The sequence below is a fragment of the Mycobacterium sp. PSTR-4-N genome (genome assembly GCF_022348085.1).
Taxonomy (GTDB): domain Bacteria; phylum Actinomycetota; class Actinomycetes; order Mycobacteriales; family Mycobacteriaceae; genus Mycobacterium.
Genome location: NZ_JAKRFN010000015.1, coordinates 56095 through 113765 on the forward strand (window position 1 = coordinate 56095; position 57671 = coordinate 113765).

The 57671-nt window shown below is 69.8% G+C and carries 55 protein-coding genes (2 of these 55 only partly in view); 36 read left to right on the top strand and 19 right to left on the bottom strand.

The window, feature by feature from the left end; genetic code table 11:
* The 4 genes in view from MHN84_RS19210 to MHN84_RS19225 are tightly spaced (at most 15 nt apart) and all read left to right on the top strand, a layout consistent with a single transcriptional unit that may run on beyond the window.
* A protein-coding gene (locus MHN84_RS19210; protein WP_241206096.1) for an aldehyde dehydrogenase family protein crosses the window boundary here: on the top strand, positions 1-805 show its 3' portion. 695 nt of this gene lie to the left of the window's left edge; 805 of the gene's 1500 nt are visible here — the last part of the coding sequence; the start codon falls outside the window, past its left edge; it ends in the stop codon at positions 803-805.
* A gap of 15 nt (positions 806-820) precedes the next feature.
* Positions 821-2356, top strand: a complete 1536-nt coding sequence (locus MHN84_RS19215; protein ID WP_241206097.1) for an APC family permease — start codon at positions 821-823, stop codon at positions 2354-2356.
* Positions 2349-3872, top strand: coding sequence for a GMC family oxidoreductase (locus tag MHN84_RS19220; RefSeq protein ID WP_241206098.1), 1524 nt, complete (start codon positions 2349-2351; stop codon positions 3870-3872). The genes MHN84_RS19215 and MHN84_RS19220 overlap by 8 nt, the downstream gene beginning before the upstream one ends.
* The gene (locus tag MHN84_RS19225) at positions 3847-5694 is read left to right on the top strand and encodes a putative nucleotidyltransferase substrate binding domain-containing protein (RefSeq protein WP_241206099.1); all 1848 of its coding nucleotides are present in this window, start codon (positions 3847-3849) and stop codon (positions 5692-5694) included. The genes MHN84_RS19220 and MHN84_RS19225 overlap by 26 nt, the downstream gene beginning before the upstream one ends.
* 4 nt (positions 5695-5698) lie before the next feature.
* Here the strand turns inward: MHN84_RS19225 and MHN84_RS19230 are convergent, their stop codons facing one another.
* The 3 genes from MHN84_RS19230 to MHN84_RS19240 are packed head-to-tail and all read right to left on the bottom strand — an operon-like array spanning position 5699 to position 8654.
* Positions 5699-6781 (bottom strand): spore photoproduct lyase family protein, encoded by a 1083-nt coding sequence (locus MHN84_RS19230; RefSeq protein ID WP_241206100.1) that lies wholly within the window; start codon positions 6779-6781, stop codon positions 5699-5701.
* 44 nt (positions 6782-6825) lie between these two features.
* A complete protein-coding gene (locus tag MHN84_RS19235; RefSeq protein WP_241206101.1) occupies positions 6826-8382 on the bottom strand; it encodes an alpha/beta hydrolase in 1557 nt (518 codons plus the stop codon).
* Positions 8379-8654 carry a hypothetical protein gene (locus tag MHN84_RS19240; protein ID WP_241206102.1) on the bottom strand — a complete coding sequence of 92 codons (276 nt, stop codon included), beginning with the start codon at positions 8652-8654 and terminating at the stop codon, positions 8379-8381. Before MHN84_RS19240 ends, MHN84_RS19235 begins: the two co-directional genes overlap by 4 nt.
* Before the next feature lie 102 nt (positions 8655-8756).
* Here MHN84_RS19240 and pafA point away from each other — a divergent pair, with 102 nt between their 5' ends.
* Positions 8757-10115 carry a Pup--protein ligase gene (gene pafA, locus MHN84_RS19245; RefSeq protein ID WP_241206103.1) on the top strand — a complete coding sequence of 453 codons (1359 nt, stop codon included), beginning with the start codon at positions 8757-8759 and terminating at the stop codon, positions 10113-10115.
* On the opposite strand, the gene MHN84_RS19250 is transcribed toward pafA, so the two are convergent.
* Positions 10099-10710, bottom strand: coding sequence for a class I SAM-dependent methyltransferase (locus tag MHN84_RS19250; RefSeq protein WP_241206104.1), 612 nt, complete (start codon positions 10708-10710; stop codon positions 10099-10101). The genes pafA and MHN84_RS19250 overlap by 17 nt on opposite strands.
* Positions 10711-10781: 71 nt before the next feature.
* On the opposite strand from MHN84_RS19250, the gene MHN84_RS19255 reads away from it, so the two are divergent.
* The 6 genes from MHN84_RS19255 (at position 10782) to MHN84_RS19280 (ending at position 17632) form a co-directional block, all read left to right on the top strand.
* On the top strand, positions 10782-11783 hold the full coding sequence (locus tag MHN84_RS19255; protein ID WP_241206105.1) for a YafY family protein: 1002 nt from the start codon (positions 10782-10784) through the stop codon (positions 11781-11783).
* The gene (locus tag MHN84_RS19260) at positions 11780-12754 is read left to right on the top strand and encodes a YafY family protein (RefSeq protein ID WP_241206106.1); all 975 of its coding nucleotides are present in this window, start codon (positions 11780-11782) and stop codon (positions 12752-12754) included. Before MHN84_RS19255 ends, MHN84_RS19260 begins: the two co-directional genes overlap by 4 nt.
* Before the next feature lie 30 nt (positions 12755-12784).
* The gene (gene tatA, locus MHN84_RS19265) at positions 12785-13033 is read left to right on the top strand and encodes a Sec-independent protein translocase subunit TatA (RefSeq protein WP_241206107.1); all 249 of its coding nucleotides are present in this window, start codon (positions 12785-12787) and stop codon (positions 13031-13033) included.
* Between the two features lie 75 nt (positions 13034-13108).
* The gene (tatC, locus tag MHN84_RS19270) at positions 13109-14056 is read left to right on the top strand and encodes a twin-arginine translocase subunit TatC (protein WP_241206108.1); all 948 of its coding nucleotides are present in this window, start codon (positions 13109-13111) and stop codon (positions 14054-14056) included.
* A complete protein-coding gene (locus MHN84_RS19275; RefSeq protein ID WP_241206109.1) occupies positions 14046-16805 on the top strand; it encodes an RNA helicase in 2760 nt (919 codons plus the stop codon). Before tatC ends, MHN84_RS19275 begins: the two co-directional genes overlap by 11 nt.
* Positions 16806-16852: 47 nt before the next feature.
* Complete coding sequence (locus tag MHN84_RS19280; protein WP_241206110.1) at positions 16853-17632, top strand: DUF4333 domain-containing protein; 780 nt, start codon at positions 16853-16855, stop codon at positions 17630-17632.
* A gap of 1 nt (position 17633) precedes the next feature.
* On the opposite strand, the gene MHN84_RS19285 is transcribed toward MHN84_RS19280, so the two are convergent.
* Positions 17634-18587, bottom strand: coding sequence for a 5'-3' exonuclease (locus MHN84_RS19285; protein ID WP_241206111.1), 954 nt, complete (start codon positions 18585-18587; stop codon positions 17634-17636).
* A 121-nt stretch (positions 18588-18708) separates the two neighbouring features.
* Between MHN84_RS19285 and MHN84_RS19290 the strand changes: the two genes are divergently transcribed.
* Positions 18709-19842: a Xaa-Pro peptidase family protein gene (locus MHN84_RS19290; protein WP_241206112.1), complete on the top strand. Its 1134-nt coding sequence runs from the start codon at positions 18709-18711 to the stop codon at positions 19840-19842.
* Here the strand turns inward: MHN84_RS19290 and MHN84_RS19295 are convergent.
* Entirely contained in the window at positions 19839-20252 is a 414-nt protein-coding gene (locus MHN84_RS19295) for a TIGR03618 family F420-dependent PPOX class oxidoreductase (RefSeq protein WP_241206113.1), read from the bottom strand. The genes MHN84_RS19290 and MHN84_RS19295 overlap by 4 nt on opposite strands.
* Before the next feature lie 35 nt (positions 20253-20287).
* Here MHN84_RS19295 and MHN84_RS19300 point away from each other — a divergent pair, with 35 nt between their 5' ends.
* Together MHN84_RS19300 and cbiE are read left to right on the top strand one after the other, a co-directional pair.
* The gene (locus MHN84_RS19300) at positions 20288-21058 is read left to right on the top strand and encodes an SDR family NAD(P)-dependent oxidoreductase (protein ID WP_241206114.1); all 771 of its coding nucleotides are present in this window, start codon (positions 20288-20290) and stop codon (positions 21056-21058) included.
* Positions 21055-22242 carry a precorrin-6y C5,15-methyltransferase (decarboxylating) subunit CbiE gene (gene cbiE, locus MHN84_RS19305; protein ID WP_241206115.1) on the top strand — a complete coding sequence of 396 codons (1188 nt, stop codon included), beginning with the start codon at positions 21055-21057 and terminating at the stop codon, positions 22240-22242. Before MHN84_RS19300 ends, cbiE begins: the two co-directional genes overlap by 4 nt.
* Here the strand turns inward: cbiE and MHN84_RS19310 are convergent.
* Genes MHN84_RS19310 through cobG form a run of 4 tightly spaced genes read right to left on the bottom strand, consistent with a single transcriptional unit; the run spans position 22205 to position 26601 of the window.
* On the bottom strand, positions 22205-23284 hold the full coding sequence (locus MHN84_RS19310; RefSeq protein ID WP_241206116.1) for a phosphotransferase: 1080 nt from the start codon (positions 23282-23284) through the stop codon (positions 22205-22207). The genes cbiE and MHN84_RS19310 overlap by 38 nt on opposite strands.
* 16 nt (positions 23285-23300) lie before the next feature.
* On the bottom strand, positions 23301-24803 hold the full coding sequence (locus tag MHN84_RS19315) for a precorrin-2 C(20)-methyltransferase (RefSeq protein WP_241206117.1): 1503 nt from the start codon (positions 24801-24803) through the stop codon (positions 23301-23303).
* Positions 24804-24810: 7 nt separating this feature from the next.
* On the bottom strand, positions 24811-25437 hold the full coding sequence (locus MHN84_RS19320; RefSeq protein ID WP_241206118.1) for a precorrin-8X methylmutase: 627 nt from the start codon (positions 25435-25437) through the stop codon (positions 24811-24813).
* Between the two features lie 9 nt (positions 25438-25446).
* Positions 25447-26601 carry a precorrin-3B synthase gene (cobG, locus tag MHN84_RS19325; RefSeq protein WP_241206119.1) on the bottom strand — a complete coding sequence of 385 codons (1155 nt, stop codon included), beginning with the start codon at positions 26599-26601 and terminating at the stop codon, positions 25447-25449.
* A 174-nt stretch (positions 26602-26775) separates the two neighbouring features.
* Here cobG and MHN84_RS19330 point away from each other — a divergent pair, with 174 nt between their 5' ends.
* Complete coding sequence (locus MHN84_RS19330; protein ID WP_241206120.1) at positions 26776-27045, top strand: hypothetical protein; 270 nt, start codon at positions 26776-26778, stop codon at positions 27043-27045.
* Positions 27046-27050: 5 nt separating this feature from the next.
* On the opposite strand, the gene MHN84_RS19335 is transcribed toward MHN84_RS19330, so the two are convergent.
* On the bottom strand, positions 27051-27965 hold the full coding sequence (locus MHN84_RS19335; protein WP_241206121.1) for a TauD/TfdA family dioxygenase: 915 nt from the start codon (positions 27963-27965) through the stop codon (positions 27051-27053).
* 241 nt (positions 27966-28206) lie between these two features.
* On the opposite strand from MHN84_RS19335, the gene MHN84_RS19340 reads away from it, so the two are divergent.
* The 11 genes from MHN84_RS19340 to MHN84_RS19390 all read left to right on the top strand — a co-directional run bounded on the left by MHN84_RS19340 (position 28207) and on the right by MHN84_RS19390 (position 41028).
* Positions 28207-28809 (top strand): ABC transporter permease, encoded by a 603-nt coding sequence (locus MHN84_RS19340; RefSeq protein ID WP_241206177.1) that lies wholly within the window; start codon positions 28207-28209, stop codon positions 28807-28809.
* Positions 28806-29981 (top strand): ABC transporter ATP-binding protein, encoded by a 1176-nt coding sequence (locus MHN84_RS19345; RefSeq protein ID WP_241206122.1) that lies wholly within the window; start codon positions 28806-28808, stop codon positions 29979-29981. Before MHN84_RS19340 ends, MHN84_RS19345 begins: the two co-directional genes overlap by 4 nt.
* Positions 29978-30748, top strand: coding sequence for an ABC transporter permease (locus tag MHN84_RS19350; protein ID WP_241206123.1), 771 nt, complete (start codon positions 29978-29980; stop codon positions 30746-30748). Before MHN84_RS19345 ends, MHN84_RS19350 begins: the two co-directional genes overlap by 4 nt.
* Entirely contained in the window at positions 30745-31722 is a 978-nt protein-coding gene (locus MHN84_RS19355) for a glycine betaine ABC transporter substrate-binding protein (RefSeq protein WP_241206124.1), read from the top strand. Before MHN84_RS19350 ends, MHN84_RS19355 begins: the two co-directional genes overlap by 4 nt.
* A gap of 319 nt (positions 31723-32041) precedes the next feature.
* Positions 32042-35620: a cobaltochelatase subunit CobN gene (gene cobN / locus MHN84_RS19360; protein ID WP_241206125.1), complete on the top strand. Its 3579-nt coding sequence runs from the start codon at positions 32042-32044 to the stop codon at positions 35618-35620.
* A gap of 18 nt (positions 35621-35638) precedes the next feature.
* A complete protein-coding gene (locus tag MHN84_RS19365; protein WP_241206126.1) occupies positions 35639-36019 on the top strand; it encodes a PPOX class F420-dependent oxidoreductase in 381 nt (126 codons plus the stop codon).
* 3 nt (positions 36020-36022) lie between these two features.
* The gene (locus MHN84_RS19370; RefSeq protein WP_241206127.1) at positions 36023-36418 is read left to right on the top strand and encodes a PPOX class F420-dependent oxidoreductase; all 396 of its coding nucleotides are present in this window, start codon (positions 36023-36025) and stop codon (positions 36416-36418) included.
* Positions 36419-36451: 33 nt separating this feature from the next.
* On the top strand, positions 36452-36961 hold the full coding sequence (locus MHN84_RS19375) for an FxsA family protein (protein ID WP_241206128.1): 510 nt from the start codon (positions 36452-36454) through the stop codon (positions 36959-36961).
* A gap of 44 nt (positions 36962-37005) precedes the next feature.
* A complete protein-coding gene (locus MHN84_RS19380; RefSeq protein ID WP_241206178.1) occupies positions 37006-38544 on the top strand; it encodes an amidohydrolase in 1539 nt (512 codons plus the stop codon).
* Positions 38537-40234: an apolipoprotein N-acyltransferase gene (lnt, locus tag MHN84_RS19385; RefSeq protein WP_241206129.1), complete on the top strand. Its 1698-nt coding sequence runs from the start codon at positions 38537-38539 to the stop codon at positions 40232-40234. Before MHN84_RS19380 ends, lnt begins: the two co-directional genes overlap by 8 nt.
* Positions 40231-41028 carry a polyprenol monophosphomannose synthase gene (locus tag MHN84_RS19390; protein WP_241206130.1) on the top strand — a complete coding sequence of 266 codons (798 nt, stop codon included), beginning with the start codon at positions 40231-40233 and terminating at the stop codon, positions 41026-41028. Before lnt ends, MHN84_RS19390 begins: the two co-directional genes overlap by 4 nt.
* Here the strand turns inward: MHN84_RS19390 and rbpA are convergent, their stop codons facing one another.
* The gene (gene rbpA / locus MHN84_RS19395; RefSeq protein WP_046365694.1) at positions 41029-41364 is read right to left on the bottom strand and encodes an RNA polymerase-binding protein RbpA; all 336 of its coding nucleotides are present in this window, start codon (positions 41362-41364) and stop codon (positions 41029-41031) included.
* Positions 41365-41541: 177 nt separating this feature from the next.
* Between rbpA and MHN84_RS19400 the strand changes: the two genes are divergently transcribed.
* Together MHN84_RS19400 and MHN84_RS19405 are read left to right on the top strand one after the other, a co-directional pair.
* Entirely contained in the window at positions 41542-41847 is a 306-nt protein-coding gene (locus MHN84_RS19400) for a hypothetical protein (RefSeq protein ID WP_241206179.1), read from the top strand.
* Positions 41848-41865: 18 nt separating this feature from the next.
* Entirely contained in the window at positions 41866-42444 is a 579-nt protein-coding gene (locus tag MHN84_RS19405) for a hypothetical protein (RefSeq protein ID WP_241206131.1), read from the top strand.
* A gap of 4 nt (positions 42445-42448) precedes the next feature.
* Here the strand turns inward: MHN84_RS19405 and MHN84_RS19410 are convergent, their stop codons facing one another.
* Positions 42449-43129 (bottom strand): hypothetical protein, encoded by a 681-nt coding sequence (locus MHN84_RS19410; protein ID WP_241206132.1) that lies wholly within the window; start codon positions 43127-43129, stop codon positions 42449-42451.
* Positions 43130-43202: 73 nt separating this feature from the next.
* Here MHN84_RS19410 and MHN84_RS19415 point away from each other — a divergent pair, with 73 nt between their 5' ends.
* Genes MHN84_RS19415 through MHN84_RS19425 form a run of 3 tightly spaced genes read left to right on the top strand, consistent with a single transcriptional unit; the run spans position 43203 to position 47095 of the window.
* Positions 43203-44717 (top strand): carboxylesterase/lipase family protein, encoded by a 1515-nt coding sequence (locus MHN84_RS19415; RefSeq protein WP_241206133.1) that lies wholly within the window; start codon positions 43203-43205, stop codon positions 44715-44717.
* 39 nt (positions 44718-44756) lie between these two features.
* Positions 44757-46763 (top strand): primary-amine oxidase, encoded by a 2007-nt coding sequence (locus MHN84_RS19420; protein WP_241206134.1) that lies wholly within the window; start codon positions 44757-44759, stop codon positions 46761-46763.
* A gap of 5 nt (positions 46764-46768) precedes the next feature.
* Positions 46769-47095: a YnfA family protein gene (locus tag MHN84_RS19425; RefSeq protein WP_241206135.1), complete on the top strand. Its 327-nt coding sequence runs from the start codon at positions 46769-46771 to the stop codon at positions 47093-47095.
* Between the two features lie 4 nt (positions 47096-47099).
* On the opposite strand, the gene MHN84_RS19430 is transcribed toward MHN84_RS19425, so the two are convergent.
* The gene (locus MHN84_RS19430) at positions 47100-47996 is read right to left on the bottom strand and encodes a hypothetical protein (RefSeq protein ID WP_241206136.1); all 897 of its coding nucleotides are present in this window, start codon (positions 47994-47996) and stop codon (positions 47100-47102) included.
* 62 nt (positions 47997-48058) lie between these two features.
* Here MHN84_RS19430 and MHN84_RS19435 point away from each other — a divergent pair, with 62 nt between their 5' ends.
* Entirely contained in the window at positions 48059-48802 is a 744-nt protein-coding gene (locus tag MHN84_RS19435; protein ID WP_241206137.1) for a DUF4333 domain-containing protein, read from the top strand.
* Positions 48803-48804: 2 nt separating this feature from the next.
* Here MHN84_RS19435 and MHN84_RS19440 read toward each other — a convergent pair whose 3' ends face one another.
* Positions 48805-49506 (bottom strand): FadR/GntR family transcriptional regulator, encoded by a 702-nt coding sequence (locus tag MHN84_RS19440; RefSeq protein ID WP_241206138.1) that lies wholly within the window; start codon positions 49504-49506, stop codon positions 48805-48807.
* Positions 49507-49631: 125 nt separating this feature from the next.
* Between MHN84_RS19440 and MHN84_RS19445 the strand changes: the two genes are divergently transcribed.
* Together MHN84_RS19445 and MHN84_RS19450 are read left to right on the top strand one after the other, a co-directional pair.
* Entirely contained in the window at positions 49632-50144 is a 513-nt protein-coding gene (locus MHN84_RS19445) for a gluconokinase (protein ID WP_241206139.1), read from the top strand.
* Positions 50144-51625, top strand: coding sequence for a GntP family permease (locus tag MHN84_RS19450; protein WP_241206140.1), 1482 nt, complete (start codon positions 50144-50146; stop codon positions 51623-51625). Before MHN84_RS19445 ends, MHN84_RS19450 begins: the two co-directional genes overlap by 1 nt.
* A 15-nt stretch (positions 51626-51640) precedes the next feature.
* Here the strand turns inward: MHN84_RS19450 and MHN84_RS19455 are convergent, their stop codons facing one another.
* Positions 51641-52132 (bottom strand): RDD family protein, encoded by a 492-nt coding sequence (locus MHN84_RS19455; protein ID WP_241206141.1) that lies wholly within the window; start codon positions 52130-52132, stop codon positions 51641-51643.
* Between the two features lie 100 nt (positions 52133-52232).
* A complete protein-coding gene (locus MHN84_RS19460) occupies positions 52233-53120 on the bottom strand; it encodes a DoxX family protein (protein ID WP_241206142.1) in 888 nt (295 codons plus the stop codon).
* A 70-nt stretch (positions 53121-53190) separates the two neighbouring features.
* Between MHN84_RS19460 and xylB the strand changes: the two genes are divergently transcribed.
* On the top strand, positions 53191-54585 hold the full coding sequence (xylB, locus tag MHN84_RS19465) for a xylulokinase (RefSeq protein ID WP_241206143.1): 1395 nt from the start codon (positions 53191-53193) through the stop codon (positions 54583-54585).
* A gap of 3 nt (positions 54586-54588) precedes the next feature.
* Here xylB and MHN84_RS19470 read toward each other — a convergent pair whose 3' ends face one another.
* Positions 54589-55515: a LysR family transcriptional regulator gene (locus MHN84_RS19470; RefSeq protein ID WP_241206144.1), complete on the bottom strand. Its 927-nt coding sequence runs from the start codon at positions 55513-55515 to the stop codon at positions 54589-54591.
* Positions 55516-55550: 35 nt separating this feature from the next.
* Between MHN84_RS19470 and MHN84_RS19475 the strand changes: the two genes are divergently transcribed.
* A complete protein-coding gene (locus tag MHN84_RS19475; RefSeq protein WP_241206145.1) occupies positions 55551-57035 on the top strand; it encodes an FGGY-family carbohydrate kinase in 1485 nt (494 codons plus the stop codon).
* Between the two features lie 6 nt (positions 57036-57041).
* On the opposite strand, the gene MHN84_RS19480 is transcribed toward MHN84_RS19475, so the two are convergent.
* On the bottom strand, positions 57042-57671 hold the 3' portion of the coding sequence (locus MHN84_RS19480; protein WP_255730663.1) for an SDR family NAD(P)-dependent oxidoreductase. Its footprint extends 126 nt past the window's final position; 630 of the gene's 756 nt are visible here — the last part of the coding sequence; its start codon lies off the right edge, out of view; its stop codon occupies positions 57042-57044.

The window sequence follows — 57671 nt, forward strand, 5'->3', positions numbered from 1 at the left end:
GACCGGGCGCACCATCGCCGCGACCGCCGCCGCGCACGTCACCAAGGTGGCTCTCGAACTCGGCGGTAAGAACCCCCACATCGTGTTCGCCGACGTCCGCGACAGCGGGGACTGGGACGCCGCCGTCGACCACGTCCTCACCGGGGTGTTCCTGCACTCCGGACAGGTGTGCTCGGCGGGCACCCGGGTGATCCTCGAGGAGTCCATCGCCGACGACTTCGTCGCCGCGCTGGCCGAACGAGCGGCCACGATTCGCGTCGGCAACGGGCTCGACCCGGCCAGTGAGACCGGGCCCCTGGTCTCCGAACAGCATCGCGCCAAGGTCGAAAGCTATGTGGCGCTGGGAATCTCAGAAGGAGCGAAGCTGGTGTGCGGCGGGTCGCGGCCCACCGACCCCGCCCTGGCGAACGGGTTCTTCTATCTGCCGACGATCTTCGACCGCTGCGACCGGTCGATGCGCATCGTCGCCGAGGAGACGTTCGGGCCGATCATGACCGTGGAGCGCTTCACAGGCGAGGACGAGGCGATCGCGCTGGGCAACGACACGCGGTACGGGCTGGCCGCCGGTGTCCGCACGTCGGATTCGGCTCGGGGCGAACGCGTGGTACGCGCGCTGCGGCACGGCACCGTGTGGCTCAACGACTTCGGCTACTACACCGCCGGCGCGGAGTGGGGCGGGTTCGGAGCCTCCGGTAACGGACGCGAACTCGGACCCACCGGGCTGGCCGAATACCAAGAGCTCAAACACATCTGGCACAACACGGCGCCCGCCCCCGCGGGCTGGTTCACGAACCCCGTCCGCTAGCAGAAGGGCACTCTCATGGTGATCAAACAGCCTCACCCCGACAGCGGCATGGAGGACTTCGGCTACAAGGAGTCCCTGGACCGCAGCATCGGGAAGTTCGCCAGCTTCGCGGCGGGCGTCAGCTACATCTCGATCCTGACCGGCACGTTCCAGCTGTTCTACTTCGGGTTCGGTACGGGCGGGCCCGCGTACCTGTGGTCCTGGCCGATGGTGTTCGTCGGCCAGATGGCCGTCGCGCTGTGCTTCATGGAACTGGCGGCGAAGTACCCCGTCGCGGGCTCGGTCTACAACTGGAGCAAAAAGCTCGGAAGCCGGCTGGTCGGCTGGACGTCGGGATGGCTGATGCTGACCGCATCCATCGTCACGATCTCCGCGGTGGTGCTCGCGTATCAACTGAACCTGCCGCGGCTGTGGAGCGGATTCCAGATCATCGGCGACGGCACCGGCACCTACGACTTCGCCACCAACGCCGTCGTTCTCGGCACCGTGCTCATCGTGTTCACCACGCTGGTCAATGCACTCGGCGTCAGGCTGATGTCGATGATCAACAGCGCCGGGGTGTTCATCGAGCTGATCGCCGCGGTGCTGATCGTGATCATCCTCGCGATCAACGTCAAGCGCGGGCCCGACGTCTTCTTCTCCACCAACGGTTACGGCGCGGGGGAGAGCTTCGGCTACCTCGGCGCCTTCTTCATCGCGTCGCTGGCCTCGCTCTACGTGATGTACGGCTTCGACACCGCGAGCTCACTGGGAGAGGAGACCGTGGAACCGCGAAAGACCGCGCCCAAGGCCATCTTCCGCGCGATCCTCGCCTCGTTCGTGATCGGCGGCGGCATCCTGGTGTTCGCGGTGATGTCCGCCCCGGACCTGAACGACCCCCAGATCGGCGAGAGCAGCGGCGGCCTGCAGTACATCGTCGAGCAGGTGATGTGGGGCCCGCTGGGCAAGGTGTTCCTCGTCTGCATCGTGGTGGCGGTGACGGTCTGCACCCTGGCCGTGCACACCGCGGCGATCCGGCTGTCGTTCGCAATGGCGCGGGACAACGCGTTGCCGTTCGGGGAGAAGCTGGCCACGGTGAACCCGAAGACGCAGACCCCGATCGTGCCGGCCGTGACCATCGGCGTCATCGCCGCGATCATCCTGGCGATCAACATCAGTCAGCCCAAGATCTTCACCGTGCTGACCTCGATCGCGATCATCATGATCTACCTGGCGTACCTGATGGTCACCGCCCCGATGCTCAAGAAGCGCTTCCAGGGGCAGTGGCCGCCCGCCGATCTGAAAGAAGGCGGCTACTTCACCATGGGCAAGTGGGGCCTGCCCGTGAACATCTTCGCGGTCCTGTGGGGGGCGAGCATGGCACTCAACCTGGCGTGGCCACGCGTCGCCGTGTACGGCGACCCCTGGTACAACACCTGGGGTGCGTTCGTCTACATCGGTGTGATCGTCGGCTCGGGTCTGCTCTGGTACGCAATCAAGGGACGCAACCACATCGGCACGCTGAAGTCCCACGCCGCCGAGAGCGTGGCGGAGGCGCGCGCCGATGGCTGAGACGGGCGTGTTCGACTATGTCATCGCCGGGGGTGGCACCGCAGGCTGTGTGCTCGCCGCCCGGTTGTCCGAGGACCCCGCTGTCACCGTGTGTCTGATCGAGGCGGGACCGTCGGACGTCGGCGACGACAAGATCCTGGTGCTCTCGGAGTGGATGCAGCTGCTGGACTCCGGCTACGACTGGGACTACCCGGTCGAACCCCAGGAGCGGGGCAACTCCTTCATGCGGCACGCCCGCGCGAGGGTGCTCGGCGGGTGTTCCTCGCACAACTCGTGCATCGCCTTCCATCCGCCGGCCGAGGCGCTCGACGAGTGGGCCGCGATGGGGGCGACGGGCTGGAGCGCGGCCGAGGTGCTCCCACTGGTCGACCGACTCACCCAGACGGTGACGCTGCGCGACGTTCCACCCGACGATCCCTGCGGCGCAGCGGTTCTCGAGGCCGCGGCGATGGTCGGGCTGCCCACGGTGTCGTTCAACCGGGGCGAGACGGTGCGCAACGGCGCCGGCTGGTTCCAGATCAACGCCGGTGATGACGGCATCCGGAACTCCACCTCGCACGCGTTCCTGCACCCCATTCTGGGCACGCGCACGAACCTGGAGGTCCGGACCGACACCTGGGTGTCGGAGATCTTGTTCGACGACGCGCTACGGGCGACCGGGGTGCGCTACCAGCGGCCGGATCTGACCGGCTACGACACCGTCGCGGCCCGCCGTGAGGTGATCGTCACCGCCGGCGCCATCGACACCCCGAAGTTGTTGATGCTCTCCGGGATCGGGCCGACGGCGCATCTGCGCGAGATCGGCATCGACGTCCGTGTCGACTCGCCGGGAGTGGGCGCCAATCTCGACGACCATGTCGAGGGGCTGGTGTTCTGGGAGGCCGCCCAGCCGATGGTGACCACCTCGACGCAGTGGTGGGAGATCGGGCTGTTCACGACGATCGACGAGGGCGTGCGCCAACCCGACCTGATGATGCACTACGGCAGCGTGCCGTTCGACATGAACACGCTGCGCCGCGGCTACCCGACCACCGACAACGGATTCTGCTTGACGCCCAACGTGACTCAGGGCCACTCGCGGGGCACGGTGCGACTGAGCACCCGCGATTTCCGCGACCGTCCCCGCGTCGACCCTCGCTACTTCACCGATCCGGACGGCTACGACGACCGAATCATGCTCGCCGGGGTGAAGCTGGCCCGCCGGATCGCCGAACAGTCGCCGCTGGCGCCCTGGGTGGCGCGAGAGCTCGCGCCCGGGCCCGACGCGACGACCGACGACGAGCTGCTCGACTACATCCATCAGTGCCACAACACCGTCTACCACCCGGCCGCGACCGCGCGGATGGGTGCGGCGTCGGATCCGATGGCGGTGCTCGACCCTGCGCTGAGAGTCAAGGGCGTCACGGGCCTGCGCGTGGTGGACGCGTCGGCGATGCCGAAACTGCCTGCGGTGAACCCGAACATCACGGTGATGACGATGGCGGAGAAGTGTGCCGACCTCATCCGAGCCGGCTGAGCACGCCGGGCTGCCCCGGTTCCTGGCCGAGCACACCCCGTTCCAGGCGGCGACCGACGACGAGCTGAGAGCGCTGGCGCAGGGCGCTGCGATCGAGGCGTTTCCCGCCGACGTCGTCGTGGCCGACTACGCCTCCCGCGTACCCGACGCCGTGTGGATGGTGCGCGACGGGCTTGTCACGCTGCGTGGCAGTGGGGACGGCGCGTTGATCGATGTCGTCGGACCGGGCGGCATCTTCGGCTACCTGCCTCTGCTCAGCGGTGCCGGAATGGACTTCCAGGCGAGGACGTCCACACCCAGCACGTTGATCAGGCTGCCCGGCACCCTGGTGCAGCAGCAGTTCGCCAAGCCGACCGGGCTGGCATTTCTCGCCGCGTCGGGATGGAACCGCGCTGCCGAGCGGGCGACCATCGCGCCGGCCACCGACGCCCGGCCGGTGTCGGAGTTGGTCCACGGCGAGGTCCTGCTGGTCGCACCGGACGAGACCGTGCGCGATGTGGTGACCGAGATGACCGAGCACCACGTGTCCTACGCGCTGATCCGGTTGCCTGACGGGGGTCTGGGGATTTTCACCGACCGCGATCTGCGGACCCGGGTGGTGGCGGCGGGCCGGTCCGTCGACGTGCCCATCGCGTCGGTGATGAGCGCACCTGCGCGCACCGTCACCGCGGATCTGACGGCCGACAGCGTACTGATGGAGATGCTGGAGTGCGGGCTCCGGCACATGCCTGTGCTGACGCCGCGAGGGGAGGTGCTCGGCGTCCTCGAAGACGCCGACCTGCTGGCGGCGTCGGCGCGCCAGAGTTTCCTGCTTCGCCGCTCGATCGCGCAGGCCGAAGACGCCGCCACGCTGCGCGAGGTGGGCCGGCAGGTCACCGGTACCGCTGTCGATCTGTTCCGCAACGGCACCAAGGCGGTGGCCACGAGCGCGATCCTGTCGGTCGTCGTGGACAGCCTCGTGCGTCGCGCGGTGGAAATCGTCGTGGCGCACGCGGACGATCCGCCGCCGGACGGCTTCGCCTGGCTCACCCTGGGCAGTGTCGCGCGCCGCGAAGCGATGCCGTCCTCGGACGTCGACAGCGCGGTGTCGTGGCGCGACGACCTCGGAGCGGACGCCGGCCGGTTCCGGCAGATCGCCGCCGACGTCCACGAACTGCTCGCGCAGGCAGGTCTGCCGACCGATCGCAACGGCGCCACCGGCGACAAGCCGAAATTCTCACGCTCCCAGTCGGAGTGGCGTACCGCCGCGCAGGGCTGGCTCGCCGAACCGCTGCAGGGGCGGGGGTTGATGTTCTCCTCGCTGCTGATCGACGGCCGCGTCGTCTGGGGTGATCCGGGATTGCACACGGTGCCATCGGCCTACCACCGCATCCGCGAGCAGTACCCGGAGGCGTTGCGCCTGCAGTTGCTCGACGCGCTGTCGGGCCGGATGCGTACCCGCTCGCTGCGCGACGTGTTGTCGCGGCGCGGAGGAACGTTCGACCTCAAGAACCACGCGGTCACCCCGATCGTGAACCTTGCACGCTGGGGCGGTCTGGTGGCGGGGGTGACGTCGGCGGCGACGCCTACCCGGCTCGCCGCGGCCGCGCAGGCCGGCGCGCTGACCGACCGGGACGCCGGCACGCTGACCGAGGTGTTCACGATGCTGCAGCGCATGCGGATGGCACATCAGGTCCAACAGATCAGCGCCGGCCGCCCGCCCGGAGACATCGTCGCGTCCTCGGAACTATCGCCGTTGGATCGCAGTCAACTCGGTGACGGCCTGCGCGAGATCGCCGCCGTGCGACGCCGTGTCGGCACCGTCGGGTTGTCCGGCCGGTAGCGGGTCAGGTCCAGTAGAGCGCGCGCGCAGACGGCAAGGTCGCGGCGAGCTCGCTGTCGAACCATGAATGCAGTTGTGCCATGGTCTCTTTGGGGTAGACGTACTTGGCCGCGCCGAACTTGCCGTACTTGCGGGTGCGCACGGATTCGTCCATCTCCAGCTTGGTGCGGGGATACCACGACGTCAGCACGTCCTTGCTGGCCGCGGTGAACCGGTGGGTGATGCACTCGACGGTCAGATCCAGATCGGCGATCTCGGCGGTCGCGTCCGCCACCGACCGCAGCAGCGCCCCGTAGGTGTTGCGCCAGTCCGGGATCGGCATGATCGGCGCGATCGTGAGGCCCACCGGATAGCCCGCGGTGGCGAGCTGGGCCAGCGCCGCCACCCGCCGTGGGAGCCTCGCCGTCCCGCCCTCGAAGCGGCCGGCGACCTCCTGGGCGTTGACCGACACCCGCACCCTGGTGCGACCCCGGTGGGGGAGATCGAGCAGCGGGGCGACGTTGCCGTACTTGGTGGTGAAGCGCAGGCCCACCGGTGCGGCCCAGTCATGGGTGCCGACGTGGCTGATGGCCGCCGACAGCGAGCCGGTCAGGTGTTCGAGCGCCAGGGGATCGGTGTAGCAGGACGCCTCGAACGTGGTTCCTTCCTCGGCGCGCGCCGAGGCCGACGTGACGGTGCCGCGGCCCACGTGCTCGTCCATACCGGCCAGGATGTCGGGCAGGTTGGCGTACACCCGCGTGATCGGCGGTCCGCTCAGGGAGCCGGCGAGATAGCAGTACTGGCAGTGCCCGGGACACCCTTGCGCCAGGTCCATGCGCCAGTCCGCACTGGGTGGGATCGGCTGCATGCGGCGTTTCGACGGCGGTGCCACGACGACCGCCAACGTCTGTTTGGCCGATGAGTAGGTGGACCGGTCGTCGTCGCCGCGCAGCGAAGGCAGCCGATCGCCGGCGAGGACCTCGATGGTGGGCACACCGGCGGCCTCGCACCGGCTGATGATCTCGGCGCCGTGGGGCAGTTCTGCTGCTGATTTCGTGACCAGGACACGCTGCGGCGTCCACAAGACCGGAGGATGGGTGATCGTCATCGCCCGAGGTGCAACAGGAGTGATCTTGTCCTGATTCCGCGAGCTCAGTCTCCGGTGATGACCGCGAGGATGGTGCGCCAAGCATCCGAGGGCCGGTTCAGCATGCCGCTGTGGGCGCCGAACCCCGCCACCGGGCTGCCGTCGTCGTACCGGCCGGCGGCCAGCGGGATCACCCCGGGCATCTCGTCGGGGTCCGCGCCGTGCGGACCGCCCGGAATGCCCTGCACCGCCTCGATGAAGTCGCCCGGTGCTGTCATCGAGAACCGCACGACGTCAGGGTTGCGGTTGTGCCAATCGGACGGGTCGTCGACCCCGACGCCGGCGCCGGCCGCGGCCAGGAACAGGGTGCGGTCCGACGTCATGCCCATCGTCTCGGCCGTGCCGACGATCGAGCCGCCGTAGGAATGGCCGATGACCGTCACGGGCACACCGGGGGCGACCGATCGGTCGACGTCCTCGGTGAACGCGACCAGGCGCGGTGCCATGGCCAGCGCCTTGTCGGGGTCGGCCGCGTCGAGCAGCACGGCCAGCGGGTTGTGCACCTGGGGGAACGGGCCACCGAGGTAGGTGATCACGGCGGCCTCCCCACCTGAGCCCGTCACGAATCGGCGGGCCGTCGCGGTGTTGGCCGCCGAGCCCTCGATCGTGGTGTTGACCCCGGGCACCAGCACGGCGACGCCGCGCGCCGAGGCCAGGTCGCCGTGCAGTTCGATCAGCGACGCGCGGGCGGGGTCGAAGCCGATGATCTGTCGCCGGATGCGATCACCGGCATGGTTCGGATCGTCGACCTCGGCGAGCAGATCCCGGTAGAGGGTGAGCCGGCGCCGGGAACCGTCGTCGTCGCCCGATTCGGCGAGGATCGCCTCGGCGATGTTGACCCGGTTCGCGGCGATCCGCATCGACCAGGGCACGCCGTCGGTGTTGCCCACCTCGCGGGGGAACTCGGCGGCCAGTCGGTCGCGCTGCTCGGCGGTCATCGCCGCGATCTGCGCCGCGATCGCGTCCTGCCCCATCCGCGGCCACTCATTCACCGCGCCGACGGGCACGTTCGCCGCCGGGCCGCCCGCGGCCTCGGGCTTCATCGCCGCCGTGATGTCGGCGGCGGCGTCCTCGTCGGCGGTGCCCAGCCGCCGAAGGCCCGCGATGATCTCCGCCTGCAGATGGGCCCCGCGCACCTCGAGCATCTCGGCGGCCGCTGCAGCGTTGCCGCCGGCCAGCAGGACCAGTGTCGGGTCGGCGACGCCGGTGTGGGTCACCGATCCGTCGTCGGCGACGACGAAGCCGTCGCGTCGGGCCGTGTCCACGATGTCGAGCAGATCGCCTCTGACCGTGGCGATCTGGCTGCCGCCATCGCCGGCGGCCACCGATGCCGCGATCATCGCCCGCGACCGGGCGGCGGCTGCGGAGGCGAGCTCGCGCGCGCGGTCCGCGGCAGCGTCGGCCGAGCGGCCCGCCCAGTACTCCCGGCCTGCCTCGGCCAGTGCCGCGACGTCATCGGCGGCGTCGTCGAGGCGACGCGCGGTCGCATCCCAGCGCTGGGCGAGGTCGGCCAGCGCCTCGGGCCGCCAGGTCTGCGCCTGCGGCACCGTCAGCGGCGTCACCCGCCCACCCGGTCGGCGGCGTCCCGGTCTGCCCGCTCGAACGCCTCGGCCGAGCGGCGCGCGGCCAGCGCCCACCCCCGTAGGCCGGCGACCATGTCGTCGAACTCGTCGGTCAGCACCGGGGCGGCCGTCACGGCGGCGACGGCCGAACCGGGCAGGGCGGCGGTGTCCAGGGCCGGGCACCGGAGCCCCTCGATGTCGTCGGCGATCCCGGCGATGCGATCAGCCAGCTGGATCAGGCGCTCGACATCGACCCGCGTGATTTCCCCCATGGTTCATGCTGGCATTCGAACGGCGCCGCACCGGGAGTTATCCACAGGCGTCTTGGGCGTGGGCGCCCACGCATGCGCCGACCAGCTTGTAGTCTCGATGAGGTGCAGCGACGGATCATGGGCATCGAGACCGAATTCGGCGTGACCTGCACCTTTCACGGGCATCGCCGGCTCAGCCCGGACGAGGTCGCCCGCTACCTGTTCCGGCGGGTGGTGTCGTGGGGCCGCAGCAGCAACGTCTTCCTCCGCAATGGCGCACGCCTGTATCTGGACGTGGGCAGCCATCCCGAATACGCGACCGCCGAATGTGACAACCTCACCCAGCTCGTCACCCACGACCGCGCCGGCGAGCGGGTGCTCGAGGATCTGCTCATCGACGCCGAGCAACGCCTGGCCGACGAGGGCATCGGCGGGGACATCTACCTGTTCAAGAACAACACCGACTCGGCGGGCAACTCCTACGGCTGCCACGAGAACTACCTGATCGTGCGCGCCGGCGAGTTCTCGCGGATCTCCGACGTGCTGCTGCCGTTCCTCGTCACCCGCCAGCTGATCTGCGGCGCCGGCAAGGTGCTGCAGACGCCCAAGGCGGCGACGTTCTGCCTGTCGCAGCGCGCCGAGCACATCTGGGAGGGCGTCTCGAGCGCCACCACCCGCTCGCGCCCGATCATCAACACCCGCGACGAGCCGCACGCCGACGCCGAGAAGTACCGGCGCCTGCACGTCATCGTCGGAGACTCCAACATGTGCGAGGCCACCACGATGCTCAAGGTGGGCTCGGCGTCGCTGGTGCTGGAGATGATCGAGGCCGGTGTCGCGTTCCGGGACTTCTCGCTGGACAACCCCATCCGGGCGATCCGCGAGGTCAGCCACGACCTGACCGGCCGCCGGCCCGTGCGGCTGGCCGGGGGCAGGCAGGCCAGCGCCTTGGACATCCAGCGCGAGTACTACGCACGCGCCGTCGAGTATTTGCAGACCCGCGAACCCAACACCCAGATCGAGCAGGTCGTCGATCTGTGGGGCCGCCAGCTCGACGCGGTCGAGAGCCAGGACTTCGCCAAGGTCGACACCGAGATCGACTGGGTGATCAAGCGCAAGCTGTTCCAGCGCTACCAGGATCGCTACAACATGGATCTCTCCGACCCCAAGATCAGCCAGCTCGATCTCGCCTACCACGACATCAAGCGGGGCCGCGGCGTCTTCGACCTGCTGCAGCGCAAGGGCCTGGCCACGCGCATCACCACCGACGAGGAGATCGAGGCCGCGGTCAACACCCCGCCGCAGACCACCCGGGCCAAGCTGCGCGGCGAATTCATAAGTGCCGCACAGGAAGCCGGGCGCGACTTCACGGTCGACTGGGTGCACCTCAAGCTCAACGATCAGGCCCAGCGCACGGTGCTGTGCAAGGACCCGTTCCGGTCGGTGGACGAGCGGGTCAAACGGCTCATCGCGTCGATGTAGCTGATGACCCGGTGAGTTCGTGCACCGAGACCGCGTAGTCGCCGTCGTCGAACGGCGCCCGCTCCCACGTCGCCCAGCGGTGCAGGAGCGTCAGGCCCGCTGACGCCGCGATGTCGTCGTACCGCTGCAGCGAGAGCCTGCCGTCGAGCAGCTGGAAGCCCGCCACGAGCAGGCCGCCGGAGGTGAGCCGGCTCGTGAGCTGCGCGACGACCGTCGATTCGGTGCCCTGGTCGAGGAAGATCATCACGTTGCCCGCCAGCACCACCAGGTCGAACTCGCCGGCAACCACCGTCGCGGTGTCGACGAGATCGGCCTGAACCCACCGCAGACCGGGGGCCTTGTCCCGCGCGACCGCCAGCATCGCGGGATCGGCGTCGACACCGACGACGGAGAAGCCACGCCCGGCGAGCTCGATCGCGACCCGCCCGGTACCGCAGCCGGCGTCCAGGACCCGGGTGCCACCCGAGGCGCGCAGCAGCGATTCCACCAGGTCCGCTTCGCCGTGCACACTCTCACCGGCCTCTGCCAGCTGCGCCCACCGCGCGTCGTAGTCGGCGCCGCGAGGTCGGTCGGAGGACTGCCAGCGGGTGCTCATCGGCCCATGCTGCCATGGCTCGCCGTGACAGCCGTCCGAGCCCACCGTCGATTCGTCCTAAGCTCTACGCCGTGGGGATCTCCAAAGTCGAACGGTTGATGAACCTCGTCATCGCGCTGCTCTCGACGCGCACGTTCATCACCGCCGACCGGATCCGGGACACCGTCTACGGCTACTCCGACGGGTCCAGTGACGAGGCGTTCTCGCGCATGTTCGAGCGCGACAAGAACGAACTGCGTGACCTCGGCATCCCGCTGGAGACGGGCCGGGTGTCGTCCACCGACCCCACCGAGGGGTACCGGATCAACCGTGAGGCGTACGCGCTGCCCGCCGTCGAGCTGACGGCGGACGAGGCCGCCGCCGTCGCGGTGGCCACCCAGCTGTGGGAGTCGCCCGAACTGATCACCGCGACGCAGAGCGCACTGCTGAAGCTGCGCGCCGCCGGCGTGGATGTCGACGCACCCGACGGCGACGTCACGATCACGTCGACGGCGGCGCTGCCCGGGCTGCGCGGCTCCGAGGACGTGCTGGGAATCCTGTTGTCCGCCATCGATTCCGGCCGCGCGGTGCAGTTCCCTCACCGGCCGTCCCGCAGCGAGCCCTACACCACGCGCACCGTGGAACCGTGGGGCGTGGTCACCGACCGGGGCCGCTGGTATCTGGTCGGGCACGACCGCGACCGCGACGCCGTGCGCACCTTCCGGCTCTCCCGCATCGGCGCCGACGTGACGCCGATCGGAGAACCCGGCGCGGTGGTCCGGCCCGCGGACGTCAATCTGCGCGAGATCGTGGCGCGCGTGGTGGGGGACTGGCCCGGCGCCGGGCAGGCCCGCGTCTGGGTCGCCGACGGGCGGGCGACCGCGCTGCGCCGCCAAGCCACGGTCGTGGGCGCGAAGACGCTCGGCGGGCGGCTGGGGCAGGAGATCACGCTCGACATCGGGATGTTCGACCGGCTGGCCCGCGAGATCGCGAGCTACGGCGCCGACGCGGTGGTGCTGGAGCCGGCCTCGCTGCGCGACGACGTCGTGGCGCGTCTGCAGGCACAGGCCGGCGTCGAGCAGGTGAAGGCATGACCGCGCTGAGCACCCGGCTGGTGCGGCTGCTGAACATGGTGCCGTATTTCCAGGCCAACCCGAAGATCACCTATGACGAGGCGGCCGCCGACCTGGGGGTGAGCGTCAAACAGCTGCGCGACGACCTCAACCAGCTGTGGATGTGCGGCCTGCCCGGCTACGGGCCCGGCGACCTGATCGACTTCGAGTTCTCCGGGGACACCATCGAGGTCACCTTCACCGCGGGTATCGACCACCCGCTGCGGCTCACCTCGCCCGAGGCCACCGGCATCCTGGTGGCCCTTCGCGCCCTGGTCGACGTGCCGGGAATGGTCGATCCGGAGGCCGCCCGCAGCGCGATCGCCAAGATCGAGTCCGCGGCGGGTAGTGCCTCGGCCGACGGCGCCGCGGTCGACGAGCCGGCGCCGGCGGAGAGCGAGGCCGCTGCGGCGGTGCGCACCGCGGTACGCAGCGACCGGGCCCTGGCCATCGAGTACTACTCGGCTTCCCACGACATGCTCACCAGCAGGGTCGTCGATCCGATCCGCGTGGTGCTCGTCGCCGACCACAGCTACCTCGAGGCGTGGTGCCGCACCGCTGAGGCGGTCCGCTTGTTCCGCTTCGACCGGATCGTCGACGCCCGGGTGCTCGACGAACCGTCGTCGCCGCCGCCTCCGGCGGTGCAGGCCGGCCCCGACACATCGCTGTTCGACCCGGACACTGCGGACCCGTCGCTGCCGACCGCGACGCTGCGCGTGGACCGGTCGGCGTCGTGGATGTTCGACTACTACCCGCTGCGCGTGCTGCAGGAGTACCCCGACGGATCGTGCGACGCCGCGATGACCTACGCCTCGGACGACTGGATGGCCCGGTTCGTGCTCGGTTTCGGCTCTGCGGTGCGGGTTCTGGAGCCGCACCAGCTGGCCGAACGGGTGCGACGGGCAGCGGTCGCGGCGCTGGACGCCTATCGGGTGGGCCCGGACGGCGGGTAGACTCGGCCGCGACGTCTGGAGGTAACCAAATTGGGTGGTCTACAACCCTGGCACTGGGTCATCGTCATCGCCGTGTTCGTACTGCTCTTCGGTGCCAAGAAGCTGCCGGACGCAGCGCGCTCACTGGGCAAGTCGATGCGCATCTTCAAGTCGGAGATCAAGGAGATGCAGGCCGACGGCAAGTCGGACCAGCCGACCCAGATCTCCTCGGAGCGGGTGTCGGACGCCGAGCGGCCCGTCGGGCACACCGAACCGTCGTCGGACAAGCGCCCCGCCTGAACCGTCACCTCGACACGACGCGGGAGCTGACCGCGTCGTGATCGGAGTGCCCGCGAACAGGTAGGCCACTTCGTCGTGCAGATCCCAGGACTCTTCAAGAAGCTCGATCCCCGTCGGCGCCGGTCGCGGGTCAACCCCGACGGCACCATGTCGTTGGTCGAGCACCTCACCGAGCTGCGCACCCGGCTGCTCATCTCGGCCCTCGCGGTGCTGCTCACCACCATCCTCGGCTTCGTCTGGTACAGCCACGGCGCCTTCGGACTGCCCAGCCTCGGTGACTGGTTGCGCGGGCCCTACTGTTCACTGCCGGACTCCGCGCGTGCCTCGATCGCCCCCGACGGGGAATGCCGGCTCCTCGCCACAGCGCCGTTCGACCAGTTCATGCTGCGGCTCAAGGTCGGTCTGACCGCGGGCCTGGTGATGGCGTGCCCCGTCTGGCTCTATCAGCTGTGGGGGTTCATCACCCCGGGCCTCTACAGCCGGGAACGCCGGTTCGCGGTCGCCTTCGTCACCATCGGCGCGGGGCTCTTCGTGACCGGTGCCGTGCTGGCCTATGTGGTGCTGTCCAAGGCGCTGGGTTTTCTGCTGACGGTCGGCAGTGACGTCCAGGTGACGGCTCTGTCCGGCGACCAGTACTTCGGCTTCCTGATCAACCTGCTGCTCGTGTTCGGGATCAGCTTCGAGTTCCCGCTGCTGATCGTGATGCTCAATCTGGTCGGCGTGCTCACCTACGTGCGGCTGCAGGCGTGGCGGCGCGGGCTGATCATGGGCCTGTTCGTGTTCGCGGCGTTCGCCACTCCCGGCTCTGACCCGTTCTCGATGCTGGCCTTGGCGCTGGCACTGACCGTCCTGCTGGAAGTGGCGATCCAGATCGCCCGCATCAACGACCGCCGCAAGGCGCGTCGTGCCCTCGACACCATCAGCGACGACGAAGCCGCCCCGATCGGCTCGGCGGAACCGGTGGAGGCGCCATCACCGGTGCCCGCGCCGTCGCGGCTGTCGATCGACGACGATGCAACCTGAGGTGACCCCCGATCCGGTCGCCGCGTTCACCGAACTGCTCCCGTTCGCGCTGGACGGGTTCCAGCGGCGGGCGTGCGACGCGCTGGCCCACGGCCACGGGGTCCTGGTGTGTGCGCCCACCGGCGCGGGCAAGACCGTCGTCGGCGAATTCGCCGTCCACCTGGCGCTCGCGGCGGGCCGAAAGTGCTTCTACACCACACCGATCAAGGCCCTGAGCAACCAGAAACACAACGATCTGGTGCGCCGCTACGGCCCCGAGCGCATCGGCCTGCTCACCGGCGACCAGAACATCAACGGCGACGCCGACGTGGTCGTGATGACCACCGAGGTGCTGCGCAACATGCTCTACGCGGATTCGCCCGCTCTGCACGGTCTTTCGCACGTCGTCATGGACGAGGTGCACTTCCTCGCCGACCGGATGCGCGGCGCCGTGTGGGAAGAGGTGATCCTGCACCTGCCCGACGACGTCCGGTTGGTCAGCCTGTCGGCGACGGTGAGCAACGCCGAGGAATTCGGCGGCTGGATCCAGACCGTGCGCGGTGACACGACCGTGGTCGTCGACGAGCACCGGCCCGTGCCGCTGTGGCAGCACGTCATGGTCGGCAAACGTCTGATGGACCTGTTCGACTACCGGACCTCGGGGCCTGCGCGCGCCGGCCGCGACGTGCTGGTCGACCCGGAGTTGTTGCGGCACATCTCCCATCGCCGCGAAGCCGACCGCCTCGCCGACTGGCAGCCCCGGGGCCGCGGAGGCCGAGGAGATCGGGGCGGACGACCCACCATCTACCGGACGCCCGGGCGCGCCGACGTGATCACCGTGCTCGAACAGCGCAACCTGCTGCCCGCGATCACGTTCATCTTCTCCCGGGCCGGCTGCGATGCGGCGGTCAAGCAGTGCCTGCGGTCGTCCCTGCGGCTGACCACCGACTCCGAGCGGGCGCGGATCGCCGAGATCGTCGACCGCCGCACCGCCGACCTCAACGACTCCGACCTGATCGTCCTGGATTTCCACGAGTGGCGCGAAGGACTGCTGCGCGGCCTGGCCGCCCATCACGCGGGCATGCTGCCGGTGTTCCGGCACACCGTCGAAGAACTGTTCACCGCGGGTTTGGTCAAGGCTGTGTTCGCCACGGAGACACTGGCGCTCGGCATCAACATGCCCGCGCGCACCGTGGTTCTGGAGCGGTTGGTGAAGTTCAACGGCGAACAACACCTCCCGCTCACGCCGGGCGAGTACACGCAGCTGACCGGTCGGGCAGGCCGGCGCGGCATCGACGTCGAAGGCCACGCGGTGGTGCTGTGGAACCCCGACGTCGACCCTGCCGAAGTGGCCGGGTTGGCGTCGACGCGCACGTTCCCGCTGCGCAGCTCGTTCGCGCCGACGTACAACATGACCATCAACCTGGTGCACCAGATGGGTCCCGAGCAGGCGCATCAGCTGCTCGAGCGGTCGTTCGCGCAATATCAGGCCGACCGGTCGGTGGTGGGGTTGGTGCGCGGGGCCGAACGGGCGGAGAAGATGCTCGATCAGCTCGCCGCCGACTTCGGCGGGAGGGGAGCGCCGATCCTCGACTACGCGCGGCTGCGGGCGCAGATCGGGGAACGCGAACGGGCGCAGTCACGCGCATCCCGGCTGCAGCGCCGGCAAGCCGCCAACGACGCGCTGACCTCGCTGCGTCGCGGCGACATCATCACGATCACCCATGGCCGGCGTGGCGGGCTGGCCGTCGTGCTCGAGCCCGCCCGGGACGACGACGATCCGCGCCCGCTGGTCCTGACCGAGGGCCGCTGGGCGGGCCGGATCTCCTCAGCCGACTACTCGGGGGCGATCGGCCCGATGGGTCGCATGAACCTTCCCAAACGCGTCGAGCACCGCAATCCGCGGGCCCGCCGCGATCTCGCATCGGCGTTGACCTCTGCCGCCGCGGGGCTCGACGTCCCGTCGGTCCGCACGCGCCGCGGCGGTCCGGCCGCCGAACCCGACGTCGATCCCGAGCTGGCCACGCTCAGAGAGCGGATGCGGGCCCACCGGGCCCATCAGCTGCCCGACCGCGAGGAGAAGGTGCGCCTGGCCGAGCGCTACCTGAAGATGGAGCGCGACAACGAGGCGTTGCGGCGCAAGATCGCGGCCGCGACGAACTCGCTGGCGAACACCTTCGACCGGATCGTGGTGCTGCTCACCGAGCGCGGTTACATCGCGGGCGACGGCGACACCCGGTCGGTCACCGCCGACGGCCGCCTGCTGGCCCGCATCTACAGCGAATCCGACCTGCTCGTCGCCGAATGCCTGCGCACCGGCGTGTGGGAGGACCTCGACGCCGCGGAACTCGCCGCCGCCCTGTCGTCGGTGCTCTACGAATCGCGTCGGGACGCGCACGGGCCGACCGACGGATCCGACGTGCCGACGGGCCGGCTGCGGCGCGCACTCAACCGCACCCGCCGGCTGTGGACCGAGCTGCGATCCGACGAGCAGCGGCATCGACTCGCCCCCAGCCGCGAACCCGACGACGGTTTCGTCGCCGCCATGTACCGCTGGGCCAGCACGGGAGATCTCGCCTCGGCGCTGGCCGCCAGTGATCCCGGCACCGGAGTCACGATGCCCGCAGGCGATTTCGTGCGATGGTGCCGTCAGGTGCTCGATCTGGCTGATCAGGTCCGCACCACTGCGCCGTCACAGGCATTGCGGGCGACCGCGAAACGCGCCATCGACGACGTTCGGCGCGGCGTCGTCGCCGTTGATGCCGGGTAGTGTGTGGCCAGCTACACCGCCACAGCCGCGCACGACCGAGGAGAGAAATGAGCGGACCGCAGGGATCTGATCCGAACCAGCAGTGGCCGGGTCAACAGCCTGAGTCTGGCGCGGAGCAGCAGCCGTCGAACGAGTCGGCTGCCAACCAGGGTTGGCAGCCACCGTCAGGGTCGCAGCAGCCGCAGGCGCCGGACCAGCAGTCCTGGCAGCCGCCGGCCTACACGCCGCAGCAGTACCCGCAGTACCAGCCGCCCACGGCGCCGCCCACCTATCCGCCGCAGCAGTACCCGCCGACCGAGCAGTACGGGGCCAATCCCGCCGGTTATCCGCCGCCGGGGCAGTACGGGCCGCCGGGCGCCTACGGCCAGCAGCCGCAGTACGGGCAGTACGGCCAGCCGGGTCAACCCGGTCAGTACGGCCAGCCGGGCCAACCCGGTCAGTACGGCCAGTACCCGAACTACCAGGCCCCGGGCTCCGACGAGGGCTCGAAGAAGTCGATGGCCGTCATCGGCACCATCGTGGGTGTGGTCGCCGCGATCATCGTCGCGGTCGTGCTGGTCCTCGGGTTCTGGAAGCCGGGTTTCTTCGTGACCACCAAACTCGACGTCAACGCCGCACAGACCGGTGTGCAGCAGATCCTGACCGATCAGACCAACGGGTACGGCGCGAAGAACGTCAGCAACGTCAAATGCAACAACGGCGTCAGCCCCACGGTGAAGAAGGGCGACACCTTCAACTGCGAAGTCAGCATCGACGGCACCAAGCGCCAGGTGACGGTCACCTTCCAGGACGACAAGGGCACCTACGAGGTGGGCCGGCCCAAGTAGGTCAGGGCAGCCCGTCGAGCGCCTTCTGCAGGCGGCCGACCGAGGACGACACGCCGTAGCGTTGGGCGAGTTCTGCGACCGTGCGCGGGTGTGCGGCGGCCAGCGGCAGTGTGTCGTCGGGCGTGGAGAACGTGACGGGCGCGTCGGTCGCGACGCGCACCACGGGCTCGGCGGCAGCCAGGTAGTCGGTAGCCGCACGCAGCTTGGTGCGCTGCGCCTTGGCGAGTTTCGAGCCCGGGTCATCGATCGCGGCGCGCAGCTCGGACAGCGACCCGTATGTGGTCAGCAGCGTCGAGGCGGTCTTCTCGCCGATGCCTGCCACACCGGGCAGTCCGTCGGACGGGTCGCCGCGCAACAGCGCGAGCTCGGCGTAGGCCGGTCCGGCGCGGTCGATCGGCACACCGTAGTTCTCGGCCACCTCGCCCGGCCCGTACTTGGTGGCCTTCGCCAGGCCGCGGCCCAGGTAGAGCACCCGAACGGGGGTGGGCTCGTCGCGCACGACCTGCAGCAGGTCGCGGTCCCCGCTGACGACGACGACCGGGTCCCGGGTCTCCCGGCTCGCCAACGTGCCCAGCACGTCGTCGGCCTCGTGTTCGGGGGCGCCCGCCGTCGCGATACCGAACGCATCGAGGATTTCCATGATCATGTCGACCTGCGGGGTCAGCTCGTCGGGTACCTCCTCGACATCGGGCTCGTCGCCGGGGTTCTCCTGCACCACCCGATGGGCCTTGTACGACGGCACCAGGTCGACGCGCCACTGCGGGCGCCAGTCGTCGTCACGGCACACGACCAGGCGGTGTGGCTGCTCGCGGGTGATCACGGTGGCCACCGCGTCGAGGAACCCTCGCACTGCGTTGACGGGGCGGCCGTCGGGTGCGGTGATCGACGACGGCACACCGAAATACGAGCGGAACCACATGCTCGCGCCGTCGAGGAGCACCAGGGGAGCAGTCACGCCGCCATCCTGCCAGGCGCGTTTCTCCGGCGACCAGACGCGAACTCGAGTGTTCTGCCCGGCGTGTCGCTCGAGTTCGCGTCTGGTCGCGCGAAGGAACGCGGGCACTAGCCTGGTGGGTATGAGCGCACAGTCCCGTTTCAGCACCGACGTGTACGCCCACCGCCTGGCCGCCGCGGCGCGCGCCGCCGCGGACGCCGGGCTGGCCGGCCTCGTCATCACCCCCGGCTACGACCTGCGCTACCTGGTGGGCTCCCGGGCGCAGACCTTCGAGCGGCTGACTGCCCTGGTGCTGCCCGCCGACGGCCCTGCCACGATCGTGGTGCCGCGGATGGAGCTGGCGGCGCTGAAGGAATCGGCGGTGCCTGAACTCGACGTGACGGTGCGGGACTGGGTCGACGGCGAGGACCCCTATGCGCTGGTCGCCGACGCGCTCGGCGGGGGCCCGGTGAGCGTCGCGGTGACCGACGCGATGCCCGCACTGCACCTGCTGCCGCTGGCCGGGCTGCTCGGCGAGATGCCGGTGCTCGCCACCGAGGTCCTGCGCACCCTGCGCATGGTCAAGGACGCCAGCGAGGCCGACGCGCTCGGCAAGGCCGGAGCCGCGATCGACCGGGTGCACGCCCGGGTACCGGACTTCCTCGTACCCGGCCGCACCGAAGCCGACGTCGCCGTCGACATCGCCGAAGCCATTGTCGCCGAGGGGCATTCAGAGGCGGCGTTCGTCATCGTCGGCTCCGGCCCGCACGGGGCCGATCCGCACCACGAATGCTCGGACCGCGAGCTGCAGGTCGGCGACGTCGTGGTCGTCGACATCGGCGGGCCCTACGAGCCGGGCTACAACTCCGACTCCACCCGCACCTACAGCCTCGGCGAGCCCGACCCCGAGGTGGCCCGCCGCTACGCGGTGCTGCAGCGGGCCCAGCAGGCGGCGGTGGCCGCCGTCCGCCCCGGGATCACCGCCGAACAGGTCGACGCCGCAGCCCGCGACGTCCTGGCCTCCGAGGGGCTGGCCGAGTACTTCGTGCACCGCACCGGGCACGGCATCGGCCTGTCGGTACACGAGGAGCCCTACATCGTCGCCGGCAACGACCTGCCGCTGCAGGAGGGAATGGCCTTCTCCATCGAGCCCGGCATCTACTTCCCGGGTGAGTGGGGGGCGCGCATCGAGGACATCGTGATCGTCACCGCCGACGGCGCGGTGTCGGTCAACAACCGACCGCACGACCTGGTCGTCGTGCCGGTGGGCAGCTAGTCGGTGCCCCGGTCGAGCAGGCCCGAGGAGCCGAGCACCCGCTCGACCCGGACCTCGATCACCACCCGCTTGGGGTTCGGCCGCGGCGTGCGATAACGCTGCGCGTAACGCCGTTCGGCGTCGCGCACCTTGTCGGACTCGGTGTACACCGTGGACGAGCCCTCCAGCGAGAGCCAGCGCGCGCCGTCGACCTGGCTGAGCACCGCGACGCCGCGCTGCTCGGCGTTGACGGCCTTCTGCGAGCCCCCGGTGGTGATCACGCGGGCGATGTGGGTGGCCGGGTCGAAGGTGAATCCGACGGCGACCACGTGGGGAGAGTTGTCGGACCGCAGCGTCGTCAGCATCGCCAGATGCCGCTCGGTCAGGAATGCGATCGCATCGCCTGTCAGCCGCGTGGTTGCCTTGCCCATCGGCGTCCACGCTAGCGCAGGACATAATCGCAGCCATGAATGACACGGCTGAGCGGGCCGAGGCGGCAGACACCGATCTGGTCGTGGTGTTCGGGGGCCGCAGCGAGATCGGCGTCGAGGTGGCGCGGCGACTGGCCCGCGGCGCGACCGTCGTGCTGGCCGCGCGCCGACCCGACGATCTTGAGGCCGAGACCGCCACGCTGCTCGGCGCGGGCGCCCGCGCGGTGCACACATGCGACTTCGACGCCGACGACCTCGGCTCGCACCGCGGACTCGTCGCCGACATCGTGGCGCGTCACGGGGCGATCGGCACCGCCGTACTGGCGTTCGGCATCCTCGGCGATCAGGCCAGGGCCGAGCGTGATGCCGCACATGCCGCTGCGATCGTGCACACCGACTACGTCGCGCAGGTCAGCCTGCTGACGGTGCTCGCGGAGACGATGCGGGTCGCGGGCCGCGGGACTCTGGTCGCGTTCTCGTCGGTCGCCGGGGTGCGGGCGCGGCGGGCGAACTACGTGTACGGCTCGGCCAAGGCCGGGCTCGACGCATTCTGCAGCGGGTTGACCGACGCGCTGCACGGCACCGGTGTGCGACTGCTGCTGGTGCGGCCAGGTTTCGTGATCGGCCGGATGACCGAGGGCATGACGCCCGCGCCGCTGTCCAGCACCCCCGCGCAGGTCGCCGACGCCACCGTGGCGGCACTGCGGCGAGGTCGCAGCGTGGTGTGGGTCCCTGCCACGCTCGTCGCGCTCGCGGCAGCGTTTCGCGTCACCCCGCGGCCGGTGTGGCGGAGGTTGCCCAGATGATCGTCGTCGTCGGGATCGGCGCCGACGGGATGGCCGGCCTCGCGCCGCCGGCGCGTGCCGAATTGGCAAGGGCCACCGTCATTCACGGCTCGCAGCGTCAGCTGGCGCTACTCGATGACAGCGTGCGGGCGGTGCGGCGGCCATGGCCGAGCCCGCTGCTGCCCGCGATCGACACGCTGCTCGACGGGGTGGACGGTGACGTCCATGTGATCGCCAGCGGTGACCCCCTGCTGCACGGCATCGGCAGCACACTGATCCGTGCGCACGGCGCGGACCGGGTCGCGGTGCTGCCCCACGTGTCCTCGGTGACGCTGGCGTGCTCCCGGGTCGGGTGGTCGGTACAGGACACCGAGGTGATCAGCCTGGTCACCGCCGAACCGGTCAGCGCGATCCGGCGCGGGGGCCAGGCCGTGGTGTTGTCCCGGGACCGGACGAGCCCCGTCGAGTTGGCGCGGCTGCTGGCCGCGACGGGCCGCGGCGATTCGGAGGTGACGATCCTCGAGCAACTCGGCGGCCCGCGAGAGCTGCGCCGGTCGTCGACGGCACGGGAATGGGCTGCGCGCCCACCGGGTGACGTCGACGACCTCAACGTCGTCGCGGTGCGCTATCTGCCGGACGAGCGGGTGTCCGCGGTGCTGTCCGACGATCTGTTCTCCCACGACGGGCAGCTCACCAAGCAGTCGATGCGCGCGGTCACGCTGGCGGCGCTGGCGCCGCGGCCGGGAGAGCTGCTCTGGGATGTCGGAGCGGGCTCCGGCAGCATCGCGATCGAGTGGTGTCGCACCGGATCAGGCTGTAGCGCAGTGGCCTTCGAACGCGATGACGAGCGGCGCCGCCGGATCGCCGACAATGCTCGAACATTCGGTGTGGCGCTGGACGTCCGCGGTGGCGCCCCCGAGTCGCTGACGCAGGCGCCGACGCCCGCGGCGATCTTCGTCGGCGGCGGCGTCACCGCGCCCGGCCTCCTCGAAGCATGTTGGGAGCGGTTGCCCGCCGGCGGTCGGCTCGTCGCCAACGTCGTGACGGCCGAATCGGAAGCGGTTCTCGTGCACTGGTATTCGCGGCACGGGGGAGTGCTGTCGAAGTATCAGCACTACCGCGGCGAAGCCGTCGGTGCGTTCACGGGCTGGCGCCCGGCGATGCCGGTCACGCAGTGGTCGGTGACGAAACCTCGTACGACCTGATCAGCTCGATCGTGCCGAGTTCACGCACCGCCCGGCAGCCCCGGCTCAGCATGGCCAGGATCATCTCGTCACCCCGGTCGGTGGAGGTGGAGAACGCGAACCCCAGCGCCGTCAGGAACGGTGCTTGCAGCGCGCCCAGACGATAGTCCTGCCAACAGGTTTCGAGGTCATAGTCGGTGATGCCGTACCGGCACAGCGCGGTGTGGTAGCGAGTCACCAGGTCGCGTTCGACCTGCGCGCGGGTGCCCGGTGCCAGGCTGGTCGCGGTGAAGTACGCGAGGTCGCGCGCGGGCAGTCCGAGCCCGACGGTCTGCCAGTCCACCACGGTGACCTGTGTGCGGTGCGGGTCGAACAGCAGGTTGTCGAGCCGGTAGTCGCCGTGCAGCAGGGCGAACCGGCCCGGCTCCGCCGACAACCACGGCGTCACCAGGCTCATCGACGTCGCGAGCGTCTCGCGGTCCGTGTCGCTGATCCTCTCGCCGAGGCGGTCCAGGGTGATGGTGGCGGCCATCGCCGACACCTCGCCCATACCGGCGGCCGCGGCGTCGTCGCCCGGCTTGGGCATGATGATCGAGCTCAGGTCATACCAGCGCCGCTGACACCAGCTCGGGCCGTGCAGACCCGCGAGCGCATCGACGGCCAGCGCCGCTTCCTCCGCCGTGCACCCGGCGAGCTGGTCCCCCTGAACGGCTGGCGCCATGTCGGCCAAAATGAGGACGAAATCCGTTCCGTCCGAAGAGATGTCGCTGTGCAGACAGGCCGGCACCGGGACGTCGACATGGGCGCTGACCGCGGCGTAGAACTCGACCTCCGACTTGTAGCCCAGTGCCACCCGCTCGCGTACGGCGTCGTCCTGCGCGGGCAGCTTGACCGCGAATGTCGCCGGCGCGGTCGTCGGACCGGCGTAGGTGGCGGTCACCCGGTAGGTGGCGCCGGTCTGTCCGGTACCGATCGGGGTCACCACGGTCTCGCTGACGGCGGTGCCCAGCACCGAGCTCAACCACGTCGCGGTGATGTCGGCCGGCGTGCGCGGGATGGTCACGGGCGTGCCTTTCTCGTCAGTGCGAGGGATACTGCCGCGGGGTGAACACCCGGTCGGTGCCCGGTTCGGCCGAATACCACTGCGTCTGTGACGATCCCACGATCAGCAGGCACCGCATGTCGACATCGGCGGGATCGAGATCGGCCAGGCGCACGACCCGCACCGTCTCGGTCGGCCCGGCGACGTCGCGGCCGATGACCACTGGTGTGCCGGCGTCGCGATGTTCCAGCATCAGGTCGCGCATCGCGCCGACCTGCCAGGTGCGCGTCTTCGATGCCGGGTTGTAGATGGCCAGCACCATGTCGGAACGAGCGGCCGCCTCCAGCCGCGCCGCGATGACGTCCCATGGCTTCAGTCGGTCCGACAACGAGATCACTGCGTAATCGTGTCCGAGTGGGGCCCCGACCCGGCTGGCCACCGCCTGCGCGGCCGTCATCGCCGGGATCACCCGTACGTCGACGCCGGGCCACTGCTTGGCCTCTTCGAGCACCGCGGTGGCCATCGCGAACACCCCGGGGTCTCCGGAGGACACCACGGCCACCGAGCGGCCCTGTTCGGCCAGCGAGCAGGCCAGGCGGGCGCGGGCCGGCTCGTCGGTGTTGTCGCTCGGATGCCGGCGCTGGCCGTCGCGCACCCCGACGCGGTCCAGATACGGCCCGTAGCCGATGAGGTCGGTGGCGGCGGCGAGCTCGCGCCGGCTCTGCGGGGTCATCCACGCCGCGTCGCCGGGCCCCAGCCCGACGACCGTGACGGACCCGGTGACCGATGCGGCGGCGGCGCTGGGCGCATCCGGGTCCTGCATCGGCCCGGGAAGCATGGTCAGAGCGAAATAGGGCACCGACCCGTCCTCGACGTCGGCGGCCGGGAGCACGCGTTGTCGCGAGGTGCTGGCCCGCTCAACGTAATAGGTGTCCTGGAGTCGGCCGGCAGCCGAGAGTGCTTGGCGCACAGCGGGATACGAGCGTCCGAGCTTCATGATGATGGCCGCGTCGGTGTCGGCGAGGCGGCGTTCGAGCTCGGCGGTCGGCATCGTGCCGGGAAGGATCGTCAGCACCTGGTCGCCCTGGACCAGCGGTGTCGACACCGCCGCCGATGCGGCGCTGACCGACGTGACCCCCGGCACGATCACGGCGTCGAAGCGCTGCGTGAGCCGCGTGTGCATGTGCATGTACGAGCTGTAGAACAGCGGGTCGCCCTCGGCCAGCAGCGCGACGTCACGCCCGGCGTCGAGGTGTGCGGCGATGCGGGCGGCCGCCTCGCGGTAGAAGTCCTCCATCGCCCCCGCATAGCCGCCGGGGTGCTCTGAGGTCTCGGTGGTGACCGGATAGACGAGGTGTTCCTCGATCTGCCCGGCCCGCAGGTACGGCTCGGCGATGCCGCGCGCGATGCTGCGGCCGTGCCGGGCGCTGTGATAGGCCACCACGTCGGAGGCGCCGATGACCCGCGCCGCCTTGACCGTGACCAGTTCGGGATCGCCCGGTCCCAGGCCGACTCCCCAGAGTGTGCCGCGCGCAGTCATCGTTCGCTCATTCGATGGTCGTCGCTATCGCGTTGACCGCAGCGGCGGCCATCGCGCTTCCGCCGCGGCGGCCGGTCACCACCAGATAGGACATGCCTCGAGGATCGTCGATGAGCTCCTGCTTCGACTGCGCGGACCCGACGAAGCCGACCGGGCCGCCGAGCACCGCCGCCGGCGGCGCGATGCCCCCGTCGACGAGTTCGAGGAGCCGGAACAGGGCGGTGGGCGCGTTGCCGATGGCCATCACCGCGCCGGGCAGCCGCTCGGCCCACAGGTCGATCGCCGCCGCCGAGCGGGTGGTCGCGTGCTGCGCCGCGAACGCCGGTGCCCGCTCGTCGGCGACCAGCGAGACCACCTCGTTGTCGGCGGGCAGCCGGGAGCGGGTGATGCCTGCGGCCACCATGGACGAGTCGCACAGGATCGGGGCGCCGGCAGCCAGCGCCTCGTAGGCACGGACGACGACGTCGGGGGTGTAGGCGACATGGTCGGGCACGTCGGTCTGACCGCAGGTGTGGATCAGCCGCACCACGACCCGCGCGACGTCGGAGGGGAACCCGGACAGATCGGACTCGGCACGGATCGTCGCGAACGACTGCCGGTAGATCTCCCCGGCATCGCGGATGTAGTCGAGCACGCGATCACCCTACGGGTGGGCCGGCCGCGGCCGGTAGCCGTCTCCGGTCGCGATCAGCACGTCCGCATCGGCGGGGCTGCCGCACGCGCGGTCGCAGCCGACGAAGTGCCGGTGCCGTGCCGGGTCTCGGTCCTCGAAAGCGGCGTCGTCGAAATAAGCGGCGTCGTCGAGGGAAGCGGCGGCGTCGGCGCGGACGTCGGCCAGCGCGTGGGTGCAGCCCGGACGTCCGGTGCACGCCGACACGGACAGCCACGGCGAGTTCTCGTCGAACACGAAACCCAGCGGGGCGAGCACCCGCAGCGCCGCGTCGGCGACCCCGTCGTCGAGATCGGCGATCACCACCGATCGCCAGGGGGTGATGATCAGGGGTGCGTCCACCGCGGCCAGATAGCGGGCCCGCTCGGCGTCGAGCACGCCGAGCGGCACGGCCGCGCCGAGTGCGATCCGGCCGTCGTCCTGGGGGAGCCAGCCGACCGGGGGCCGGGTGCGGACGGGCCACGTCCGGCCAGCCGGCGCCGTCGGCGTCAGGGCGCCGAGGACGACCTCGGGTGCAGTCAATTCCTTGATCCGCCAGGCCTTTCCGCGCACCTCGACGAACCGGCGGGCGACGGCCAGCAGACTCTTGACAGCCTCACCTGCAGGCACCCGCACGCCGGTGTCGGCGCCGGACAGCACGAGCGCCACGGTGTCCCCGTCGACGGCACACACCGCGGCATCGGCGCCGAGGCCGGCGATGTCGCCGCGGCCGTCGTCGATGCCGAACAGAAAGCGCCCCGGCAGGTCGGCCAGCGCGGGGTCGGTCTGCAGTGCCGCGTCGAGCGCCTCGACCATCGCGCGGACATCGAGCACGCCGCCCTGGCGTCCCGACAGCGGCGACGCGACGATGTTGCGGATCTTCTCCCGGTTCGGCGCCGGCAACAAGCCGGCTCCGGTGAGCCGCCGGGCGAGCTCTTCGGCGTCGCGGATACCGCGGATCTGGATGTTGCCCCGGGAGGTGAGCTCCAGGGCCGGCGCGGCGAGATCGAGCGCCGCAGTGGCGATCGCCTCCATCTGCGCGGCGCTCAGCATGCCTGCCGGCAGCCGGACGCGAGCGAGGTCGCCGTCGGCGGCCCGGTGGGTCTGCAGCGCGCCGGGACAGGCGTCGGTGTCCCGGAGTCTGGCCATCCGACCACGGTACGCGGCGCCAGGTAGTCGCCGCGCCGCGTGCAGGTGGGATCCGCCTCGCCGACGGCCGGATTCGAGTACTCCGCTACCCGTGATCATGATCGGCGCGGGACCTAGCTTTCGTTCATGACGGGGCCGCGCGGCGGACTCGCAGGATTCCAGGAGTGAACCACCATGACCGAACTGGCCCTTGACGCACACATCCGTGAGCCCGACCGTGAGCCCGGCGTGCTGGCCGAGCCTGAGGTGCTCATCACCGAACGCGAGGTGCTGCTGTCGTCGGCGGCAGCTCTCGCCGCGCCGGCGGTGCGTATCTCGCAACGCCGATCCCGCTGGCGCGCCGTGTTCTCCACCCGACGCCGGCCGCGTCCGCAGCGAAACCACACCCGTCGGCCCAGTTTCATCGAGGACGCGATGATGGCGCGGATGATGGACCGACTCTGAACTGCTCAGCTGGCCAGCCGCACCGGCACGACGATGTCGGAGTAACCGGACGCGTCGCCGGCGATGACGCGGCTGCGCCTCCCGTGCACGTCGACGGGGACGTCACCGGCCAGCGTCACCCTGCTGAGCCGTCTGAACTGGTTGTCGTAGTCGGCGACGGCGTAGTGCTGAGTGGCACGGTTGTCCCAGACGGCGACATCGCCGGGCTCCCAATTCCACCGCACGGTGTGCTCCAGCTTCGTGACGCGCGCCTGGAACAGGTCGAACAACGCCGCTGATTCGGCGCGTCCGAGGCCGACGAAGCCCGCGACGAAGTTACCCAGCAGCAGGACCCGTCGCCCGGTCTCGGGGTGAATCCGGACCACCGGGTGTTCGGTTTCGTAGTAGTCGGAGACGAATTCCTCGCGATACTGACGTTCGGTGTCGGCCAGCGCTTCTCGCCGGCCGTCGATGTCGCGGGCGTAGTCGTAGGTGTTGGTGTGCACGGCCCACAGATTCTCGGCGAGTGCGCGCAGTGGCTCGGGGAGCTGGTCGTACGCTGCCTCGGTCGACGCCCAGGTGGTGCTCCCGCCGTAGGGCGGCAGCGTGACGGCGCGCAGCAGTGACGCCTTGGGGATGCGATCGACGAACGTGACGTCGGTGTGCCAGCTGTTGGCCTTGTCGTAGCGCGAGTCGATCGGCAGCACGGTGGTGCCCCGCGATGTCACGGTCGGATGCGCGGTGGTGGGGGTCCCGAGGGTGCGTGCGAACGCCAGCTGGCCCTCGTCGTCGAGATCGTGCTGGTTCCGGAAGAAGATCACCTTGTGTTCGAGGAGGGCTTCGTTGATGTGCGCGGCCGTGGCGGCGTCGACGCCGCGGGACAGGTCCACGCCCTCGATGCGTGCGCCGATCACCGCGCCCAGCTTGACCACATGAACCATCGACCTGCCTCCTCGCGTCTTCTCGCGCGACTCTGCTCCCTGACCCGGCCGCTCGCCCAGGGTTCGATTCACCGGGAGTTCAACCCGTGCCGTTTCACCGCCATCGAGATGGGGTAACGCGACCCCTACGGGCGCGATGCGCGCCAGCAAAGGCGCGCGCAATCGAGAGAGCGGTGGGTGTGAGACGGTGACCTCCAACACGACGGTGTGGGGGTACGTGTCCACGCATTACGAGCAGCTGATGTTCGACTCGTATCAGCACGTCAGCGCCGTCGTGCAGAGCGTGCTCATCGCGACTGTCATCGGCGTGGCGATCGGGGTGCTGACCTACCGCAACGGCCTGGCGGCAAATCTCGCGACGGCGACGTCGAGCGTCATCCTCACCGTCCCGGCGTTCGCTCTGCTCGGTCTGCTGATCCCGCTGTTCGGGCTGGGCGTCATTCCCAGCGTGGCGGCCCTGGTGCTGTACTCGCTGCTGCCGATCATCCGCAACACGATCGTCGGCCTCAACGCCGTCGATCCCGCGTTGACCGACGCGGCGCGCGGCATCGGGATGAGCCGGCTGGGCACACTGACGCGCGTCGAATTGCGGCTCGTGTGGCCGGCGATCGTGTCGGCCATGCGGTTGAGCACGCAGATGTCGATGGGCGTGCTCGCCATCGCGGCGTATGTGAAGGGTCCGGGGCTCGGCAACCTGATCTTTGCGGGGCTGGCCCGTGTCGGCAGCCCCACCGCTCTGCCGATGGCGCTGACGGCGACGCTGCTCATCGTGATCCTCGCACTCGCGCTCGACGCCCTGCTGGTCCTCGTCGGGCGCCTGACCACATCGAAAGGTGTTCGATGACAACCGATGTCACCGGAGTTCGGATCGAGCTGGACCACGTATCCAAGGTCTATCCCGGCGCCGACGAACCCGCCGTCGACGACGTCTCACTCGACATCCCGGCCGGCGAGATCGTCGTGTTCGTCGGCCCCTCGGGATGCGGCAAGACGACCACGATGCGCATGATCAACCGGCTCAGCGAGCCGACGTCCGGACGCATCCTGATCGGCGACGACGACGCGCTGTCGATCAAGCCGACGGAGTTGCGCCGGTCCATCGGATATGCGATCCAGCAGGCCGGCTTGTTCCCGCACATGACGATTCGGCAGAACGTCGGGCTGGTTCCGGGCCTGCTGAAGTGGGATCGTCAGCGCATCGACGACCGGGTCGACGAACTGCTCGACATGGTCGACCTGGAACCCGGCCAGTATGCCGACCGCTATCCACGCCAGTTGTCCGGCGGGCAGCAGCAGCGGGTGGGTGTCGCGCGCGCTCTGGCGGCCGACCCTCCGGTGCTGTTGATGGATGAACCGTTCGGCGCGGTGGACCCGATCACGCGCAGCACGCTGCAGGACGAGTTGCTGCGCCTACAAGACGACTTGCACAAGACCATCGTGTTCGTCACCCACGATTTCGGGGAGGCGGTCAAACTCGGCGACCGCATCGCGGTGTTGGGCCCGCAGTCCGCCGTGCTGCAGTACGACACCCCGCAGAACATCCTCGCCAATCCCGCGGACGAGACCGTGGCCGGCTTCGTCGGCTCCGGGGCGTCCCTGCGGCAGCTCGGACTGCTGCGTGTCGGAGACGTCGCCCTGGAATCGCGTCCCTCGGTGCACCACGACGACGCGATCGACCAGGTGCGCGCGACGCTCGCGGGCAGCGAGTGCGACTGGGTGGTGGTTCTCGACGGTCGCGAGCGTCCGGTCAGCTGGGTGCGTGCCGACCGGCTCAAGCATGCGGAGTCACTCTCCGACGTCGCAGAACACCTGGATGTCGTCAGCACCCAGGCGACGCTGGAAGACGCTCTGGAGGCCATCCTGGCCGAGCAGCACGCGTCGGCGGTGGTGACGGGACCCGGTGGCCGATACGAGGGAGTGGTCACCCTCGACACGCTGATCGGCACCATCACCCGGCTTCGTCGCGACGCGGAGGACAGCGCGGACACCGAGAACGAGGCGGACGGCCCCTCGTGACCTCGGCCGACACCGCCCAGAGCGCACCGGCGCGCACCGCCGCGGAGCGGTTGCGGCTGTTCGTCCAGCCCGTGCTGGTCGTCATCGTCGCAGCGGCCGTGGTGTTCTGGGCCTTCGATCGCGATCTGACCGCCACTCAGCAGGAGAACATCAACCCCGGCAACGTCGCGACGCTGATCTGGCAGCACCTGCTGATCACCGCAGCGGTCACCGCGATCGTCGTGCTGATCGGCGTCCCGCTCGGTGTCCTGGTCACGCGGCCGGGCGCAAAACTGTTGCGGCCGTTGGTCATCGGCATCGCCAATGTGGGTCAGGCGGCTCCCGCGATCGGTCTGCTGGTACTGCTGTTCCTGCTGACCGCCCGCACCGGCTTCTGGATCGGCGTGCTGCCGATCGCGCTGTATTCGCTGCTGCCGGTGCTGTCGAGCACGATCCTGGGTATCGACCGGGTGGACCGTTCCATGATCGACGCCGGCCTCGGACAAGGGATGTCGCGTACCGCGCTGCTGGCACGCGTCGAACTCCCGCTGGCGGTGCCGTTCATCCTGGCCGGGCTGCGGACCTCGCTGGTCCTGGCCGTCGGCACGGCCACCCTGTCGTTTCTGGTCAACGCCGGCGGCCTCGGCATCCTCATCGACACCGGTTACAAGCTGCAGGACAACGTGACGCTGATTCTGGGCAGCGTGCTGGCGGTGTGCCTTGCGCTGTTGGTGGACTGGCTCGGCGGGCTCGCCGAGTTCTTCGTCGGCCCCAAGGGTCTGCGGTGAACGGCCGCGGGCGGTTGGCCGCGCTCGCCGCCGTGGTCCTGCTGGTGACGACCGGTTGTGGGCTGGGGTCGGGCAGCGCGGTACCGCTGAAGGTGGAGCCGGGTTCGATCCAGCCGACGCCCGGTCTGGAGGGCGTGGAGATCACGGTCGGCTCCAAGGAGTACACCGAGCAGGTCATCCTGGGCTACATCCTCGAGTACACCCTCGCGGCGGCAGGTGCGCAGGTGCGCGATCTGACCGGCATCGTGGGCAGTCGCAGTACTCGCGGTGCGCAGCTGTCCGGCCAGGTCGACGTCGCCTACGAGTTCACCGGCAACGCGTGGATCAACTACCTCGGCCACGAGAAGCCGCTGCCCGACACGCGTGAGCAGTACGAGGCGGTGCGCGACGAGGATCTCGCCCGCAACGACATGGTGTGGCTGGAGCCCGGGCCGATGGACGACACCTATGCGCTGGCCGCGAGCGCCCGCACCGTGGAGCGCACCGGCGTGCGCACACTGTCCGATTACGCCGCACTGGTCAAGCGTGACCCGGCTGCGGCGCGCACGTGCGTCGACACCGAGTTCCGCGCCCGTCAAGACGGATTCCCCGGCATGGCGACGGCGTACGGCTTCGACCCGGCCCGGGCGATCACGCCGATCCTGCAGGTCGGCATCATCTACCAGGCCACCGCCGAGGGCACGCAGTGCGATTTCGGCGAGGTCTTCACCACCGACGGGCGGATCGCCGCGCTGGACCTCACCGTGCTGGTCGACGACAAGCAGTTCTTCGCGCACTACAACCCGTCGGTGACGATGAAGCGCAGCTTCTTCGAGGCCCATCCCGAGATCGCGGACGTGACCGCGCCGGTCACCGCGGCGATCACCAACGAGGTGATAACCGATCTGAACAAGCAGGTCGACGTGGAGGGCCGCGATCCCAGCGTGGTCGCGCGCGACTGGATGGTGTCGCGGGGCTTCGTGACCGTGGACTGAGCACGGTGTGACAACGGTCACAAAATTCCGGGCATAGTTCTGTCCCGCACCATTTCCGCGCAGAACCCGGTACCGGCGGTACCGTCTGGCCTCAGAGCGCCCCGTGATCGACGGGGTCGCGGGAAAGGAACGACGATGTTCGCACTCATCGGATTCGCCATCGTGGTCGCCGGGCTCATCATCGCCGCGGGAACGCCCTACCGGCAGACCTGGTACGGCCGCTGGAACCGCTGACGCTCGACGGCCGGTAGGTCCCTCATTCGGTTCCGTCGGCGACGCCGAGGTCACGGAGCTCTCCCTCGTCCGGTACGAATGGGGGGTGACGACCGTTCTGCTGCTGTCCACCTCGGACACCGATCTGATCACCGCCCGCGCCTCGGGTGCGCGCTACCGGTGGGCCAATCCGTCGCGGCTGGTCGACGGTGAGCTCGAGGAGCTGCTGGCCGCCGCCGACGTCGCGGTAGTGCGGATCCTCGGCGGTTACCGCGCGTGGGAGGACGGTATCGACGCGGTGGTCGCCAGCGGCGTGCCGACCGTGGTCGTCAGCGGCGAGCAGGCGCCCGACGCCGACCTGATGAACCGTTCGACCACGCCGGCCGGGGTCGCACTGCAGGCGCACGTGTATCTGGCGCAGGGCGGCGTCGACAATCTCGCGAACCTGCACGCCTTCCTGTCCGACACGTTGCTGATGACGGGCGTCGGCTTCGCCGAGCCTGCGAGCACGCCGGCCTGGGGTGTTCTGGAGCGTCCCGCCGGCCGAACCGACGGGCCCGTCGTCGCGGTGCTGTTCTATCGGGCGCAGCAGCTGGCGGGCAACACCGCCTACATCGAGGCGCTGTGTGAGGCCATCGACTCCGCCGGGGGAGTGCCGCTTCCGGTGTTCTGCGCCTCGCTGCGTACCCCGGAGCCCGAACTCATCGAACTGCTCGGCACCGCCGACGCCATGATCACCACCGTGCTCGCGGCCGGTGGCGCGACTCCGGCGGCGGTGACGGCAGGCGGGGCCGACGACACCTGGAACGTGGCTCACCTTGCCGCCCTTGACGTCCCGATTCTGCAGGGCCTGTGCCTGACGTCGTCGCGCGCCCAGTGGGACGCCAACGACGACGGGATGTCGCCGCTCGACGTGGCCACCCAGGTCGCCGTTCCCGAATTCGACGGCCGGATCATCACGGTTCCGTTCTCGTTCAAGGAGATCGACGACGAGGGGCTCATCACCTATGTCGCCGATCCCGAAAGGTGCGCCAGAGTAGCGGGTTTGGCCGTGCGGCACGCCCGGCTGCGATCGATCGGTCCCGCCGAGAAACGGGTCGGCCTGGTGTTCTCCGCCTACCCGACCAAGCATGCCCGCATCGGCAACGCAGTCGGTCTGGACACTCCGGCGAGCGCGATCGCGTTGCTGGGCGCGATGCGCGCGGCGGGCTACGACATCGGTGAGGTTCCTGGCCTCGACGCAGGCGACGGGGACGCGCTGATCCACGCGCTGATCGAACGCGGCGGCCAGGACCCCGACTGGTTGACCGAGACGCAGCTGGCCGGCAACCCGATCCGGGTGTCGGCGAAGGACTACCGGGCCTGGTTCGCCACGCTGCCCCGCGAGCTCGCCGACGCGGTGGTCGAACACTGGGGCCCGCCACCGGGAGAGTTGTTCGTCGACCGCAGCCGCGACCCCGACGGTGAAATAGTCATCGCCGCAATGCAATCCGGCAATGTCGTGATCATGGTGCAGCCGCCCCGCGGGTTCGGCGAGAACCCGGTGGCCATCTACCACGACCCGGACCTACCGCCCAGTCACCACTACCTGGCCGCCTACCGGTGGCTGGACGGGGCGTTCGGCAACAGTTTTCGCGCGGACGTCGTCGTGCACCTCGGCAAGCACGGCAATCTCGAGTGGCTGCCGGGCAAGACGCTGGGCATGTCGTCATCGTGCGGCACCGACGCCGCGCTGGGAGACCTCCCGCTCGTCTACCCCTTCCTCGTGAACGACCCCGGGGAGGGCACCCAGGCCAAGCGACGAGCCCACGCGACGCTGATCGACCACCTGATCCCGCCGATGGCGCGTGCCGAGACCTACGGTGACATCGCCCGTCTGGAACAGCTCCTCGACGAGCACTCCACGATCTCCGCGCTCGACCCGGGCAAGCTCCCGGCGATCCGTCAGCAGATCTGGACGCTGATGCGGGCGGCCAAGATGGACCACGATCTCGGGCTCGAGGACCGCCCCGACGAGGACTCCTTCGACGACATGCTGCTGCACGTCGACGGATGGCTGTGCGAGATCAAGGACGTGCAGATCCGCGACGGTCTGCACATCCTCGGCCAACGACCTGCAGACGAGAGCGAACTCGACCTGGTGTTGGCGATCCTGCGGGCACGGCAGCTCTTCGGCGGCGAGCAGACCGTGCCCGGGCTGCGCCAGGCTCTCGGGCTGGCCGAGGACGGCCATGACGACCGCGCGGCAGTCGACGAGGCCGAAACCAGGGCGCGGGAACTCGTTGCGGCCCTGCAGGACAGTGGCTGGAACGCCGATGTCGTCGACTCTCTGACCGACGACTCCGCGGTCGCGGCGATCCTGCGGTTCGCGGCCGTGGAGGTGGTGCCGCGGCTGAGGCAGACCGCCGGGGAGATCGACCAGGTGCTGCGGGCGCTCGACGGCCACTTCATCCCGTCGGGCCCGTCGGGATCACCCTTGCGCGGACTGGTCAACGTGTTGCCGACCGGACGCAACTTCTATTCGGTGGATCCGAAGGCGGTGCCGTCCCGGCTGGCCTGGGAAACCGGTGTCGCGATGGCGGATTCGCTCCTCGAGCGGTACCGGGCCGATCACGGACGCTGGCCGGAATCGGTGGGCCTCTCGGTGTGGGGCACGTCGGCCATGCGCACCGCCGGTGACGACATCGCCGAGGTGCTCGCGTTGCTCGGGGTCCGTCCCATCTGGGACGAGGCGTCGCGCCGGGTGGTCGATCTCGAGGCCATCCCGCTGGCCGAGCTGGGCCGGCCCCGCATCGACGTGACCGTGCGGATCTCCGGGTTCTTCCGGGATGCCTTCCCGCATGTGGTCGCGATGCTCGACGACGCGGTACGACTCGTCGCCGGTCTCGACGAGTCCGACGAGGACAATCTCGTGCGTGCGCACGCGCAGGGTGACCTCGCCGAGCACGGTGACGAACGACGAGCGACGACAAGGATTTTCGGCTCCAAGCCGGGAACCTACGGCGCCGGCCTGCTCCAGCTCATCGACAGTCGCAACTGGCGCGACGATGCCGACCTGGCCGCCGTCTACACCGCGTGGGGCGGCTTCGCCTACGGTCGGGGCCTCGACGGCGCCCCGGCCACCGACGACATGAACCGGGCCTACCGCCGGATCGCCGTGGCCGCGAAGAACACCGACACCCGTGAGCACGACATCGCCGACTCCGACGACTACTTCCAGTATCACGGCGGCATGGTCGCGACGGTGCGCGCGCTGACCGGTACCGCGCCGGCGGCCTACATCGGAGACAACACCCGACCGGACGCGGTACGCACCCGCACCCTGTCGGAGGAGACCACGCGCGTGTTCCGGGCCCGCGTCGTCAATCCGCGTTGGATGACCGCGATGCGCCGGCACGGGTACAAGGGTGCGTTCGAGATGGCCGCGACGGTGGACTATCTGTTCGGCTACGACGCCACCGCGGGTGTGATGGCGGACTGGATGTACGAACAGCTGTCGGCGAGCTACGTCCTCGATGACGAGAACCGCAAGTTCATGAACGAGTCCAACCCGTGGGCGTTGCACGGGATGGCCGAACGCCTGCTGGAGGCGGCCGGGCGTGGCATGTGGGCTGCTCCTGAGCAGGCGACCCTCGACGGTCTCCGGCAGGTGCTGCTGGAGACCGAGGGCGATCTCGAGGGCTGATCCCGCTACATTTGTGCCATGCCCGTGACGTTCGCCGAGGTCGCCAAGTCCGAGTACATCCTGCTCACGACGTTCACCAAGGACGGTAGGCCGAAGCCGACCGCGATCTGGGCGGCGCCGGCGGGGGACAAGCTGATCGCCATCACCCAGGAGAAGTCGTGGAAGGTCAAGCGCATCCGGAACACCTCCCGGGTGACCATCGCCCCGTGTGACCGAGGCGGCAAGCCCAAGGGCGAGGCGGTGGAAGCCACTGCGCGGATCCTCGACAAGTCCGCCAACGCCGCGACCTACGACGCGCTGGGCAAGCGGTACGGCCTGATCGGCAAGGTGTTCAACGTCTTCTCCAAGCTGCGCGGCGGCATGGACAAGAACGTCACCATCGAGTTGGCGGCGAGCTGACCGATGGCACCCACCTTCGCCGACGTCTACCGCGAGAAGTACCTGCTGCTGACCACCTTCACCAAGGACGGCAAACCGAAGCCCACTCCGGTGTGGGGTGTTCCCGACGGGGACAAGCTGTTGATCATCACCGACGACGGGTCGTGGAAGACCAAGCGGATCAACAACACTCCGCGCGTGACGATCCAGAAGTGCGGCGTGCTCGGCAAGGTCAAAGGTGAGCCCGTCGAGGGTGTCGCCCGGATGCTGCCCAAATCCGAGACGCGCCGGGTGTTCACCCTCATCATCAAGCGCTACTGGAACCACGCCTGGTACTTCATCCCCCAGGCGATCCTGCGCGGCGGTATCGACAAGGTGCACGCCGCCATCGAGGTGACCGCCCCACCTGCCGGCAGCTAGGAACCGAACGCGCGCCCCGGACGTTGACCGGACATGGCGATGAGGCTCTTCGCGCTCTACGTGGTGGTCGAGATGGCCGTGCTGGTCGCGCTGACCGCGACGATCGGCTTCGGCGCGACCTTGCTGGCGGTCGCGGGCACGTTCCTGCTCGGCCTCGCGCTGGCCGGGTCCCAGCTGCGCCGCCACCTGCGCCGTCTGCAATCCGGGCTCACCGCGGACAACGCCGCCGGGGTGGTCACCGACAGCGCTCTGATGGCGCTCGGTACGGTGCTCGTCGTGATTCCCGGGCTGGCCAGTTCCGTCGTCGGCGCACTCCTGTTGCTTCCCCCCACCCGCGCAGTCGCGCGTCCCGTCGTCACCGCGATGGCCGCCCGGCGGGCGCCGCTGATCGTCGGCGCGGGTACGGCCTCGGGGTTCGGCGCACGGCGGTTCGCGCACCGACCGTCTCGAGGTGACTACATCGACGGCGAGGTCATCGAAGTCGTCGATGCTCCCGCCGCCACCCCCGAACCCCAGGCCGAACCGCGTCGTCTGCCGGAGTGAACGCCACCCGTCTCCTGCTGGGTGGGCGCATCCACAGCCCTGCCATGCCCGACGCGACCGCCATGGCCGTCCGAAACGGGGTGATCGCCTGGCTGGGCAGTGACGCCGTCGGCCGGGCACAGTTCCCGGACGCGGAGATCGTCGACCTCGCCGGCGGGTTCGTCGCACCGGCCTTCGTCGACAGCCATGTGCACGTCACGGCCACCGGCCTGAGTCTGACGGGCCTCGACCTGCGCACGGCGACCTCGCGTCACCACTGCATGGACCTGGTCGCCGCCCATGCCCGCGCGCATCCCGACGGGGTGCTGTGGGCGCACGGATGGGACGAATCGGGCTGGCCCGAACAGGCCCCTCCGACCGTCGAGGACGTCGACGCCGCCGTGGGACCGGGCCGAATGGCCTATCTGGCCCGGGTGGATGTGCACTCCGCGCTCGCCTCGACGGCGCTGCAGCGCGCCGCGGGTGTCGCGGGACACGGCCCCCTGACGGCCGACGATCACCACCGGGTGCGCCGCGTCGCCCGCGACCACCTGACCGTCGCCCAACGTGACGAGGCTCGCCGGGCCGCGCTCGACCTCGCGGCGTCGCGTGGCGTCGTCGCCGTCCACGAATGTGCCGGGCCCGAGATCGGCGGTCTCGAGGATTGGCGGGAACTGCGCGCGGTGGAGCACGGCGTGGACGTCGTCGGCTACTGGGGTGAGGCGGTCGGCTCGGCCGACGCAGCCCGCGCACTGATCGCCGAGACGGGCGCGCATGGACTGGCCGGTGACCTGTTCGTCGACGGGGCCCTCGGCTCGCGCACGGCGTGGCTGCACGAGCCGTACGCCGACGCGGCGCCAGGGTGCGCGACGCCGCACGGCACCGCCTATCTCAGCGGTGACGCGATCGTCGCGCACCTGATGGCCTGCACCGAGGCAGGCCTCACCGCCGGCTTCCACGTCATCGGCGATGCCGCGGTCACCGCGGTCGTGGACGCGCTGGGTTTCGTTGTCGACGAGCTCGGCAGCGTGGCCGTCGCCCGTTGCGGGCACCGCCTCGAACACCTCGAGATGGTCACCGAGGAGCAGGCCGCCCTGCTCGGCCGCTGGGGTGTGATCGCGAGCATGCAGCCCGCCTTCGACGCGCTGTGGGGCGGTCCGCGCGGCATGTATGCCCAGCGTGTCGGGCCGACGCGCGCGTCGGGGATGAACAATTTCGCGCTGTTAGCATCCCAAGGCGTGCCCCTTGCCTTCGGTTCCGACGCCCCGGTGACCGACATGGATCCGTGGTCTGCGGTGCGCGCGGCAACCTCGCATCGCAGCGCAGGCAGCGCCGTGTCGGCCCGCGCCGCCTTCGCGGCCGCCACCCGGGGAGCCTGGCGCGCCGGCGGCGTCCGCGACGGTGTGACGGGCACGCTCGTGCCGGGTGCGCCCGCCTCCTACGCCGTGTGGGACGCCGACGAGTTCGACGTCAGCGCCCCCGCCGATGCGGTGCAGCGCTGGTCGACCGACCCTCGCTCTCGAGTCCCGGTGCTGCCCCGTCTCGACGGTGATGCCCCGCGGTGCCGGCAGACGGTGCATCGAGGCGCGATCCTCCATGGCTGAGGCCACCGAACGCGAACCCGAAGCCGAACCCGTCACCGCCCAGCCCCTGTCGCGACGACAGCGGATCGGTCGGGCCGTGGTGGACCGGCTGCCGCAGTTGACGGCCGCCCTACTGGGTGGGCTGATGCTGTGCCTGAGTTTCCCGCCGTTCGGCTGGTGGTTCGCCGCCATCGCCTCCTTTGCCGCGCTGGGCTGGGTGCTGACCACGCGGTCGACGACGACCAAGGGCGGATTCGGTTACGGGCTGCTGTTCGGGCTCGCGTTCTACATCCCTCTGCTGCCCTGGATCAGTGGACTCGTGGGCCCGGTGCCGTGGCTCGCGCTCAGCGCCGTCGAGGCGCTGTTCCCGGCGCTGTTCGGGCTCGTCGCGGTCCTCGTTCGCAGGGTGCCCGGCTGGCCGCTGTGGTTCGCCGGCCTGTGGTCGGCGCAGGAGTGGCTGAAATCGACGGTGCCGTTCGGCGGATTCCCGTGGGGTGTCGTCGGCTACTCGCAAACCCAGAGTCCGGCGTTGCCGCTGGCCTACTTCGGCGGGGCCCCGCTGGTCTCTTTCGGTGTCGTGCTGGTCGGCTTCGGTGTCGCGGCGATGACGATCGAGGTGATCAGGTGGTGGCGCAGCGATCGCGCCGCACGCGCCGCGGCACCGCCGGCCGTGGTGTTGCCGGGACTGTGCGTGGCCATCGTGCTGCTCACCGCCGCGCTGGCCTGGCCGCATGTGCGCAAGGCCGGTGCCGGCGTCGGCGACGAACCGCCGGTCACCGTCGCCGTCGTGCAGGGCAACGTGCCGCGGCTGGGGCTGGAGTTCAACGCCCAGCGGCGTGCGGTGCTCGACAACCACGTCAAGGAGACGTTGCGCCTCGCCGACGACGTGCGGGCGGGCCGGGCACCGCAGCCCATGGTGGTGGTCTGGCCGGAGAACTCCTCGGACATCGATCCGTTGGCCAACGCCGACGCCGCCAAGGAGATCTCCGCGGCCGCTGCAGCGATTCGGGCGCCGATCCTCGTGGGCGGCGTGCTCGCCGCCCCCGGCTACCGCCGTGACAACCCGGTGTCGACGAACTCGGTGATCGTCTGGGACCCCGACACCGGGCCCGCCGACCGCCACGACAAGCAGATCATCCAGCCGTTCGGCGAGTATCTGCCGTGGCGCGGCTTCTTCAGCAAGCTCTCGTCGTATGCCGACCGGGCCGGCTACTTCGTGCCCGGCCACGGTGACGGCGTGGTGCGGGCCGCGGGCATCCCCGTCGGTGTCACCACGTGCTGGGAAGTGATCTTCGACCGCGCCGCCCGCGAAGCCGTCCGCAGTGGCGCCCAGCTGCTCGCCGTCCCCAGCAACAACGCGACCTTCGACGAGGCGATGAGCGAACAGCAACTCGCGTTCGCCCGGTTGCGAGCGGTCGAGCACGATCGCTACGTCGTCGTCTCCGGGACCGTCGGGATCAGCGCGGTGATCTCCCCGGCAGGTCGCGAGCTGGCGCGCACGCAGTTCTTCGAGCCTGCCTACCTGGATCAACAGATCCGGCTGCGGACGTCGCTGACCCCGGCGACCCGGTTCGGTCCCTACGTCGAGGCGGTGCTGGTGGCCATCGGCGGTGCGGGGATCGTGGCGGCCATGCTGCACAATGGATTCTTCGTGCCAGCAAGATTGAGGCGTCGGCGGTCGACGTCCGAGAACGGCAAAGGAGCCACATGAGCGTCCCCGGCAGCCCCGGTGGCCAGGAAGTCGGCCCGGAAGCCGCGGCGAAGCCCAGCGCACGCACCCTCGTGATCATCCCGACCTACAACGAGCGCGACAACCTGCTCAAGATCATCGGCCGGGTCACCAAGGCTGCGCCGCAGGTGCACGTGTTGGTCGTCGACGACGGTAGCCCCGACGGCACCGGCGCGCTGGCCGACGAACTCGCGCTGTCCGATCCCGACCGCGTCCACGTCATGCACCGCACCTCCAAAGACGGTCTCGGCGCGGCGTACCTCGCCGGTTTCGCGTGGGGGCTGAGCAGGCAGTACACCGTGCTGGTGGAGATGGACGCCGATGGCAGCCATGCCCCCGAGCAGCTGTACCGGCTGCTCGACGCCGTCGATCGCGGCGCGGATCTTGCGATCGGCTCGCGCTATGTCGACGGTGGGGAGGTGCGGAACTGGCCGCGCCGCCGGATGGTTCTGTCCAAGACGGCCAACGGGTATTCGCGCATCCTGCTGGGGGTGGACATCCACGACATCACCGCGGGCTACCGCGCGTACCGACGTGAGGTGCTCGAGAAGATCGACCTGGCCGCCGTCGATTCGAAGGGCTACGGGTTCCAGGTAGACCTGACCTGGCGTTCGATCAACGCCGGGTTCACAGTCGTCGAGGTGCCGATCACGTTCACCGAACGCGAGCACGGGGTCTCGAAGATGGACGGCTCGACAATCCGCGAAGCCATCCTCAAAGTCGCACAGTGGGGCATCCGGGCCCGGTTGGACCGGGCCCGGGGCACCGCCCGCTGATCAGCCCCTGCGGCGGGTCTTGATGATGTCGAGGCGCTCCTTGAGCAGTTCCTCGAGCTCTTCGACCGAGCGGCGCTCCAGCAGCATGTCCCAGTGGGTGCGGGGCGGCTTGACCTTCTTGGGCTCGGGCACATCACCTTCGATGAGCGTGCCCTCCATGCCGTTGCGGCACAGCCAGGTACCGGGGATCTCGGCATCGTCGGCGAATGGAACGTCGAATTCCTCGCCGTTGTCGGTGCGGTAGCGGGCGACCTGACGCGGCGCCAGGTCGTGATTGCGGTCAGTCTCGTAGCTCACAGCTCCGAGGCGGCTGCCCCTCAAGACGCGATCAGCCATCGTCAACTCCTCTTCAGCGCATGTGGTCCGGGGTATTCAACGCAGATCTGATCAACGGAGTTCCCGACTCGGCCCTCGATGATACCGGGATCCGAGTATTCCTCGGTTTAGAGTCGGCGCGTGACCGCCTCCCCGGACCGGCTGGCTCCTCCTCGCAGATCCCGTACACGTCCTCAGATGTGTCGGTGGTGTGGCCGCGAAGTGGCCGACGCGGGGCTGGGGAGACGGCGCCAGTACTGCCGGCAGTCCTGCCGGCAGCGGGCCTATGAACAGCGTGCCCTGGTCAAGGGGTCCGCGGTGGCCGAAGACGCGGTCGTGCTGAGTGCCGAGGAGGCCTCGGTGCTGTCCGACCGGGTCTATGAGGTGCGATGCGCGGCCGAGGACATGGCGACCGCCCTCGAGGAGGGCGCCGAGCCGAGCGAACTCCGGGAACTGTGTGACGCGGTGATGCGCGCGGCGCGCGCGGCCGACGGGTGGCGCTGAGCTGCGCCTGACACGTCGATGGACGATTGGTTCGAGCGCAGCCCGTTCGTCGGGTTCGTCCCGTGGATCATCTACTGGGTGGTGGCCGACGGCCCGAGCACGTGGCTGTTCGGCGCCGTCTGCGCGGTGCTCGCCACTCTGATCCTCGGCGTGTCGGCCGGCGTCGCCGGGGTGCGGATGCTCGACATCGTCACCGTCGTGTTCTTTGCCGGCGTGACCGTGGTCGGCCTGGTCGTCGGTGCCCAGGATCGCGACTGGATGGACACCTACGCCACCACCCTGTCCAGCGGAGTGCTCGCGGTGATGTCGCTGGGCTCCCTGGCGTTCGAACCCTTCACCGCCCAGTACGCGCCGGCGTCGGCGCTCCGGCAGGACTGGGAGCAGATGGCGTTCCGCCGCACCAATCAGGTCCTGACCCTGATGTGGGCGCTGGTGTTCGCGTTGATCGCAGTGCTGGGCTACCTCGCCGCCACCGCGCCGGCGACTGTGCATCTCACCAAGGCGGTCATTCCGGTGGTGGTGATCGTCGGGGCCGTCGGCATGACCCAGGCGTACCCCGGCAGGGTTCGCGAGAAGGCGCGGCAGCAGCACCTGTGAGTGGTCAGCAGCGGTACGCGGCCCCGACGCCCGGTGGTGGCGCCACGGGCTGCAGGCAGCCGAACGGCACCACACCGTCCGCGCTGATCCGCACGGCGGACCGGTGCGCATAGTTCACGCAGAACAGGCCTGCGTCGGCGCTACGGCAGCGCGTATCGCCGATGCTCAGCGCGCGACCGGTCGGCAGTTCCGCCCCTGATCCGGCGATGAACGGCCCCGGATCACCGCGCAGCGCACCGACGCGCAGGTCAGCACCCGGGAACACCACCCAGCCCGCCTTCCACATTCCCTCGGCGTCCGCGGGAGGCGGGGGTGGGGCGGTCAGGTCCAGCAGACACGTCAAGCTGTCCGCGGTGGTCATGCACTGGGTGTTGCCCGACGGTGCCCCCGATGGAGCGGTGAAGGCGATGTCGTCGCCCAGGCGGGTGGTGACACCGTCGCGGAACGCGACATGGAAGGTGGCGGCGTCCGCCGCAGCGGCCTCTTCGACGAACGCGATCACCTGGTCGATCGTGGCGCTCTGGCTCGGCGCAGCCGCGGCCTGGGTGGTCGACGGCGCGGCGGCGGTGCTGGTCGTGGCCGTTTGCCGGGGCGGTTCGGGTGCTGCCGACTCCGGCCGGCCGTCGGTCGACGATGCGCAGCCGGCCACCAGGGTCGCCACCGCGAGCAGGCCGGCCATGCGCATGACGCCAGGCTAGCCGCCCGACACGACACGGTCGGCGCGGCGTGCCGGGCGCATGTTCGCTACCGTCGGGAAGATGCACGAGCACACCGTGCGGGTCAGAACCGCATCCGGCGTCGTCGAAGGATTCACCCGCGACGGCGTTCACCGCTGGCGGTCGATCCCCTACGCCAAGCCGCCCGTGGGCCCGCTGCGATTCCGCGCACCCGTTGCGGTTCAGCCGTGGTCCGGCGTGCGGCACTGTCACGGGTTCGGCGCCTGCGCACCGCAGCAGCGCATATACACACTGCTGCGGCCTGGCAAGTACCAGCCGATGAGCGAGGACTGCCTGACGCTCAACGTGGTGGCGCCGGCCGAGCCGCACACCAGACCCCAGAGCGGGACACTGCCGGTGATGGTGTTCATCCACGGTGGCGGTTACCTGCTCGGCAGCTCGGCGACGCCCATCTACGACGGTGCCGCGCTGGCGCGGCGCGGGTGCGTCTATGTGTCGGTGAACTACCGTCTCGGGGCGCTGGGCTGTCTCGAGTTGTCGTCGCTGTCTACCCCCGAGCACCCGATCGATGACAACCTCTTCCTGCGGGATCTGGTGATGGCGTTGCGCTGGGTCCGCGACAACGTCGCCGCGTTCGGTGGCGACCCGGACAACGTGACGATCTTCGGGGAGAGCGCAGGCGCCCACGCAGTCGCGACGCTGCTGGCCACCCCGGACGCTGCGGGCTTGTTCGCCCGTGCGATCGCGCAGAGTCCCAGCAGCGGCATGACCCGCGGCGCCGATATCGCCGAGCAGTACGCAGAGCGGTTCGCGCGCTCCCTCGGGGCAACGGGGTCCGACGCCGCCGAGGTGCTGATACGCACCCGGCCGGCGGATCTGGTGACGGCGTTGGAGCGACTCATCGTCGAGGGGCAGCGTGAGATGTTGGGCGCCTTCGCGATCGGACCCACCTACGGTACCGAGTACCTGCCGACCAACCCCGCCGACGCGATGGCCGACGGTAGCGCGCACCGCGTCCCGCTGATCGTGGGGACGAACGCCGACGAAGGCCGGCTGTTCACCCGCTTCCTCAAACTGTTGCCGACCACCGAGCCGGCCATCGAACGCCTGCTCTCTCAGGCGGAACCCGGTGTGCGGGAACGCATTCTGGCTGCCTACCCCGAGTATCCGAAGCCGGCGGCGTGTGTTCGGCTCGGCGGCGATTTCATCTTCGCCTCCGCGATGTGGCAGATCGCCGAAGCGCACAGCCGACACGCCCCGACGTATGTGTACCGCTACGACTACGCGACGCGGGCGCTGCATCTGACGGGGCTGGGCGCCACGCACGCGATGGAGTTGCTCGCGGTGTTCGACGTCTACCGGTCCCGATACGGGAAGCTGCTGGCAGCCGGACTCGATTCGCGCGCTGCCGGCAAAGTGAGCGACGACATCCAGAGGCGTTGGCTGACCTTCGCGGTCGACGGAATGCCCGGCGAGGACTGGCCGCAGTACGACCACGACGAACGGGCGGTGATGGTGCTCGACAGGCGCCGTCGGGTCGAGCACGATCCGCACGCGGAGCGGCGAGAGGTGTGGAGGACGTTCGAGTTCGCGTAATCGCGTGCTCGCCGCTGCGGTGTGTGGTTGCGTTAACGGGTGTCTGATGCGCCGCCCCCATCCACTGCCCATCCGCTCGATCCACTCGATGAGGCCGAGTTCCGCGCGGTCGCCACGGTGTTGCGACGCGACCGCGATGTCCGGACGACGCCCGCGGGTGAGCCGGGGCAGCGCAGGGGCTGGCGGTTCGCCTCGATCGAGCTGATCGAGCCGTCGAAGGCCGAGCTCGCCGACTTCGACGCGGGCGGAACGCGACTTACGCGGCGCGCGTCGGTGGTGTGCTTCGACCGCAGCACGAACGCCACCTACAAGAGCGTGGTCTCGCTGACCGACGATCGCGTGGAGTCCTTCGAACACGTGCCCGGCGTTCAGGCCAACTTCACCGTGGACGAATTCACCGAGTGCGACCGGCTTCTGCGCAGCCATCCCGATGTCATCGCCGCGCTGCGCGGTCGTGGAATCACCGACATCGACCTCGTGTTCTTCGACACCTGGACCTACAGTGAGGCGGTCGCGCCGCCCGAGTTCCGCGACCGGCGCATCGGCTGGTCGGACAGCTGGGTCAAGGGCGCACCGGGTGCCAACCCGTATGCGCGGATGCTCAGTGGTCTGCACTGCGTGATCGACCTCAATGCAATGGAGCTGTTGCGCGTCGAAGACGTGGGACCGTTCTCACCGGCCGGCGGGGCGACACCGCCGGAGGTCATGGGGGAGTACGTGCCCCGTCACATCCCCGACGGCGTGCTGGGTCGCAGCCGCAGGGAACAGCTCAAGCCGTTGCACATCACGCAGCCCGAGGGACCGTCGTTCTCGATCGACGGCAACCTGGTGACGTGGCAGAACTGGTCGCTGCGAGTGGGTTTCAACCACCGCGAGGGCATGACGCTGCACACCGTCCGGTACCGCGACGGCGACCGCTACCGGTCCATCGCTCACCGGATGTCGTTCGCAGAGATGGTGGTGCCCTACCGCGATCCGTCACCGGACCACTACCGGCGCACCGCTTTCGACATCGGGGAGTGGGGCCTCGGCTTCATGACGACGTCTCTGGAGCTCGGCTGCGACTGTCTGGGGGAGATCCGCTATCTCGACGCCGTGCTGCACGACAGCGCCGGCGAGCCGTATCGGATCACCAACGCGATCTGCCTGCACGAAGAGGACAACGCCGTGCTGTGGAAGCACGTGGACCACGACATCGGTGCCGAGGTACGCCGCATGCGCCGACTCACGCTGTCGTTCCACGTCACCGTCGCCAACTACGAGTACCTCGTGTACTGGCGCCTCTACCAGGACGGCAACATCGAGTGCGAAGTCCGCGCGACCGGCATCATGGTGACCACGCCCCTGCCCCCGGGCGCCCCCAGTCCGAACGGCACGATCGTCGACGAACGCACCTATGCGCCGTTCCATCAACATTTTCTGGTGGCGCGTCTCGACATGGACGTCGACGGCACGGACAACACGGTCGTCATGAGTGAGTCCGCCGCCGAGCCGATCGGCCCGGACAATCCGTACGGCTTGTCACTGGTGACGCGCAACGTGCCACTGCGCACCGAGGGCGAGGCCCGCCAGGATGTCGATTTCGCCACGCAGCGCGCCTGGAAAGTGGTCAACCCCAACGTGGTCACCGGTATCGGCGCCCACCCCGCCTACAAGCTGGTCCCCACCGGAGCCATTCCACCGATGTTCGATCCCGCCTCGCCGGTGCTGCAGCGCGCCGGGGTCATCGCCCACACCCTGTGGGTCACCCCGAATCGACCCGATGAGCGTTGGCCCGCAGGCGAATTCGTGAACCAGTCGGTCCGCGACACGGGGTTGACGCACTGGACCGCGGCCGATCGGCCCATCGAGAACACCGATGTGGTGCTCTGGTACGTGTTCGGCATCCACCACATCACCCGGCCCGAGGACTGGCCGGTGATGCCGGCCGACATCGTGTCGTTCTGGCTCAAACCCTTCGGCTTCTTCGACCGCAATCCCGCACTCGACGTCGTCGACACCCCGCCGCAGGCGTGTCACACCTTGAGCACCAGCGCGCACCACTGAGCCTCGTGGTCGCCAAATCCGCCGCCTTGTTCGTGCTCGCGGCGGTTCTCGAGATCGGCGGAGCCTGGCTGGTGTGGCAGGGAGTGCGTGAGCATCGCGGCTGGCCGTGGATGGGGGTCGGCGTGATCGCGCTGGGCGCCTACGGATTCGTCGCCGCGTTCCAGCCCGACGCACACTTCGGCCGGGTGCTCGCCGCCTACGGCGGCGTGTTCATCGCCGGCTCGCTGCTGTGGGGGATGGCGATGGACGGTTTTCGGCCGGATCGATGGGATGTGTGCGGCGCGCTGGTGGCCCTGCTGGGCGTCGCGCTCATCATGTACGGCCCGCGCTGAGCGGTCACCCGAGATGGGCGCTGTCGTCGTCGAGGTCGTCGCGGCTCAGTCCCATCGGCGTCCCGGCCGGGACGTCGCCGGCCGCGATCACGGCGCGCGTGATCGGTGTGAGGGCACCGAACAACGCCTCGACCTCGTCGTCGTCGAGGACGTCGAGGGCGGCCAGCGCGAGCGCGTCGGTCCGGTCCTCGATGTGCTGCTTGAGCGCGCGGCCCTGGTCGGTGATGGCACCGTCGGCGTCGAGCACTCCGCGCCGGCGCAACGCGTCGCGGTGCGCGGCCCACTGCGCGTCGTCGTAGTCGCGGCTGCGTTTGATCATCTCCTCGGGCACCCGGCCGGCGGCAGCGTGCAGCACATTGCACTCGCGGCCGGACAGTCCCTCGGCGGTGAGCACGGCGACGTGGCCGTCGCCACGGTGTTCGCGGAGCAGGGTGGCCGCGTGCCAGAGGCGGGCCACCGGTTCGTCCGGCCAGGCCACCGCTCGGTTGGCGGCGTAGAGCACCCGACCCTCGATCTGACCGCCGGCCGCTGCGCGGGCGGCCAGGTCAGCCGCGCAGCGCGCCTGGATCTCGGTGACACCGCACCGGCGCAGCGCAGCCACCGCCCCCCTCTCGCGAGCCCGCAGGGCCTCGGCAGGGGGTGCCGTGTCCCACGCGGCGGGCAGGGCCTTGGCGACCCTGTCCGCGGCGAAGTTGTAGAACGCCGCGGTGACGACCTCGGCCGGCACGATGCCCAGCGGCGCGGACCGGGCGGCGAAGTAGCCCATCCAGAACCCGCGATAGCCGAGATCGTCGAGGGCTGCCCGGGCCTCGGGCGCGAAGTAGGTGACGGCATGTACCGGTTCGATCCGGTCGAAGAAGCGGCGGGCCAGCGTGATCGGGCGGCCAGAGCGGTTGTCCACCCTCGCAGTCAATCACCCCGCGGTGGCCGGTCTGCTAACGTCCCCACCACCGTGGATCGAGGGTGACGGGCAAGCAGATGGCCAAGCTGATCAGGGGGTTCGCCGGGCTGGCTGTCGGCTGTGGCGCCCTTCTGGCGTGCAGTTCCCCGGTGAGCTCCGACGCGATCCCTGCCGTGGCGCCCGAGGATCTGCAGACCGACATCGCAGACCGCCTCGCGAAGGCGGGGGAGACACCGGAATCTGTCATCTGCAAAGACCCGCTGGTCGGGGAAGTCGGGCAGTCCGCCCGGTGTGACGTCGTACTGAGCCCGACGAACAGCTTCGAGCCGATCGTGACCGTCACCGACATCGACGGTGCCTCGATCCTCTACGAGATGATCCCTGCACTGTCGCGACCCCAACTCGAACGCGCCGTGGCGCGGCTGGTGTCGAGCCCGCCGGATGCGGTCGCGTGCCTGTCGGGGCTGCCCGGCCGCGCGGGGGCATCGGCCCAGTGCGACGTGTCCGTCGGTGGTCCCCCGGTGCGCCGCACGGCGACGGTAACCGGCGTCACCGGGTTGACGATGACGTTCGACCTGGTTCCGCTGCTGACCAAGGCCGAGCTCGAGACCTCCTTGCTCGACGAGCTCACCGGCCGGGTGAATCGGCGGCCGGACTCCGCGGTCTGCGGTGGCAACCTGGAGGGCCGGGTGGGCGATTCTGTCGACTGCACGGTGGTCTCCGGCACGGAGCGCGCCGAGCTGACGGTGACAGTGACCGCCGTCGACGGCACCAGGATCGACTACACCTACGCGCCGCGGCGCTGACGTCAGTCGTCGGCGGCGACCGCGGAGGCCGCCTCGTCGATGATCGCCCGCATCGCGTTCTCGGCGGCGTCGGAGTCGCGCAGGCGGACCGCACGGGCCACCTCGTCGTGCAACGCGATGGCCGCCGGGTTGGGTGTCGCGGGCATCATGCCGTGATGGGTGCGCCCGGCGAGCACCTCGGCGACGACGTCGTAGAGGGCGCGGAACATCTCGTTACCGCTGGCCTCCAGCAGGGTTCGATGAAAGACCTTGTCGGCCAACAGGTATGACTCGAGATCACCGGAGCGTCCGTGTACGACCATGTCGGAGACCGCGGCGGCCATGATGCGGCACTGGTGCGGATCGGCGCGCTGCGCGGCCAGCGCGGCGGCTGCCGGCTCGAAGCCGCGCCGCAGTTCGGACAGCGAGGTGAGCTGCCTCGCGCGATCGTCGGAGTCGAGGCGCCACCGGATCAGTCGGGGATCGAAGACGTTCCAGGTCGCGGCCGGTTGGATCGTGATGCCCACGCGGCGCCGTGAGGCGACCATGCCCATGGACTCGAGAACGCGGATGGCCTCGCGGGCGACGCTGCGTGACACCCGGTACCGCACGCACACGCCGTCGAGGGTCAACACGTCGCCCGGAGCATGTGTGCCGGCCACGATCGCCGTCCCCAAGGCGCTCAGCACGCTGCCGTGCAGGGCTGCGGACGGCGTCTCGGTCACGCAATCATCCTGTCATACGCTGGGCTGATGTCGATTAAGCAGATGCAAATCCGTGATTGTCTTGCAATCGTATGCCTATTGAGGCATTGTGTGTGACGGCAGGCACAGCAGGGTAGGAGGATCAGGTGGCGTCACCCGTCGTGGTCATGGGCGTATCGGGCTCGGGTAAATCGACTGTCGGTGCCGCTCTGGCACAACGGTTGCGGGTGCCGTTCGCAGACGCAGACGACTTCCATCCCGCCGAGAACATCGCGAAGATGACCGCGGGTCATCCCCTCGACGACGATGACCGGCATCCCTGGCTCGAGGCCATCGGCGTCTGGCTGGCGCAGCGCTGCGAGAGCGGTGGCGTGATGAGTTGCTCGGCGCTCAAGCGCAGCTACCGCGATCAACTGCGCACCCATTGCCCCGATGTGCAGTTCCTCCATCTCAGCGGTACCCCGGACGTCATCGCCCGCAGGCAGGCGAGCCGGCCGGGCCACTTCATGCCGGCCTCACTTCTGGCCTCGCAGTTCGCGACGCTCGAGCCGCTGGACGCCGACGAGCCGGGCACCACCATCGACGTCGATCAGAGCATCGACGCGATCATCGACACCTACTGCACCACAACATCTTCGGCGATCGAACAGGAGAAGTGATGGACTCGTCAATGCTCACCGTCCTCGCGGCGGACACAGAGCTACCCGAACCGGTGGCATCGGGCTGGCAACTGGTGCTGGCCGCGCTGGCCGGTATCGCGCTGATCGTCGTGCTGATCACCGTGGCGAAGCTGCACCCGTTCCTCGCGCTGATCTTCGGCGCGCTGACGGTCGGCATCGTGGCGGGGGAGAACGTCGGCGACGTGCTCGACTCCTTCTCCGACGGCTTCGGCAGCACCGCCGCAGGCGTCGGCATCCTGATCGCCCTGGGCGCGATGTTCGCCAAACTGCTGGCCGATTCCGGGGGCGCCGACGAGATCGTGGACACGATCGTGGGGCGGTCCTCGCCCCGGGCGCTACCATGGGCGATGGCGCTGGTGGGTGCGATCATCGGGCTCCCGATGTTCTTCGAGATCGGCCTGGTGCTGTTGATGCCTGTCATCTACCTCGTCGCCAAGCGTTCAGGGCAGTCCCTGATCACCATCGGAATCCCCGCTCTGGCAGGTCTTTCGGCGATGCACGGGCTCGTGCCCCCGCACCCCGGCCCGCTCACGGCGATCGATCTGCTCGGCGCCGATCTGGGTGTCACGCTGGCTCTCGGCGTCGCCGTCGCGATCCCCACCGTCATCGTCGCGGGTCCCCTGTTCGGCAAGCTGGCCGGACGCTGGGTCGTCATCGACATCCCCGACCGGTTCGACAGCGACACCGGCGCGCGGCGGCGCGACAGTACAGTTTCCGACGCCGATTCCGGCGGCGCGCTACCCACCTCGGGGGGCAGTTCGCTGGCCACCCAGACCGTCGACCAGCGGTCCCGGCCGCGGTTCGGGATCACGCTGTTCAGCGTGCTGCTTCCGGTGGCGCTGATGATGGGTAAGTCGCTGGCCGACATCTTCATCGACGACGACGCGAACCTGATCCGCCAGACGTTCGACATCCTGGGTCGTCCGCTCGTGGCCCTGTTGATCGCCGTCATCGTCGGCATCTTCACGCTGGGTCGGGGAGCAGGGATGACGCGCGATCAGATCGTCACGTGTGTCGAGTCCTCGTTGCCGCCGGTCGCCGGGATCATCCTGATCGTCGCCGCCGGCGGCGGCTTCAAGCAGGTGCTCGTCGACAGCGGCATCGGCACTCTGCTCGCCGACTGGGCGCGCGGCGCCAACATGTCGGTCATCCTGCTGGCCTGGGTGATCGCCGTGCTGATCCGGTTGGCCACCGGTTCTGCGACCGTTGCCACCATCACGGCGTCGTCGCTGATGCTCGGCCTGGTGGATGGCCTGAGCACCGGCGAGGTGTCGCTGGTGGTGCTCGCCGTGGGTGCCGGGTCGCTGTTCTTCTCCCATGTCAACGACGCCGGCTTCTGGCTCATCAAGGAGTTCTTCGGGATGAGCGTCGGGCAGACCATCAAGAGCTGGTCGGTGATGGAGACGGTGCTGTCGGTGACGGGCCTCATCCTGGTACTGCTGCTGGGGATCGTCATCTGATCCCCGGCGGGGGCCTCAGGCCTTCTGCACCTGGGTCCCGCCGGCGAGCTCGTCGTGCTTGCCCTGCTTGGTGGGGCTGCCGTTGATCGTCACCGCGATGACGACGATCGCCACCACACCGAGTAGGCCGCCGATGAACGGGATGATCGGGAGCAGCGTCCACGAGTTACGGATCGCCGACTGCGTAGCGGTCGGTTTGGGCGCCCCGCCGGGGCCGCGCACGCTGAGCCCGAGCAACTTCTTGCCCGGGGTCCAGCCCTGGGTCACCTCGAACGCCACGTAGTAGATGAAGCTCATCGCGCCGGTGAAGAGCCCGGTGATCCAGATGTTCGACGACGCGCCGATCGCGAAAACGATGATGCTGCCCACGATGCCGACGATCAGGCCGTCGATCAATCGGGCCGCGAAGCGCACTCCGAGGCCACCGGGCTGGCCGCCGCCGCCGGGCGGCGGATAGGACCCCGGGTAGCCGTACTGGCCGGATTGCGGGGGATAGTCGCTGGTCATCGGAGGAGCTCCTTCTCACGGCGGCTGGCTGCGAGCCCACCGTACCCAGCAGTCAGCCCCCGCGAAAGGGCTTCGCGGGGGCTGGCGCTCGGATGTGGGGTCAGCGCAGCTGCTTGCGGCGCTTCTTGACTTCGGAGCTTGCGGTGTCGGCCAGTTCTGCGGCCCGCCCACGCGCGATGTCCGCGGAGCGCTGGGCCCGTTCGCGAGCGGCGTCCGCGAGATCCGGCGCGCGGTCACGGGCGGCGTCGGCGATCTCTTCACCGCGTTGCCGGGCCAGCACCGCCCACTCACCACCGCGTTCGCGCGCGACGTCGGCCAGCTCGCCGCCACGTTCGCGAGCCACCTCGGCGAGCTCACCGCCGCGCTCCCGCGCGACCTCCGCCAGCTCTCCGCCGCGTTCCCGGGCGATGTGCGCGAGTTCGCGCCCGCGCTCCGCGCCCACATGCAGACCGTGTCCCACCTTGTCGGCGAACTCGCTGTCGGCCAGCGAGCCGCCCGCGGCTGCGCCGACCGGGAGTGCCGCGGTGACGGCCTCGGCGGCCTTGCGTGCCGCGCGACGGCCGCGCCAGCCCAGCGACGGCTTCCCCTCGGTGTCGACCGCGGCGATGATGAGGCCGCCGATGAGGCTGATGTCGGTCACGAACGCGCGCCGCTCGTCGGCCTTGCGCGCAGGATCGGTCTGGTTCCAGAAATTGTGTCCGCTCAGGGATCCCGGCACGACGGTCAGCGCCAGCGCCGCCGACGCGAACCGCGGAAGCTTGCCGGTCGCCAGCAGCAGGCCGCCGCCGATCTGGACGGCCGCGTTGATCCGAGCCACCGTCTCGGCGTCCGACGGCAGATTGGTGCTGACCGGATCGGGCAGCTTGCTGAGCCCGTCAAGCGTGTTCTGGGTGGACTGGGCTGCGGGTTTCGGGCTCCGCAGGGCCTCGATCCCGCGAGAGATGAACACGGCGGACAGCATGGGGCGCGCGACGCGACGGATCAACATGGGGGACATGTTCCCACGCGGTTCGGCGACCAAACCCGACCGGGCGTCCCGTCGGGGTAGCTTCGCAGGCGTGCCACTCGTCGCGGGAATCGACTCCTCCACCCAGTCGTGCAAAGTACTGATCTGTGATGCCGAGACCGGCCGGACCGTGCGGTCGGCGGCCAGTCCCCACCCGGGCGGCACCGAGGTGGCGCCGGCGCACTGGTGGCAAGCGCTGCAGGCGAGCATCGACGAGCTGGGCGGTATCGACGACGTCGCTGCGGTCTCGGTGGGCGCGCAGCAGCACGGCATGGTGTGCCTCGACGACACCGGCGACGTGGTCCGGGACGCGTTGCTGTGGAACGACACCCGCTCGGCCGGCGCGGCGGCCGACCTGGTCGACGAACTCGGTGGTCCCGACGAGTGGGCGAGCCGCACAGGTGTCGTGCCGGTCGCGGCCATCACCGCCACCAAGTTGCGGTGGCTGGCCGACCACGAACCGGCGCACGCCGATGCCACCGCTGCGGTCTGCCTGCCCCATGATTGGTTGACCTGGCGGCTGTCCGGTTCCTCGGACCTCGGCGAGCTGACCACGGATCGCAGCGACGCCAGCGGCACCGGATACTTCTCGGCGGCCACGGATTCCTACGACGCCGAGTTGCTCGAGTTGGCGCTGCGGGGGCGTCATCCGGCCCTGCCGACCGTCGTCGCCCCCGCCGGTTCGGCGTTGCAGACCGCCCACGGCGCGCTGCTGGGTGCCGGAGCCGGCGACAACGCCGCGGCGGCGCTCGGCCTTGGTGCCGGACCGGGCGACTGTGTGGTGTCTCTGGGTACCTCCGGCGTGGTCAGCGCGGTCGGTGCGACGGCGCCCCACGACCCCGAGGGCATCGTCGCGGGATTCGCCGATGCAACGGGTCGGCAACTGCCCCTCGTCTGCACGCTGAACGGAGCGCCCGTGCTCGCCGCGGTGGCTCGCATGCTCGGTGTCGACTTCGACGAGTTCGACCGGCTCGCGCTCAGCGCCGCGGTCGGCGCCGAGGGCTTGACGCTGGTGCCGTACCTGGACGGGGAGCGCTCACCCAACCTGCCCGACGCCGCCGGCGCTTTGCACGGAATCACCACGCGAAACTTCACCGCCGCCAACATCGCCCGCGCCTCTGTCGAGGGTCTGCTGGCCTCCATGGCGTACTGCATCGACAAGATCCGGGCACACGGCGTCGCGGTCGACCGCATCATCTTGATCGGTGGCGGAGCCCGCTCCGCGGCGGTCAGGCAGGTGGCGCCGGCGGTTCTCGGGGCGCCCGTCCATGTCCCGGCGCCTGCCGAGTACGTCGCGATCGGCGCCGCGCGGCAGGCGGCCTGGTCGCTCGCGGGCGGAGAGAATCCGCCGCAGTGGTCCCTGGCGGACACCACCGTGCACGAGGCGGATCCCACGCCGGAGGTGCTCGATCGCTATCGAACGGCCGAGCGGCTGACATTGCGCTGACGCTCAGGTGGGCCGCGCGGCCTCCGGGCGCGGCCACATCGGTCGCGGCAGCGCCGCACCCGGCGGCGGTCGCACCGCGTCCAGCACCGCCCGCAGCGGCGGCCAGTCGGCGCGGCCGACCCTGGTGACGGCGTAGGCGGTGAGCACCACGTCGGGATCGGTCAGGGGCAGTACGGTGACTCCCGCGGCGGTGGGCCGCTCGATCGGCAACAGTCCCACCCCGTAGCCGGCGGTGATGAGTTCCTCGACGAGGTCGAGGCTGTCGATCTGGTGGGCGATGCGCGGGGTGAAGCCGGACAGAGACGCCAGCGTGCGCACCGCATCCTCGTCGGCGGTGTTGCGGGAGTTGACGATCCACGCATGGTCGGCGTAGTCACGCAGCGCGGGCATGTTGCGGGAGGTGTCGGTCGGCACCCCGAGGCCCCACCGGATGGACCAGAGCGGCACCGCTTCCAGCAGCGCTCCCGGGGAGGCCGGGGCCAGGTTGTAGTCATAGGTCAGTGCCAGATCCAGATCGTCGGCGGTCAACAGCCGAAACGCTTCCACGGGCTCGTACTCGCTGATGATGAAGTCCACCTGCGGCATGCGCTCGCGCAAGTGCGCGGCGATCGGGAGCAGCGAGACCCGGATGCCGGTGGCGAACCCGCCGACGCGGACGGTGCCGGCCGGATCGGCATCGGCGTCGAGGTCCAGGAGTGCCCGGTCCACCGCGGCGAGGATGGTCACCGCATGATCGGCCAGTCGGCGGCCCGCCGGGGTCAGACGCACCCGTCGGCCCTGCGGCTCGATCAGCTGCGCCCCCGTTTCCCGGCTGAGCGCGGCGATCTGCGCAGACACCGTCGACGTGGTGAGGTGGTACTCGTCTGCCACGGCCCGCATCGAACCGAGGCGCGACAGCGCGAGCAGAAGCTGCAGTCGGCGGAAGTCCACGCCGGTGATTGTCCTCTCCCACGTAGGGTTGGCTCGTGGACACGCTGCTCGGCATCGACATGGGAACCGGAAGCACCAAGGGAGTTCTCGTCGACAGCTCGGGCACCGTGCTCGCCACCGAGACCATCAGCCACGGCATGGATCTTCCGCGGCCGGGGTGGGCCGAAGTCGACGCCGAGAAGGTGTGGTGGCACGAGGTGTGCGCCATCAGCACCGCGCTGATGACCCGCCAACCCGCGGGCGCGACGCTGGCCGGTGTGTGCGTCAGCGGGGTCGGACCGTGCCTGGTGCTCTGCGATGCCGATTTGCGCCCGCTGCGACCGGCCATCCTGTACGGCATCGACACCCGCGCGCACGCCGAAATCAAGTCTCTCACAGCGGAATTAGGTGAGGCGAAGATCCTCGAACGGGCCGGGACGCTGCTGTCCAGTCAAGCCGTCGGCCCCAAGATCGAATGGGTGCGCCACCACGAACCGCGCGTGTTCGACGCCGCGGCCGGCTGGTACGGCTCCAACTCCTACATCGCAGCGAAGCTCACCGGGGAGTACGTGATGGACCACCACACCGCGAGCCAGTGCGACCCGCTCTACGCCACCCGGGATTTCGACTGGAACCGGGAATGGGCCGAGCGCATCTGCGGACCGCTCCCGCTGCCGTCGCTGGTGTGGCCGAGCGACGTTGTCGGACAGGTGAGCGCCGCGGCCGCCCGCGAGACCGGTCTGCCGGTGGGGGTTCCCGTCGCCGCGGGCACCGTCGACGCGTACTCAGAGGCCTTCTCGGTCGGGGTGCGCCGCCCCGGCGATCAGATGCTGATGTACGGGTCGACGATGTTCCTCGTCCAGGTCATCGACGAGTATCACAGCGATCCCGCGCTGTGGACCACCGCGGGCGTCGACCCGCGCACGCTGGCACTCGCGGCAGGCACCTCGACTGCGGGCACGCTGATCAACTGGCTGCAATCGGTCACGGGCAAGCCATCTTTCGAGCAACTGACGGCCGAGGCGATGGCCGTACCCGCGGGCAGTGAAGGCCTGTTGATGCTGCCGTACCTGGCCGGAGAGCGCACTCCGGTGTTCGATCCGAACGCCCGTGGCGTGCTCGCCGGACTCACTCTGCGCCACGGGCGCGGACACATGTTCCGGGCGGCCTACGAGGGCATCGCGTTCGGCATCCGGCAGATACTCGACCGGTTCGACGACGCACACGAGGCCAGCCGCACCGTCGCGGTGGGGGGCGGGCTGAAGAGCCCGGTGTGGGCGCAGGCGATCAGCGATGTCACCGGCCGCTCGCAGCTGGTACCCGAGCAGGCCATCGGAGCCAGCTACGGCGACGCACTGCTGGCCGGCATCGGCGTGGGGCTCGTTCCCCCCGACACCGACTGGGCCACCATCGAGCGCGAGATCACGCCCGATCCGCGCAACCAGGCCCGCTACGAGGAGCTCTTCGCCACCTGGGCGCAGCTGTATCCCGCCACGCGGCAGCAGGTGCACCGGCTCGCCGCAGACGCCGACGCCGGCTGAGCCGCGTCAGCCCATCGTGTAGCCACCGTCGACGGGGAGGTCGACGCCGTTGATCATGCTGGCGGCGTCCGAGCACAGCCACACCACCGCGTCGGATACCTCGTGTGGAACAGCGAAGCGGCCCAACGGGATTCGAGCGATCATCGGCGCGGCCTTGGCTTCCTCACCCCATACCCGCTGACCCATCTCGGTCAGTACCACCGTGGGGCAGACGGAGTTCGCGCGGATGCCGTGCGGTCCGAGTTCGCGGGCGAGCACCTTGGTCGCCATCACCAGACCGGCCTTGGAGGCGCAGTAGGCGTAGTGCTCCGGCAGTGGGGCCAGCGCTGCCGCGGAGGCGACGGTGACGATGGCTCCTCCAGTGCCCTGGTCGACCATCAGCGCCCCGATCCGGGCGGCCAGCAGCGCCGGAGCGCGCAGGTTCACCGCCATCGTCGCGTCGAAGTTCTCGGCGGTGGTGGCGACGACCGATTCGGGCAGCGAGATGCCGGCGTTGTTGACCAGGATGTCGAGACCGCCGAAAGCCTCGGATGCCCTCGCGCTCAACGCCGTCGGGCCGTCCGGGGCGGCGAGGTCGGCGACCACCGCCTGTACCTCGACGCCGTACTCATCACCGAGCGAGCGCCGGGCCTGGGC

Coding starts and splice junctions, on each gene's coding strand:
- MHN84_RS19345 (WP_241206122.1), top strand. CDS start 28,806: ATGACAACCGATGTCACCGGAGTTCGGATCGAGCTGGACCACGTATCC.
- MHN84_RS19415 (WP_241206133.1), top strand. CDS start 43,203: ATGCACGAGCACACCGTGCGGGTCAGAACCGCATCCGGCGTCGTCGAA.
- lnt (WP_241206129.1), top strand. CDS start 38,537: ATGGCTGAGGCCACCGAACGCGAACCCGAAGCCGAACCCGTCACCGCC.
- cobG (WP_241206119.1), bottom strand. CDS start 26,601: ATGGCCAGACTCCGGGACACCGACGCCTGTCCCGGCGCGCTGCAGACC.
- MHN84_RS19405 (WP_241206131.1), top strand. CDS start 41,866: ATGGACGATTGGTTCGAGCGCAGCCCGTTCGTCGGGTTCGTCCCGTGG.
- MHN84_RS19290 (WP_241206112.1), top strand. CDS start 18,709: ATGAGCGCACAGTCCCGTTTCAGCACCGACGTGTACGCCCACCGCCTG.
- MHN84_RS19410 (WP_241206132.1), bottom strand. CDS start 43,129: ATGCGCATGGCCGGCCTGCTCGCGGTGGCGACCCTGGTGGCCGGCTGC.
- MHN84_RS19220 (WP_241206098.1), top strand. CDS start 2,349: ATGGCTGAGACGGGCGTGTTCGACTATGTCATCGCCGGGGGTGGCACC.
- cbiE (WP_241206115.1), top strand. CDS start 21,055: ATGATCGTCGTCGTCGGGATCGGCGCCGACGGGATGGCCGGCCTCGCG.
- MHN84_RS19450 (WP_241206140.1), top strand. CDS start 50,144: ATGGACTCGTCAATGCTCACCGTCCTCGCGGCGGACACAGAGCTACCC.
- MHN84_RS19240 (WP_241206102.1), bottom strand. CDS start 8,654: ATGGGGGAAATCACGCGGGTCGATGTCGAGCGCCTGATCCAGCTGGCT.
- MHN84_RS19280 (WP_241206110.1), top strand. CDS start 16,853: ATGAGCGGACCGCAGGGATCTGATCCGAACCAGCAGTGGCCGGGTCAA.
- MHN84_RS19330 (WP_241206120.1), top strand. CDS start 26,776: ATGACCGAACTGGCCCTTGACGCACACATCCGTGAGCCCGACCGTGAG.
- MHN84_RS19340 (WP_241206177.1), top strand. CDS start 28,207: ATGTTCGACTCGTATCAGCACGTCAGCGCCGTCGTGCAGAGCGTGCTC.
- MHN84_RS19390 (WP_241206130.1), top strand. CDS start 40,231: ATGAGCGTCCCCGGCAGCCCCGGTGGCCAGGAAGTCGGCCCGGAAGCC.
- MHN84_RS19370 (WP_241206127.1), top strand. CDS start 36,023: ATGGCACCCACCTTCGCCGACGTCTACCGCGAGAAGTACCTGCTGCTG.
- MHN84_RS19335 (WP_241206121.1), bottom strand. CDS start 27,965: ATGGTTCATGTGGTCAAGCTGGGCGCGGTGATCGGCGCACGCATCGAG.
- MHN84_RS19375 (WP_241206128.1), top strand. CDS start 36,452: ATGGCGATGAGGCTCTTCGCGCTCTACGTGGTGGTCGAGATGGCCGTG.
- MHN84_RS19260 (WP_241206106.1), top strand. CDS start 11,780: ATGACCGCGCTGAGCACCCGGCTGGTGCGGCTGCTGAACATGGTGCCG.
- MHN84_RS19455 (WP_241206141.1), bottom strand. CDS start 52,132: ATGACCAGCGACTATCCCCCGCAATCCGGCCAGTACGGCTACCCGGGG.
- MHN84_RS19230 (WP_241206100.1), bottom strand. CDS start 6,781: ATGACGATCACCCATCCTCCGGTCTTGTGGACGCCGCAGCGTGTCCTG.
- MHN84_RS19315 (WP_241206117.1), bottom strand. CDS start 24,803: ATGACTGCGCGCGGCACACTCTGGGGAGTCGGCCTGGGACCGGGCGAT.
- MHN84_RS19365 (WP_241206126.1), top strand. CDS start 35,639: ATGCCCGTGACGTTCGCCGAGGTCGCCAAGTCCGAGTACATCCTGCTC.
- MHN84_RS19300 (WP_241206114.1), top strand. CDS start 20,288: ATGAATGACACGGCTGAGCGGGCCGAGGCGGCAGACACCGATCTGGTC.
- MHN84_RS19250 (WP_241206104.1), bottom strand. CDS start 10,710: ATGAGCACCCGCTGGCAGTCCTCCGACCGACCTCGCGGCGCCGACTAC.
- MHN84_RS19295 (WP_241206113.1), bottom strand. CDS start 20,252: ATGGGCAAGGCAACCACGCGGCTGACAGGCGATGCGATCGCATTCCTG.
- MHN84_RS19400 (WP_241206179.1), top strand. CDS start 41,542: ATGTGTCGGTGGTGTGGCCGCGAAGTGGCCGACGCGGGGCTGGGGAGA.
- MHN84_RS19275 (WP_241206109.1), top strand. CDS start 14,046: ATGCAACCTGAGGTGACCCCCGATCCGGTCGCCGCGTTCACCGAACTG.
- rbpA (WP_046365694.1), bottom strand. CDS start 41,364: ATGGCTGATCGCGTCTTGAGGGGCAGCCGCCTCGGAGCTGTGAGCTAC.
- MHN84_RS19215 (WP_241206097.1), top strand. CDS start 821: ATGGTGATCAAACAGCCTCACCCCGACAGCGGCATGGAGGACTTCGGC.
- MHN84_RS19460 (WP_241206142.1), bottom strand. CDS start 53,120: ATGTTGATCCGTCGCGTCGCGCGCCCCATGCTGTCCGCCGTGTTCATC.
- MHN84_RS19380 (WP_241206178.1), top strand. CDS start 37,006: ATGCCCGACGCGACCGCCATGGCCGTCCGAAACGGGGTGATCGCCTGG.